Origin of the sequence: Vibrio sp. S11_S32 (assembly GCF_014694465.1) — a bacterium.
Classification (GTDB): Bacteria; Pseudomonadota; Gammaproteobacteria; order Enterobacterales; family Vibrionaceae; genus Vibrio; species Vibrio algicola.
Genome location: NZ_JAAUWS010000001.1, coordinates 288357 through 346027, shown reverse-complemented (window position 1 = coordinate 346027; position 57671 = coordinate 288357). Strand labels below are relative to the sequence as shown.

At 43.0% G+C, this 57671-nt stretch carries 46 protein-coding genes and 1 pseudogene (1 of these 47 only partly in view); 34 read left to right on the top strand and 13 right to left on the bottom strand.

From position 1 onward, the window contains the following. From pdxJ to HC723_RS01560, 3 genes are all read left to right on the top strand, one after another. Nucleotides 1-677, top strand: partial view of a pyridoxine 5'-phosphate synthase gene (gene pdxJ, locus HC723_RS01570; RefSeq protein ID WP_153446308.1) — the 3' portion only. The gene continues 55 nt to the left of window position 1, outside the view; the window shows 677 of its 732 coding nt (coding positions 56-732); its start codon lies beyond the left edge, outside the window; it ends in the stop codon at nucleotides 675-677. A gap of 2 nt (nucleotides 678-679) precedes the next feature. Further along, nucleotides 680-1060: a holo-ACP synthase gene (gene acpS / locus HC723_RS01565; protein WP_153446310.1), complete on the top strand. Its 381-nt coding sequence runs from the start codon at nucleotides 680-682 to the stop codon at nucleotides 1058-1060. A gap of 740 nt (nucleotides 1061-1800) precedes the next feature. Beyond that, nucleotides 1801-2319 (top strand): GNAT family N-acetyltransferase, encoded by a 519-nt coding sequence (locus tag HC723_RS01560; RefSeq protein WP_153446312.1) that lies wholly within the window; start codon nucleotides 1801-1803, stop codon nucleotides 2317-2319. A 158-nt stretch (nucleotides 2320-2477) separates the two neighbouring features. Here the strand turns inward: HC723_RS01560 and barA are convergent, their stop codons facing one another. Beyond that, the gene (gene barA / locus HC723_RS01555; RefSeq protein ID WP_190337957.1) at nucleotides 2478-5264 is read right to left on the bottom strand and encodes a two-component sensor histidine kinase BarA; all 2787 of its coding nucleotides are present in this window, start codon (nucleotides 5262-5264) and stop codon (nucleotides 2478-2480) included. Between the two features lie 331 nt (nucleotides 5265-5595). Here barA and rlmD point away from each other — a divergent pair, with 331 nt between their 5' ends. The 6 genes and pseudogenes from rlmD (at nucleotide 5596) to tadA (ending at nucleotide 14185) form a co-directional block, all read left to right on the top strand. Beyond that, complete coding sequence (rlmD, locus tag HC723_RS01550; protein ID WP_153446315.1) at nucleotides 5596-6993, top strand: 23S rRNA (uracil(1939)-C(5))-methyltransferase RlmD; 1398 nt, start codon at nucleotides 5596-5598, stop codon at nucleotides 6991-6993. 101 nt (nucleotides 6994-7094) lie between these two features. Further along, nucleotides 7095-9311, top strand: a complete 2217-nt coding sequence (relA, locus tag HC723_RS01545; RefSeq protein WP_153446317.1) for a GTP diphosphokinase — start codon at nucleotides 7095-7097, stop codon at nucleotides 9309-9311. 103 nt (nucleotides 9312-9414) lie between these two features. After that, nucleotides 9415-9855 (top strand): annotated as a pseudogene (locus HC723_RS01540) (MazG family protein); the annotation flags it as partial. A 203-nt stretch (nucleotides 9856-10058) separates the two neighbouring features. Further along, nucleotides 10059-11717, top strand: a complete 1659-nt coding sequence (locus HC723_RS01535) for a CTP synthase (RefSeq protein WP_190337955.1) — start codon at nucleotides 10059-10061, stop codon at nucleotides 11715-11717. 168 nt (nucleotides 11718-11885) lie between these two features. Then, nucleotides 11886-13187 carry a phosphopyruvate hydratase gene (eno, locus tag HC723_RS01530; RefSeq protein ID WP_153446323.1) on the top strand — a complete coding sequence of 434 codons (1302 nt, stop codon included), beginning with the start codon at nucleotides 11886-11888 and terminating at the stop codon, nucleotides 13185-13187. Nucleotides 13188-13690: 503 nt separating this feature from the next. Then, nucleotides 13691-14185, top strand: a complete 495-nt coding sequence (tadA, locus tag HC723_RS01525; RefSeq protein ID WP_153446325.1) for a tRNA adenosine(34) deaminase TadA — start codon at nucleotides 13691-13693, stop codon at nucleotides 14183-14185. Nucleotides 14186-14730: 545 nt separating this feature from the next. Here tadA and mltF read toward each other — a convergent pair. Continuing rightward, nucleotides 14731-16251: a membrane-bound lytic murein transglycosylase MltF gene (gene mltF / locus HC723_RS01520; protein WP_190337954.1), complete on the bottom strand. Its 1521-nt coding sequence runs from the start codon at nucleotides 16249-16251 to the stop codon at nucleotides 14731-14733. Nucleotides 16252-16609: 358 nt separating this feature from the next. On the opposite strand from mltF, the gene purL reads away from it, so the two are divergent. Then, nucleotides 16610-20521 carry a phosphoribosylformylglycinamidine synthase gene (gene purL, locus HC723_RS01515; protein WP_190337953.1) on the top strand — a complete coding sequence of 1304 codons (3912 nt, stop codon included), beginning with the start codon at nucleotides 16610-16612 and terminating at the stop codon, nucleotides 20519-20521. A 345-nt stretch (nucleotides 20522-20866) separates the two neighbouring features. Then, a complete protein-coding gene (locus HC723_RS01510) occupies nucleotides 20867-21097 on the top strand; it encodes a DUF3622 domain-containing protein (protein WP_153446330.1) in 231 nt (76 codons plus the stop codon). Nucleotides 21098-21230: 133 nt separating this feature from the next. Here HC723_RS01510 and HC723_RS01505 read toward each other — a convergent pair whose 3' ends face one another. Then, nucleotides 21231-23207, bottom strand: a complete 1977-nt coding sequence (locus HC723_RS01505; protein WP_190337952.1) for a RecQ family ATP-dependent DNA helicase — start codon at nucleotides 23205-23207, stop codon at nucleotides 21231-21233. Nucleotides 23208-23394: 187 nt separating this feature from the next. Between HC723_RS01505 and HC723_RS01500 the strand changes: the two genes are divergently transcribed. The 5 genes from HC723_RS01500 (at nucleotide 23395) to HC723_RS01480 (ending at nucleotide 27634) form a co-directional block, all read left to right on the top strand. Next, nucleotides 23395-23898, top strand: coding sequence for a GreA/GreB family elongation factor (locus HC723_RS01500; RefSeq protein ID WP_190337951.1), 504 nt, complete (start codon nucleotides 23395-23397; stop codon nucleotides 23896-23898). 135 nt (nucleotides 23899-24033) lie between these two features. Further along, nucleotides 24034-24786, top strand: coding sequence for a DUF2884 family protein (locus HC723_RS01495; RefSeq protein ID WP_238925380.1), 753 nt, complete (start codon nucleotides 24034-24036; stop codon nucleotides 24784-24786). Between the two features lie 380 nt (nucleotides 24787-25166). Beyond that, nucleotides 25167-26168 (top strand): DUF2860 family protein, encoded by a 1002-nt coding sequence (locus HC723_RS01490; protein ID WP_190337950.1) that lies wholly within the window; start codon nucleotides 25167-25169, stop codon nucleotides 26166-26168. Nucleotides 26169-26200: 32 nt separating this feature from the next. After that, nucleotides 26201-26455, top strand: a complete 255-nt coding sequence (locus tag HC723_RS01485) for a M13-type metalloendopeptidase (protein WP_190337949.1) — start codon at nucleotides 26201-26203, stop codon at nucleotides 26453-26455. 192 nt (nucleotides 26456-26647) lie between these two features. Further along, the gene (locus tag HC723_RS01480; RefSeq protein WP_153446339.1) at nucleotides 26648-27634 is read left to right on the top strand and encodes a Solitary outer membrane autotransporter beta-barrel domain; all 987 of its coding nucleotides are present in this window, start codon (nucleotides 26648-26650) and stop codon (nucleotides 27632-27634) included. 63 nt (nucleotides 27635-27697) lie between these two features. Here the strand turns inward: HC723_RS01480 and HC723_RS01475 are convergent, their stop codons facing one another. Then, the gene (locus HC723_RS01475) at nucleotides 27698-27886 is read right to left on the bottom strand and encodes a DUF4250 domain-containing protein (RefSeq protein ID WP_190337948.1); all 189 of its coding nucleotides are present in this window, start codon (nucleotides 27884-27886) and stop codon (nucleotides 27698-27700) included. A 27-nt stretch (nucleotides 27887-27913) separates the two neighbouring features. Further along, nucleotides 27914-28117, bottom strand: coding sequence for a YaeP family protein (locus tag HC723_RS01470; protein ID WP_190337947.1), 204 nt, complete (start codon nucleotides 28115-28117; stop codon nucleotides 27914-27916). A gap of 141 nt (nucleotides 28118-28258) precedes the next feature. Here HC723_RS01470 and kch point away from each other — a divergent pair, with 141 nt between their 5' ends. Continuing rightward, nucleotides 28259-29434 (top strand): voltage-gated potassium channel protein, encoded by a 1176-nt coding sequence (gene kch / locus HC723_RS01465; RefSeq protein ID WP_203218745.1) that lies wholly within the window; start codon nucleotides 28259-28261, stop codon nucleotides 29432-29434. A 328-nt stretch (nucleotides 29435-29762) separates the two neighbouring features. Here the strand turns inward: kch and HC723_RS01460 are convergent, their stop codons facing one another. Further along, complete coding sequence (locus HC723_RS01460) at nucleotides 29763-31478, bottom strand: proline--tRNA ligase (protein ID WP_153446345.1); 1716 nt, start codon at nucleotides 31476-31478, stop codon at nucleotides 29763-29765. Nucleotides 31479-31575: 97 nt separating this feature from the next. After that, a complete protein-coding gene (gene tsaA / locus HC723_RS01455; RefSeq protein ID WP_153446347.1) occupies nucleotides 31576-32307 on the bottom strand; it encodes a tRNA (N6-threonylcarbamoyladenosine(37)-N6)-methyltransferase TrmO in 732 nt (243 codons plus the stop codon). Between the two features lie 397 nt (nucleotides 32308-32704). Here tsaA and HC723_RS01450 point away from each other — a divergent pair, with 397 nt between their 5' ends. After that, the gene (locus tag HC723_RS01450; RefSeq protein WP_153446348.1) at nucleotides 32705-34294 is read left to right on the top strand and encodes an AbgT family transporter; all 1590 of its coding nucleotides are present in this window, start codon (nucleotides 32705-32707) and stop codon (nucleotides 34292-34294) included. A 132-nt stretch (nucleotides 34295-34426) separates the two neighbouring features. On the opposite strand, the gene HC723_RS01445 is transcribed toward HC723_RS01450, so the two are convergent. From HC723_RS01445 to metN, 4 genes are all read right to left on the bottom strand, one after another. Further along, the gene (locus tag HC723_RS01445) at nucleotides 34427-35554 is read right to left on the bottom strand and encodes an acyl-CoA desaturase (protein WP_153446350.1); all 1128 of its coding nucleotides are present in this window, start codon (nucleotides 35552-35554) and stop codon (nucleotides 34427-34429) included. A 264-nt stretch (nucleotides 35555-35818) separates the two neighbouring features. After that, nucleotides 35819-36625, bottom strand: a complete 807-nt coding sequence (metQ, locus tag HC723_RS01440; protein WP_178306436.1) for a methionine ABC transporter substrate-binding lipoprotein MetQ — start codon at nucleotides 36623-36625, stop codon at nucleotides 35819-35821. Between the two features lie 88 nt (nucleotides 36626-36713). Then, entirely contained in the window at nucleotides 36714-37397 is a 684-nt protein-coding gene (locus HC723_RS01435) for a methionine ABC transporter permease (RefSeq protein ID WP_190337946.1), read from the bottom strand. Continuing rightward, nucleotides 37387-38421 carry a methionine ABC transporter ATP-binding protein MetN gene (metN, locus tag HC723_RS01430; RefSeq protein WP_190337945.1) on the bottom strand — a complete coding sequence of 345 codons (1035 nt, stop codon included), beginning with the start codon at nucleotides 38419-38421 and terminating at the stop codon, nucleotides 37387-37389. Before metN ends, HC723_RS01435 begins: the two co-directional genes overlap by 11 nt. A 373-nt stretch (nucleotides 38422-38794) precedes the next feature. Here metN and gmhB point away from each other — a divergent pair, with 373 nt between their 5' ends. After that, nucleotides 38795-39352: a D-glycero-beta-D-manno-heptose 1,7-bisphosphate 7-phosphatase gene (gene gmhB, locus HC723_RS01425; protein WP_153446357.1), complete on the top strand. Its 558-nt coding sequence runs from the start codon at nucleotides 38795-38797 to the stop codon at nucleotides 39350-39352. A gap of 860 nt (nucleotides 39353-40212) precedes the next feature. Here the strand turns inward: gmhB and HC723_RS01420 are convergent. Then, entirely contained in the window at nucleotides 40213-41427 is a 1215-nt protein-coding gene (locus HC723_RS01420; protein ID WP_190337944.1) for an aromatic amino acid transporter, read from the bottom strand. Nucleotides 41428-41799: 372 nt separating this feature from the next. Here HC723_RS01420 and HC723_RS01415 point away from each other — a divergent pair, with 372 nt between their 5' ends. The 9 genes from HC723_RS01415 to HC723_RS01375 all read left to right on the top strand — a co-directional run bounded on the left by HC723_RS01415 (nucleotide 41800) and on the right by HC723_RS01375 (nucleotide 52039). Further along, nucleotides 41800-42828 carry an ABC transporter permease subunit gene (locus HC723_RS01415; RefSeq protein WP_153446360.1) on the top strand — a complete coding sequence of 343 codons (1029 nt, stop codon included), beginning with the start codon at nucleotides 41800-41802 and terminating at the stop codon, nucleotides 42826-42828. A gap of 2 nt (nucleotides 42829-42830) precedes the next feature. Continuing rightward, complete coding sequence (locus HC723_RS01410; RefSeq protein ID WP_190337943.1) at nucleotides 42831-43925, top strand: ABC transporter permease; 1095 nt, start codon at nucleotides 42831-42833, stop codon at nucleotides 43923-43925. Nucleotides 43926-44059: 134 nt separating this feature from the next. After that, nucleotides 44060-45904 carry an extracellular solute-binding protein gene (locus HC723_RS01405; protein ID WP_190337942.1) on the top strand — a complete coding sequence of 615 codons (1845 nt, stop codon included), beginning with the start codon at nucleotides 44060-44062 and terminating at the stop codon, nucleotides 45902-45904. 6 nt (nucleotides 45905-45910) lie between these two features. Continuing rightward, nucleotides 45911-46999, top strand: a complete 1089-nt coding sequence (locus HC723_RS01400; protein ID WP_153446365.1) for an ABC transporter ATP-binding protein — start codon at nucleotides 45911-45913, stop codon at nucleotides 46997-46999. Beyond that, nucleotides 46992-48041: an ABC transporter ATP-binding protein gene (locus HC723_RS01395; RefSeq protein ID WP_153446367.1), complete on the top strand. Its 1050-nt coding sequence runs from the start codon at nucleotides 46992-46994 to the stop codon at nucleotides 48039-48041. Before HC723_RS01400 ends, HC723_RS01395 begins: the two co-directional genes overlap by 8 nt. Before the next feature lie 25 nt (nucleotides 48042-48066). Next, a complete protein-coding gene (locus HC723_RS01390) occupies nucleotides 48067-48453 on the top strand; it encodes an MliC family protein (RefSeq protein WP_190337941.1) in 387 nt (128 codons plus the stop codon). A gap of 518 nt (nucleotides 48454-48971) precedes the next feature. Continuing rightward, nucleotides 48972-50222 carry a serine hydroxymethyltransferase gene (gene glyA / locus HC723_RS01385; protein WP_153446370.1) on the top strand — a complete coding sequence of 417 codons (1251 nt, stop codon included), beginning with the start codon at nucleotides 48972-48974 and terminating at the stop codon, nucleotides 50220-50222. Between the two features lie 135 nt (nucleotides 50223-50357). After that, nucleotides 50358-51155 carry a tetratricopeptide repeat protein gene (locus HC723_RS01380; RefSeq protein ID WP_190337940.1) on the top strand — a complete coding sequence of 266 codons (798 nt, stop codon included), beginning with the start codon at nucleotides 50358-50360 and terminating at the stop codon, nucleotides 51153-51155. A gap of 86 nt (nucleotides 51156-51241) precedes the next feature. Next, nucleotides 51242-52039 carry a tetratricopeptide repeat protein gene (locus tag HC723_RS01375; protein ID WP_190337939.1) on the top strand — a complete coding sequence of 266 codons (798 nt, stop codon included), beginning with the start codon at nucleotides 51242-51244 and terminating at the stop codon, nucleotides 52037-52039. Nucleotides 52040-52160: 121 nt separating this feature from the next. On the opposite strand, the gene HC723_RS01370 is transcribed toward HC723_RS01375, so the two are convergent. Continuing rightward, complete coding sequence (locus HC723_RS01370; protein ID WP_153446374.1) at nucleotides 52161-52490, bottom strand: hypothetical protein; 330 nt, start codon at nucleotides 52488-52490, stop codon at nucleotides 52161-52163. Between the two features lie 204 nt (nucleotides 52491-52694). Between HC723_RS01370 and nrdR the strand changes: the two genes are divergently transcribed. The 6 genes from nrdR (at nucleotide 52695) to nusB (ending at nucleotide 57538) form a co-directional block, all read left to right on the top strand. Next, entirely contained in the window at nucleotides 52695-53144 is a 450-nt protein-coding gene (gene nrdR / locus HC723_RS01365) for a transcriptional regulator NrdR (RefSeq protein ID WP_153446376.1), read from the top strand. 74 nt (nucleotides 53145-53218) lie between these two features. Continuing rightward, the gene (ribD, locus tag HC723_RS01360; RefSeq protein ID WP_190337938.1) at nucleotides 53219-54463 is read left to right on the top strand and encodes a bifunctional diaminohydroxyphosphoribosylaminopyrimidine deaminase/5-amino-6-(5-phosphoribosylamino)uracil reductase RibD; all 1245 of its coding nucleotides are present in this window, start codon (nucleotides 53219-53221) and stop codon (nucleotides 54461-54463) included. An 11-nt stretch (nucleotides 54464-54474) separates the two neighbouring features. After that, entirely contained in the window at nucleotides 54475-55134 is a 660-nt protein-coding gene (locus HC723_RS01355) for a riboflavin synthase (RefSeq protein ID WP_153446379.1), read from the top strand. 47 nt (nucleotides 55135-55181) lie between these two features. Further along, nucleotides 55182-56294 carry a bifunctional 3,4-dihydroxy-2-butanone-4-phosphate synthase/GTP cyclohydrolase II gene (gene ribBA / locus HC723_RS01350; RefSeq protein ID WP_190337937.1) on the top strand — a complete coding sequence of 371 codons (1113 nt, stop codon included), beginning with the start codon at nucleotides 55182-55184 and terminating at the stop codon, nucleotides 56292-56294. A 287-nt stretch (nucleotides 56295-56581) separates the two neighbouring features. Beyond that, the gene (ribH, locus tag HC723_RS01345) at nucleotides 56582-57049 is read left to right on the top strand and encodes a 6,7-dimethyl-8-ribityllumazine synthase (RefSeq protein ID WP_153446382.1); all 468 of its coding nucleotides are present in this window, start codon (nucleotides 56582-56584) and stop codon (nucleotides 57047-57049) included. Nucleotides 57050-57070: 21 nt separating this feature from the next. Then, on the top strand, nucleotides 57071-57538 hold the full coding sequence (gene nusB, locus HC723_RS01340) for a transcription antitermination factor NusB (RefSeq protein WP_153446383.1): 468 nt from the start codon (nucleotides 57071-57073) through the stop codon (nucleotides 57536-57538). Nucleotides 57539-57671 lie beyond the last annotated feature (133 nt).

The following is a 57671-nucleotide window of genomic DNA, read 5'->3' as shown; positions in this document are numbered from 1 at the left end:
CGCGTGGCACTAAGTATCCCGATCCGGTACATGCGGCTGAAATTGCCGAACGTGCAGGCGCAGATGGCATCACGATTCATTTGCGTGAAGATCGCCGTCATATTAAAGATCGTGATGTACGCATCTTGCGAGAAACACTGCAAACCCGCATGAACCTTGAAATGGCCGTCACCGATGAAATGGTTGAGATTGCGTTGCAAACCAAGCCAGAGTACGTGTGTTTAGTACCTGAGAAACGTGAAGAACTGACCACCGAGGGCGGTTTGGATGTGGTCGGTCAACTTGAAAAAGTGAAAGCGGCTACCCAAAAACTCACTGATGCTGGTATTAAAGTATCCCTATTTATTGATGCATCGACCAACCAAATTGATGCCGCTAAAGCCTGTGGTGCACCGTTTATTGAACTGCATACTGGCCATTATGCCGATGCTGAAACCGATAGTGAGCAACAAGCTGAATTTGAACGTATCGCGGCGGGTGCAACTTATGCACACGGTTTAGGCATTAAGGTGAATGCGGGGCATGGTCTGACTTATCAAAACGTGTCCGCCATTGCCGCGCTGCCTGAAATCTACGAATTGAATATCGGACATTCAATTATTGGCCGTGCATTATTTGATGGCTTAGATAAAGCGGTCGCCGATATGAAAGCCGTGATGCAGCAAGCGCGCCGTTAATTATGGCGATTGTTGGACTCGGCACCGATGTCGCCGATATCGAACGAATTGAAAAAAGCCTTCAACGCTCTGGCGAGTCTTTCGCCGAGCGTATTTTGGTGCCATCCGAACGGGCGATATTCGATTCATTAAAGTTTCAAGCCCGTTATCTAGCCAAACGTTTTTCCGCCAAAGAAGCGGCCTCTAAAGCACTCGGCACCGGCATTGCCTGTGGCGTCAGTTTTCAAGATTTTGAAATCTGCAATGATGAGTTGGGTAAACCGGTATTAACCTTGCATGGGCAAGCAAAAAACGTGGCCGAGCAAAAAGGGGTTAAGCATATCCATTTATCGATTTCAGATGAAAAACGCTATGCGATGGCGACGGTGATTTTGGAGAGTTAAGTGTTGAAATCTTGTTCTAATGCGTGGAACCATAGTAGCTTATTTGAATCTTGATTTAGTGGTGAATTCATCACACAGCCTTCGGCGACCAACCTTTTTTCAACCGCCAAAAAAGGTGGCAAAAAGGCCGCTGCTAGAAATTTTGTTGACCTTGGTTACAACACTCTACTTTGCTAACGGCTTCAACCGCACATCCATGTGCGCAAGAAGCCTCATCAATCATCCATGATTGGGGTATCAAATAGAGCCTTTCCACCAAGCAAAATTTAGGCAGGGTTGGCGCGTTTCTGCCGAATAGCGATTTAGCTCTTCACTGCATATCAAAGCAACAACCCGCCCCAGCCCTCCCTTGGCTGACAATTCAGATGTTTAACGGCAATACATCTGGTAAAGGGAGGGGGTGGTTGGGTTGTCGTAGCTATTTCAACGATCACCAAACAAGCTCTTCCCCTTGATTGATATGGTTAATTGATAATGATAATCAATAGAAGGGGAAGTTGGATGGGGTTGCTGTTGAAATCTCGCTTTAATTCTAAAGGTTACTCACTGTAATAATTGGCTCCCTAAATCCAGTTCTCGCTTTCTCCATCGCATTAAATCGATTAAAAGCTTTAAAAAAGCTAATAATGGCGTATTTTATGACAATAATTTAATCGATTAGTAACGATCGTGTCGGAAAAATTTACTGGTTTACCCTCGTTTCTTGCTAATACACTGTTATGTAACAGGAGGCAGATGGTATGAAGATCGAAACTAAACGTTTGAAAATGGAAGTAATTACAGAAAACGATTGGGCGTTATTTTTACAACTACATTCTAATCCTGAAGTTATTTCACTGTGCTTCGATAAACCAGATGTTGAGGTCGTCAGAGATAAATTTGAATCCCGATTAGTGCCATGGAATATGGACTCCAGTTCATGGTTATGCTTTGTTATTTTTAATAAACAATCAGGAAACGCTATTGGTATCACGGGTTTTACTGTTGAAAATAATGTTGCTGAAGTCGGTTATCTTTTATTACCTGAATTTTATAGTAATGGCTATGGTTCTGAATCTCTTGCTGGGCTATTGGATTGGGCTGAGTCGGTTCAAGAAATTAATGCTTATAAAGCTGTGGTAACTGAAGGAAATATTGGTTCAGAGAAAGTGTTACTTAAATGTGGGTTTCAGCTTGATCGCATTATTCCAGACGCTTATGAAATTGGTGGGAAATTATTTGCGGATCATGTTTATTCTCGCGATGACAAAGTTACATAATAATCGCATCAACACGATTTGCTACATTCGGTATTCTAGATTTTCTTTGGGTTTACCGCATTAAGTGGTAAATTTCGGCTTAATTTGCATCGTAGCAAACGTGTTATTGGGCACTAATCAATCTTTTACTAATTTAGTCAACTCACTTCACCATCGCATTAACCTAAATACTCATCTGCTGCTTGTACTATCTTCGCCATCTCATCTTGTAATTCAAATAACTCAGGTTCGATATCTTCAATTGATTGCTCTGCTCGCAGTGCGGTTTCAATTGTGGCGCACACATTTTGCAGCTTAGGCACACCACAGTAGGCGCAGCTGCCATGAAGTTTATGCACGATTGCCAATAATTCGGCTTCTGCGCCTGCAGGGGTTGCTAATGCGGATTCGATTTGTTGATCCACTTGCGGAATAAACTCAACCAGCATGTGTAGCATTTCTTGGGCTAAGTCGGTTTTATTGGCCGCTTGTTTTAATGCCATTAGCCAATCAATACAACCATCAGATAAGCTTAATGGGTTATGCGTTTTGTCTTGCTTATCTTCCGGTGATTCTAGTTTTTCAATGGTTCCTGATACCGTGTATGGGTTCCAATGTACTAATAGCTGATGCAATACATGCTCTTCAATTGGTTTTGATAAATAATCATCCATGCCGGATTGCAGCAGGCGTTCGCGCTCACCATCGATAGCATGGGCAGTAACGGCGATCACTGGGGTATGACTGTTTAATTGCGATGCTCGAATATGCTCACATGCGGTCACGCCATCCATGTGCGGCATTTGGATGTCCATCAGAATAATATCAAAGCTTTGCTGACTGGCTTTGGCTACGGCTTCGGCGCCATTGGAGCAGGTGGTGACGTGCATAACTTGCTCATCGAGTAACGCACTGATCAATTTTAAGTTGGCAGGATTGTCGTCCACCGCCATCACTCGCACTGGTAGTTTTTCATTGTGCGGCGCTTCAGGGGCGGCGAGTAGCATCGATTGCGCTTGATTAGGCAGCATCATTTGCAGCAGTTTTTTGCGAATGATTGGCTTGGAAATACATTGTACCGGATACAGTTTTATCAAGTTTTCTGCCAATGCCAGTTCGGTACTTGGTAAGCCTAAAATCATTTTGGTCGAAATCGCTAAGCCTTGTTGAATTAAGAAGGCGATCTGATTTTGATCAACCGTGGCGCTTTGTGAGATATTAAGCAGCAATATATCGAATGAAGCTTGAGTCTCGGGCAGGTGATCGGAGTAGGTCACTGTCATGCCGCTTTCAAGCAATTGTTGCTCGATAATATGAGCCGATTGATGATTTGGCTCGACCAACAACACGGATTTATCTTGTAGCTGACTCACATCAATCGCCGGAGATAGCGGCATATTGGTGGTTTGGAAGGTAATAGTAAACCAGAAGGTAGAACCTTGGTGCAAGCGACTGGTTAAGCTGATCTCGCCGCCCATTTGTTCGATCAAGTTTTGAGTGATCACCAGACCTAAGCCTGTACCGCCGTAACGACGAGAAATGCTGGCATCGGCTTGGCTAAAGGCTTGGAATAGTTGAGCTTGTTGACGCTCTGAAATACCAATACCGGTATCGCGCACAATAAATTGCACTTCGGCTTTATTTTCACTGCTGGAGCGCAATTCTACTGAAATATCAATATTGCCACGTTCGGTAAATTTGATTGAGTTCCCGACTAAGTTGGTTAGGACTTGCTGAATGCGTAATGAATCACCGACTAAGGCCGGTGGCAGTTTTGGATCAATATTAAGCGTGATCTCCAGTCCTTTTTCATGGGCGCTGGTGGCTTGTAAACTCACCACTTCATCTAAGGTTTCTTGTAAATCGAACGGAATGTTTTCGAGCAACAGTTTACCTGCTTCAAGCTTGGAGAAGTCTAAAATATCATTAATGATCGAAAGTAAACTTTGCGCTGAGCGTTCAATGGTTTGCAGGTAATCGGCTTGGTTTGTGGTGAGTTCGGTTTTGAGCATTTGACGCGCAAAGCCAATCACACCATTAAGCGGCGTGCGTAATTCATGTGACATATTGGCTAAGAATTCAGATTTCACTCGCGCCGCTTCTTGAGCGCGTTTTTTGGCAATATCAAGCTCGATATTTTGGATCTCAAGTTGCTCTAAGGTTTCACGCAAATCTGAGGTCGCTTGGTCGATACTGTGTTGCATTTCAACATGATATTCCGACAACGACATCGCCATGGCATTGATACCACTTTTTAAAGTGTCGAGTTCGCCATGTAATTTGCCCTCAATTCGGACATCCAAATGACCACGACGAATTTTATCCACCACACTCACCATGTGAGAGATAGGCAAGGTCACATCGCGCATTAAGCGATACGCAAAAAAGCCAGATAAACCAATACCGAAAATAAGCACCATCAAGGCGGCAAAAATTTCTTGGTATTGTTGCAAGCGCAGCGAGGACATATCCAGCTCAATTGCAATATAACCTAATGCTTGGTTGGGTGTGGCTTCTTTGCCTGTCGGGTTTTCAAATTGACCTTCGGCTAAAATCGGCGAGCGTAATATCAATATATTGGCATTATTTTTGGATTGCTCGATGGTACTGATAAGCGGGATCGGCTTGGTTTTATCAAAGGTTAAAGATTGGAAGTTAGGGTGAAAATTGGAGGTGACAAATAACTCATGATGCGAATCAAATACCGCAATACTGCGAACAATGTCAGAATGCTTGCGATGGGCATAACTAATTAAGCGCCGTACTGCTTCACGACTCTGCTGGGTCATACCGTATTCACTGGCAATCGCCAATGGCTCGATAATATCGGTGCCAGCTGTAATAAGTTGATTTTCCAAATCATTATAACGATTTAGAGTGAAGAAACCGCTTAACAATAAGCCAATAATTAATGTTGGCGCTAAGGTTAGCGTGATCACGCGGGCGCGTAAGCCATAACTTGTCATGATTGTTTAATTACAAGCCTGTCTGGATATGGGAAAATAGCGTTCTGAAAAATATGTCGTTGTGAATATGGTATTTATACCGGTCTTACCCACCGCTTAACTGCAACTTCAATGGGTTTGGGTATATACTCTGGTGACGTAATTCAATTTTCAAGAAAGCTCGATAAGTGCTTAGCTTAATCAACTATAAGCTTTTCGACAATCATAGAGTTAGATATTCATAACGAAACGCAAGATTAACCGTGATTGTTACCGTTTTGCCGCTATTTGGTGGAACCATCGCATTTTTAAACCGTCCATATTAATAAGTATAAGCAGGTAGTGAGTCGTAATGGCCAATTTTTATCAAACTAAAAAACCACAAGCAAGTCGAGCGCAGCATCAACTTGTGACTATCGAACGCCTCGATCATCAAGGGGCAGGGATTGCTTATCAAAATAAAAAGCCGATCTTTGTGGAAGGTACCCTGCCTAGCGAACGTGTTTTAGTTCAAATGGTGGAAGAAAAAAGTAAATTTTCTAAAGCGAAGCTGATCAAAGTTGAACAAGCAAGCACCCAACGTATCGATGCTTTTTGCCCGCACTATCAAGAGTGTGGCGGTTGTAACTTGCAGCATTTGAGCCATGATGATCAGATTGCACATAAAGCTCAGTCATTAACTCAATTGATGACGAAATTTGCTGGCAAGGCGTTAAAAAACAGCATGGAAAACCAAGGTGAATTGCCTTTAGCTGCGCCGATCATTGCGAATGATACCGGTTATCGTCGTCGTGCTCGTATCAGCTTAATGTTTGATATTAAAACCCAATCGCTGCAATTTGGCTTTCGTCAAAAAAGCAGTAAAAATATTGTCAATGTCACCGACTGCCCCGTACTCGAGCCGCAATTAAATGCGTTGTTGCCAAGCATTAAAGCATTGCTTGATACCTTAGAGCAACCAAGAAAACTAGGCCATGTTGAAGTGGTATTTGATGGTACTAATAAAGCGATGTTGCTACGTCATACCGCAGCCCTTACGGCGCAAGAGCATCAGTCTTTAGTCGATTTTGCCAAGCACAATGCGCTGACTTTATACTTGTCGCCAAATCAAGGTGAATTAGATTGTGTGGTGGGTGAGGCGTTAGTTTGCCAAGAAACCGGTAGTAAAATTGCTTTTTTACCGAATGATTTTATCCAAGTTAACCAAAATGTGAATCAAGCGATGGTCGAGCAGGCGGTAGATTGGTTAGGATTAACCTCTCAAGACCGAGTGTTAGATTTATTCAGTGGTTTGGGTAACTTTAGCTTTTCAATGGCTAAGCAAGCGGAGCATGTTGTTGGCATCGAAGGGGTCGAAGCGATGGTGCAACGCGCGACTGAAAATGCCAAATTGAATAACATTGAAAATGTCGAGTTCTATCAAGCTGATCTTGAACAAGATTTGTTGCAAGCGCCTTGGGCCAAAAAACAATTTAATAAAGTGCTACTTGATCCGGCTCGTGCGGGGGCATCTGGCATCATAGAGCGAATTGCTTCACTTGGCGCGCAAGCCGTTGTGTATGTGTCTTGTAATCCTGCCACGTTAGCGCGCGATAGCCAAAATCTGCTCAATCAAGGCTATGAGCTGCATAAACTAGGGATGTTAGATATGTTCCCTCATACCAGCCATCTCGAATCCATGGCGTTATTTATCAAGACCGGAAAAGTGAAAAAAAACACCACCAAAAAACCAGTTAAATTCAAATTATAACCGGTGACATAGGCGCTAAGACAAGATGCGAAAAGCGAAACTCAATACGTTTTAAGCATCTTGCAGCCTAAATTTTTCGCCGTTATTTAAAGGAAGATGTAATGGTCGCAGTCAGAAGTGCGCATTTAAATAAACATGAAGAGTTTGAGCTAGAAGCTTGGATTGAAAGCCTTCATCAAGATGGAAAAACCAGCAATAAGTTAAAGCAAGTTTATCAGCAATGTGAAGAAATGCTGGTGGGCGAAAGCAATAAAGAATTATTACTGTGGCGCGGTCGTGAAATGATCGAGATTTTGATCACCCTGTCGATGGATCGCCCAACACTGCTTGCTGCCCAACTTTTCCCGATTGTGTCGGAAGGCTTATTTGAGCGCGAAGCATTAACCGAAATTTATGGCAAAGAAATCGTTAAGTTGATTGATGGCGTGGATGAAATGGCGGCAATCGGCCAACTTAACGTCAGTATGAATGATTCCGAAGCCTCTGAGCAAGTCGATAATGTCCGCCGCATGCTATTGGCGATGGTGGATGATTTTCGTTGTGTGATCATCAAATTGGCTGAACGTATTTGTAATTTGCGTGAAGTGAAAAATGAGCCGGATGATATTCGTCAAGCGGCTGCCAAAGAGTGCGCCAATATCTACGCACCACTGGCGAACCGTTTAGGTATTGGTCAGCTAAAATGGGAAATTGAAGATTACGCCTTCCGTTATCAATGCTCTGATACCTATAAAAAAATCGCCAAACAATTGTCAGAGCGCCGCATTGTGCGCGAGCAGTATATTCACGATTTTGTCACCGATTTATCGCAAGATATGAAAGCGGCAAATATCAATGCCGATGTGAGCGGGCGACCAAAGCATATCTACAGTATTTGGCGCAAGATGCAGAAAAAAAATCTTGAGTTTGATGAACTGTTTGATGTGCGAGCGGTGCGAATTATTGCCGATCAACTGCAAGACTGTTATGGCGCACTTGGCATGGTTCACACCAAATATAAGCATCTTCCAAGTGAGTTTGATGATTATGTTGCCAATCCGAAGCCTAATGGTTACCAATCGATTCACACTGTGGTACTTGGGCCTGAAGGCAAAACGATTGAGATCCAAATTCGTACTAAGCAAATGCATGAAGATTCCGAACTTGGGGTCGCTGCGCATTGGAAATACAAAGAAGGCAGTAGCGCGGTACGCAGTGGTTACGATGAAAAAATCACTTGGTTGCGTAAACTGATCGATTGGCAAGAAGAGATGGCGGATTCTGGCGAAATGCTGGATGAGTTACGCAGTCAGGTATTTGACGACCGTGTGTATGCCTTTACGCCAAGAGGTGATGTGGTTGATTTACCTATGGGGGCTACGCCTCTTGATTTTGCTTATCATATTCACTCTGAAGTGGGCCATCGTTGTATTGGTGCCAAAGTGGGTGGGCGTATTGTCCCATTTACCCATAAATTGGCGATGGGCGATCAAGTTGAAATTATCACCCAAAAAGAACCGAATCCATCTCGAGATTGGCTAAACCCAACGCTAGGGTTTGTCCATTCTGGTCGCGCGCGCGCAAAGATTAACGCGTGGTTTAGAAAACTCGGACGCGATAAAAACTTAGAAGCGGGGAAAGATATCCTCGAATCTGAACTGCAAAAGATTGGCGCGACATTAAAAGATGCGCAGAAATATGCCTTGAAGCGTTTTAACGTCAACACCAATGATGAATTGTTTGTTGGTATCGGCAGTGGTGACTTACGCATTAACCAAGTAGTTAATCATATCAATGCCTTGGTCAATAAGCCGACCGCTGAAGAAGAAGATAAACAAGCGCTCGCTCGACTACAAGAAGCGAAAGCGACCCATGAAAGCCGCCCAAGAAAAGATGCAGTTGTGGTGCAAGGGGTGGATAACTTAATGAGTCATTTAGCGCGTTGTTGTCAGCCGATCCCAGGTGATGAGATCCGTGGCTACATTACTCAAGGTCGTGGCATTTCAGTCCACCGTAGTGATTGTGAGCAGTTAAGTGAGCTCAATCATCATGCCCCAGAGCGTATTATTGATACTGTGTGGGGTGGGGGTTCAAATGGCGTTTATATCTTAACCATAAGAGTGGAAGCGTTAGAGCGAGTGGGCCTATTAAAAGATATCACCACCTTGATCTCGAACGAGAAACTGAAAGTGAACAGCATGAACAGCCGCACCGACTATAAACGTCAAATGACCATTATGGATTTCCACTTAGAAGTTCACAATGTTGAGGTGCTGGCGCGAATACTGGCACGGATTGAGCAGATAAAAGATGTGCTTAGGGTTAAGCGCTTGAAATAACCGTTATCAAACACCGCTTATCTTAGCGGTGTTTTCTTATCCCCAAAGTCTTTGACGCTGTTACTTCAATGACTTTGACGATGTGACAGAATGAGCGATGAAAAAGATGAAAACCGAAGTAAGCAAAATCGAACAAAGTATTCTAGACTCAATATCAACATCTTTGCCTGCACTTGAAAGGGCTAATCAGATCCAACATAAAGTGGCTCAATATGGCTTTGATTGGCCCACGCTTGGACCTGTGGTTGATAAAGTACAAGAAGAAATTGCAGAGGTGATGGAAGAGGCCTTGCAAGTCGATATTAACGAGCAAAGAGTCGAAGAAGAGTTAGGCGATCTGATGTTTGCGGTGGTGAACTTGGTTCGGCATCTTGGAAAAGATCCTGAAATGGTGCTTTGCAAAGCTAACAATAAATTTGAACGTCGCTTTCGCGGAGTGGAAACTAAGATTCAGCGAAAAAATAAACCTTTAGAGTATTGTGCTTTGGAAGAGCTTGATCTCGCTTGGGATGAAGTGAAAATAGAAGAAAAGCAGAGTATATGATGGTTTATGCTGTTAAGTTAGACAAAGAACGCGCCCAAGAATTACATTACTACCTCTTAGGTACAAGGGAAATTGATTTGAAGCAAAAAATTAAATTACCGACTGTGGTAGATTTCACGTTGTAGCGGAAAAGCGCTTCTGGTATATTTTTATCCCGTCCAGAAGCACCTATTTTCCCTCATTCACCCAATTTCAGGTTAAGCATGACAACAAATTACATTTTTGTTACTGGTGGGGTTGTATCCTCGCTAGGTAAAGGTATTGCAGCCGCATCACTGGCAGCTATTTTAGAAGCTCGTGGTCTTAAAGTGACCATGATGAAACTTGACCCATACATCAACGTTGATCCAGGCACAATGAGCCCGACTCAACATGGTGAAGTATTCGTCACGGAAGATGGTGCGGAAACCGATCTCGATCTTGGTCATTACGAACGTTTCATTCGTACCAAGATGACTAAACGTAATAACTTTACTGCTGGTCGTGTTTATGAAGATGTTCTTCGTAAAGAGCGCCGTGGTGATTATTTAGGTGCAACCATTCAGGTTATTCCTCACATTACTAACTCGATCAAAGATCGCGTTATTGCTGGTGCTGAAGGCCATGATATTGCTTTAGTTGAAGTGGGTGGCACCGTTGGTGATATCGAATCTCTACCATTTATGGAAGCGATTCGTCAGTTAGCGGCTGAAGTTGGCCGTGAACGCGCAATGTTCATGCACCTAACGTTAGTACCTTACCTTGCCGCAGCGGGTGAAGTGAAAACTAAACCGACTCAACACTCGGTAAAAGAATTACTATCTATCGGTATTCAACCAGATATTTTGGTTTGTCGTAGCGATCGTATCATTCCTGCCAATGAACGTAAGAAAATTGCGTTGTTCTGTAATGTGCAGGAAAAAGCCGTGATTTCAATGAAGGATGTAGATTCGATCTACAAAATCCCACAATTGATCCACGCACAAGGTCTTGATAACTTAGTGTGCACACGCTTTGGTATCAATGCACCTGAAGCTAACTTGACTGAATGGGAACAAGTTATTTACGAAGAAGCCAATCCAACTGGTGAAGTTACCATTGGTATGGTAGGTAAATACATCGAATTACCAGATGCTTACAAGTCAGTTAACGAAGCTTTAAAACACGCAGGGTTGAAAAACCGTTTAAGCGTAACCATTAAGTATGTAGATTCTCAAGACGTAGAATCTAAAGGTACCGAATTACTAGAAGGCTTAGACGCTATCTTAGTTCCTGGTGGCTTTGGTGACCGTGGTATTGAAGGCAAAATTATGGCCGCGCAATATGCACGCGAAAACCAAGTTCCTTACTTAGGTATTTGTCTGGGTATGCAAGTGGCGTTAATTGAATACGCACGTAACGTTGTTGGCCTTGAAGGCGCACATTCAACTGAGTTTAACCCAGAGACAAAATTCCCTGTGGTTGGCCTTATTACTGAATGGGTCGATAAAGAAGGTAAGGTTGAAGAACGTACCGAATCATCAGACCTTGGCGGCACGATGCGTTTAGGTTCACAACTTTGTCACCTTGAAAAAGGCACTAAAGTACATGAACTTTACGGCAATGCTCAAATTCATGAGCGTCATCGCCATCGTTATGAAGTCAATAACAACTTGCGCCCTCAATTAGAGAAAGCAGGTTTGAAAGTTTCAGGACTTTCTGCAGATAAAAAATTAGTGGAAGTGATTGAGAACCCGAACCATCCTTGGTTTGTAGCGGCTCAATTCCATCCTGAATTCACTTCAACGCCGCGTGATGGACACCCATTATTCGCTGGTTTTGTGAAAGCGGCGGGTCAATTCCAACGCGGTGAATTTGAAGTAGCAGCAGACGTTCAGAAGTAACGTAGCGAATACAAGTAAAAGCAGTTTCAACACTTCTAAGGTTAAGCTCATGTTTAGCCTTAGAGGATTTAAAAAGTAAGATGTAAAAAAGGATACGGATAGTTGCAAAAGTTGTGCTGCTATCCATTAGTTTGACATTTAAATTTTAAATTAAACGAGGAAACATTCATGTCTAAGATCGTAAAAGTTCTAGCTCGCGAAATCATTGATTCACGTGGTAACCCAACAGTAGAATCTGAAGTTCATCTTGAAGGTGGCTTTGTAGGTATGGCTGCTGCTCCTTCTGGCGCATCAACTGGTTCTCGTGAAGCTCTTGAATTACGTGACGGCGACAAATCACGTTTCCTAGGTAAAGGCGTTCTTAAAGCTATCGAAGCAGTAAACGGCGAAATCGCTACTGCTCTTGTTGGTAAAGACGCGAAAGACCAAGCTGCAATCGACCAAATCATGATCGATTTAGACGGCACAGAAAACAAATCTAAGTTTGGCGCTAACGCTATTCTTGCTGTTTCTCTTGCGAACGCAAAAGCAGCTGCAGCGGCAAAAGGCATGCCTTTGTTCGAGCACATCGCTGAACTAAACGGCACTCCTGGCGTATTCTCTATGCCTCTTCCAATGATGAACATCATCAATGGTGGCGAGCACGCTGACAACAACGTTGATATCCAAGAATTCATGATTCAACCTGTTGGCGCTAAAACAATCAAAGAAGCTGTACGCATGGGTTCTGAAGTATTCCACAACCTTGCTAAAGTACTTAAAGCTAAAGGCCTAAGCACTGCAGTTGGTGATGAAGGTGGTTTCGCTCCTAACCTTGAGTCTAACGCTGCTGCTCTTGCTGCAATCAAAGATGCTGTAGAAGGTGCTGGTTACGTTCTTGGTAAAGACATTACTCTTGCTATGGACTGTGCTGCGTCTGAGTTTTACGACAAAGAAGCTGGAAACTACAACATGAAAGGCGAAGGCAAAATCTTCACTTCTGAAGAATTTAACTTCTACCTACAAGACCTTGCTAACCAATTCCCAATCGTTTCGATTGAAGATGGTCTAGACGAATCAGATTGGGATGGCTTCAAGCACCAAACTGAACTTCTAGGTGGCAAACTTCAAATCGTTGGTGACGATCTATTCGTTACAAACACTAAGATCCTAGCGGAAGGTATTGAGAAAGGCGTAGCGAACTCTATCCTTATCAAATTCAACCAAATCGGTTCTTTGACTGAAACTCTAGCGGCTATCAAAATGGCGAAAGATGCTGGTTACACTGCAGTTATCTCTCACCGTTCTGGTGAAACTGAAGATGCAACGATTGCTGATCTTGCTGTTGGTACTGCTGCAGGTCAAATCAAAACAGGTTCTATGAGCCGTTCTGACCGTGTTGCTAAGTACAACCAACTAATCCGTATTGAAGAAGCTCTAGGTTCTAAAGCACCTTTCAACGGCCTTAAAGAAGTTAAAGGTCAAGCTTAATTCTTCTGCCTTTGGGCAAAGTATTAACTGATTAAACTTTTGAAATCCCTGTCTAGCAATAGACGGGGATTTTTTTGTCTGTAGCAATATACAGAAGAACCATGAGCCGTTCTGACCGTGTAGCTGCTCACACCTAAAAGCGGGCAACCAACTTATCCGTATCGAAGAAGCACTAGGTTCACGTGCACCTTTCAACGGTCTTAAAGAAGTTAAAGGTCAAGCTTAATTCTTCTGCCTTTGGGCAAAGCATTAACTGATTAAACTTTTAAGATCCCTGTCTAGCAATAGACGGGGATTTTTTTGCCTGTAGAAAATCACTCAATCCCGTATAATCATCGACGGTTAAAAACCTGCACCCGCGATCGTCATTCCGTACATGAGCCTAAGGGAAGAAGATACGGGATCTCGCTTTTGCTTTACGGCAAGAAGCATAATATTTAAGGTGCCGGAGACTTAATCTCAATAGAATAAAATGACTGTATTTAATAGCGACGGAATCTTTAATGCCCCAATTTAGTCCCCAAGATGAACAATTTATGCGCCGTGCGATAGAGCTGGCATCCCAAGCTGAAGCCAATGGCGAAGTGCCTGTTGGGGCGTTGTTGGTTAAAGACGGAATCATCATCGCCGAAGGCTGGAATGCGGCTATTGGTGAGCATGACGCCACCGCCCATGCTGAAATATCGACCTTACGAAAGGCTGGGCAAGCATTAGAAAACTATCGCTTACTCGACACGACCTTATATGTCACGTTAGAGCCTTGCCCTATGTGCGCCGGAGCGCTGTTACATAGTCGAGTCAAGCGTATTGTTTATGGCGCGCCCGATTTAAAAGCAGGAGCGGCAGGGACGGTATTGAATCTGTTTGAAAGCCAAGCATCGTATCATTACGCCGAAGTAGAAGGTGGGTTGCTGGCCGATGAATGCCGTGAGCAGTTGCAACAATTTTTCCGACGTCGCCGTAAGGAAATTAAGCAAAAAAGAAAAGATGAGCGTTAATCATTGAATATCAATCAGCTCAATAAAAAGGATGGTTCGGCAAATTAGCAATGATCCATTTGCCGCAGGTTGTGTTGGTTATGGTGCTGTTAGAAGTGATAGAAGTATTGCAGTCGTTATTGGGTAAAAGGTATTCATTCAAATAACAGAGGTAGGGTGAACTATGAGACGACCTCAGCACAAAACACGAAGCTACGATGTCGCCAAATCACTTTCTTTTTGTTGTTCGATAACATGCGCTTTCTACGGGTTGAGCTTGAATTGCGTGAAAATAATGAACTGGTGATTTTTTTTCGAGAGAACATTGGTATATCTCCTTAGTCATCGTCATGTATTGATGTATAAAGCATTTTCTATATGAAGCACCTTGGTATAGATCATTGCTACATACATCAAAGGTGAATATCTTAAGTATAGTGACTTTTTAAGCCTTCCTTTGCTAAGTCGATCACAGTCTAGATAATCAATGTGACAGTTAAATGAATGGGCTAAGTATGTGTGTACTTAGCCCATGCTGTTTTCTCTTTTTTGTTTCTATAGATGCTCTATTTTGATTCTGCGGCTGGTTGCTCGGTGTTGGTTGCAGTACTGACCGCCGCGCTCACCGCACTACTCACGGGGGCATCAATCACCGTAAAATCGGCATCACGATTGTCGTTACGGATTTCTTGTTTTTCTTGTGCTTCATAACCAATAATTGTTTGGTAATAACGACGGATATTTTCTACATAGTTCTTCGCTTCACTCCCTCGGGCATAGCCATAACGGGTATAACGGTAGTAACCAGGAAGTTGCAGTTTCGGTAAGCGTGCCTTCACATCTGTCCAAGAATCAGGATTGGCCTTTTGCGCTTTAGTCAGTCTACGAGCATCCATAACATGACCAAAACCTAAGTTATAGGATGCTAAAGCAAACCAGATTTTTTCGTGCTCAGGGATTGAATCGGGGATCCGTTTCACAATGCCGCGTAAATAAGTCACACCACCTTGGATCGATTGAGCCGGGATCAGTCGGTTTTTAACATTCACCATTTTAGCGGTTGATTGGGTCAGCATCATCATGCCGCGCACTCCAGTTGGAGAGGTGGCGTAAGGGTTCCAATGCGATTCTTGATACGATAATGCCGCAATTAAACGCCAATCAAATTCTTTCGAATAGGTCTGAAATAGCTTTTTATATTTAGGTAATTTGCTGTCTAATGAGCGAATAAAAGCACGAGTATCCACATAGTCAAAACTTTGAATATGGCCAAAATACTTCTCTTCCAGACGGGTTAATTTACCTGATTGGTTCATGTTACCGAAAAACTCTAGCATCATGGCGTACAGAGAATCATTATCTGATTTGCGGATGTACCAAGAAATAGGTTGATCTTCGGTGAGTTCAAATGCTGTGGCTAAGCGGGGATGTAGCCTTTGGTTGATTGATAATGAAATGGAATCGACCACCGTAAAATCGATATCTCCAGTTGATACTTTTTTTAACAGATCGTTAGTATCATTATTTTCGACGGTTTCCCAGGTTAATTTTGGGTTGTCTTTGGCGAGGTTTTGTAGTGTTTGATCGAATTCAGATCCTTTAACCACCACAAAGTTTTCTTTATTTTCGCTGCTTTGTTTTTCGATTAACTGTTTCAGGTTGCGTGGTCGCCAAGTACCTTTTCGGTAGACCACTTGTTGGCTAGCATAGTAATAAGCCGGACCAACATTGAAGTGTTTTAATCGCTCAGGCGTGTGGCTAATTCCCGCGGCAATCATATCCACTTCATGATTTTTTAAGGCAGGGAAAAGCCCACTTGAGTGATAAGCCGGTTTAATTTCTAGCTTTACTCCAAGCTCTTTGGCGAATCTTTGCGCAAGTTCATAATCCAATCCGGTCGGACCATCGGTGCCGATAAAATAAGAAATTTGATTGTTCAAAGTTCCAACGCGTAATACACCACGTTGTTGGATCTGCTCTAAGTCAGACAAAGGCTTAGTATCTGGTTGGCAAGCGGTTAATCCTATTAGGATACATAGCACCACTAACCAGCGTTTATATTGGAAATGAGAGTGAAATTTAGTCAAAAAGGGGATCTCATAAAATGTTTAGACCTCCTTTATACCAAATGCAGCGGTTGTCAGCAAAGTTGTCAGAATCAGCTTATGATCTGGCTGTAACTTATAATGTTTTCGATATAATACGATTCAAATTTATCTCATTTATATTTTTTGGATTAGGCAATGAAAATAATTTGCGCAAACGGTTGCTTTGGGTGTTACTTCGAGTGGGGATTTCCTCTATAATGTGCGCCAAAGGCCACCTGTGAGGTAAAGGTGAGATTGAAATAACTTCGATATTTGATTTAAGTCGTTGAAATTATTTCAATATCACTTTGTTGTGATGACGTATTTTATAAACCAACAGCCAAAGAGACCTAAGTACATGAGAATTTTGCGTGGTTCACCCGCTTTATCCGAATTTCGTGTCAACAAGCTTTTAGAGCTTTGTCGTGAGTTAAACCTACCTGTGTCGAGCATTTATGCTGAATTTGCGCATTTTGCTGACCTGACTTCTGAACTTGATAGCAAAGAAGTTGAAAAGTTAGAAAAGCTGCTTACGTATGGTCCTACCATTGAAGATCACGAGCCTCAAGGTCTACTACTATTGACCACTCCTCGCCCTGGCACCATCTCGCCTTGGTCATCAAAAGCCTCTGATATTGCCCATAATTGTGGTTTAAGCAAAATCAAACGTCTTGAGCGTGGTACGGCTTATTATGTTGAATCCTCAGTCGAATTATCAGAACTGCAATTATTAGAGCTTAAAGCACTATTGCATGATCGCATGATGGAAGTGGTGTTTTCTGATTTTGAGCAAGCAGATGCCTTGTTTAACGTCGCGCAACCTGCACCAGTCTCTGAAGTTGATCTATTAACTGGTGGACGTGCTGCGCTAGAAGAGGCCAATGTTAGCCTTGGTTTAGCCTTAGCCGATGATGAAATTGGTTACTTAGTCGAAAGCTTTACCCAAAAGTTAGGCCGTAACCCAACGGATATTGAATTGATGATGTTTGCTCAAGCGAACTCAGAGCATTGTCGTCATAAAATCTTTAATGCTGGCTGGACCATTGATGGCGTTGAACAAGAAAAGTCTTTGTTCAAAATGATCAAAAACACCATGGAAGTAACACCGGATAACGTATTGTCTGCTTATAAAGACAACGCGGCGGTGATGGTGGGTTCTAATGTGGGTCGTTTCTTCCCAGATCCAAAAACACGCGAATATGGCTACAGCCAAGAGCTCGCACATATCTTAATGAAAGTTGAAACCCACAACCATCCAACTGCGATCTCGCCTTGGCCGGGCGCTTCAACCGGTTCTGGCGGCGAAATTCGTGATGAAGGCGCAACCGGTATCGGTGGCAAACCAAAAGCTGGTTTAGTCGGTTTCTCGGTATCGAACCTTAAGATTCCAAACTTTGTGCAACCTTGGGAAACCGATTTTGGCAAACCAAGTCGTATCGTCACAGCATTGGATATTATGCTTGAAGGCCCACTAGGCGGCGCGGCATTTAACAATGAATTTGGTCGTCCAAACCTACTCGGTTACTTCCGTACTTACGAACAAAAAGTTAACTCTCATAACGGCGAAGAAATTCGTGGATACCACAAGCCAATCATGTTGGCTGGTGGTTTAGGTAATATTCGTGACGAGCATGTTCAGAAAAAAGAGATCCCAGTCGGCGCGAGCTTAATTGTGTTGGGTGGCCCTGCGATGAATATTGGTCTGGGCGGCGGAGCGGCGTCTTCAATGGCATCGGGTCAATCGGCAGAAGACTTAGATTTTGCTTCAGTACAACGTGAAAACCCAGAAATGGAACGTCGTTGCCAAGAAGTGATCGACCGTTGTTGGCAGTTGGGTGACGATAACCCGATCGCCTTTATTCACGATGTGGGCGCCGGTGGTATCTCTAATGCCTTACCTGAGTTAGTCGATGATGGTGAGCGTGGCGGTATTTTCCAATTGCGTGATGTACCAAACGATGAGCCAGGAATGAGCCCATTAGAGATTTGGTGTAATGAATCACAAGAACGTTATGTTATGGCCGTCGCGCCAGAAAACATGGCTGCATTTGAAGCGATTTGTCAGCGTGAACGCGCGCCTTATGCCGTTGTGGGTGTGGCAACACAAGAACGCGAATTGAAGTTAGAAGATTCACATTTCGACAATACGCCGATTGATATGCCGATGGATGTTCTTTTAGGTAATACGCCTAAAATGCACCGTGATGCCAAAACATTAAAAGCTAATAACCCCGCGATTGATCGCAGCGAAATTGAGCTTAATGAAGCGCTGGATCGCGTACTTCGCTTGCCAACAGTGGCGGAAAAAACCTTCCTTATTACTATTGGCGACCGCTCGGTAACCGGATTAGTGGCTCGTGATCAAATGGTTGGTCCTTGGCAAGTTCCTGTGGCTAACTGCGCAGTAACGGCCGCAAGTTATGATACTTATCATGGCGAAGCAATGTCGCTTGGTGAGCGCACGCCTGTTGCCTTACTCGACTTTGGCGCCTCTGCACGTTTAGCGGTGGGTGAATCCATCACTAACATTGCAGCGACTGATATTGGCGATATTAAACACATTAAACTATCGGCAAACTGGATGTCTCCTGCAGGCCACCCAGGTGAAGATGCCGGTCTTTATGAAGCGGTAAAAGCGGTTGGTGAAGAACTTTGTCCTGCGCTTGGTCTTACCATTCCGGTCGGCAAAGACTCAATGTCGATGAAAACCAAGTGGCAACAAGATGGTGAAGAGCGCGAAGTAACCTCTCCGTTATCTTTGGTGATCACCGCCTTTGCGCGTGTTGAAGATGTGCGTAAAACCATTACTCCTGAATTAAAAACCAATCAAGGCGAGACCAGTCTTATTTTGGTGGATTTAGGCAATGGTAAAAACCGTATGGGCGCGACCGCATTAGCTCAAGTTTATAACCAATTAGGCGATAAACCGGCGGATGTTGATAACGCGGCGCAATTAAAAGGCTTCTACACTGGCATTCAAGCTTTAGTCGCTGAGAGCAAGTTATTGGCTTATCACGACAAAGGTGATGGTGGTCTATTAATTACCTTGGCTGAAATGGCGTTTGCCGGTCACTGTGGTATTAAAGCGGATATTGCTGTGTTAGGTAATGATGAATTAGCAGCATTATTTAATGAAGAGTTAGGCGCGGTCATTCAAGTGCGTAATGATGATCTTGAATCGGTTCAAGCAACACTTGTCGCCAATGGTTTAGGTGAATGTTCGCATGTGATTGGCTCGGTAGAAGCATCGGATTCACTGCTGATCACTTCAGGTAATACTGTGGTTCTTGAGCGTAATCGTACCGAACTACGTATGATTTGGGCTGAAACCACAAACAAGATGCAAGCAATGCGTGATAACTCATCGTGTGCGGCGCAAGAGCATACTGCTAAAGCAGACAACAGCGACCCAGGCCTAAATGTTAAACTGAGCTTTGATATCAATGAAGATGTTGCCGCGCCTTATATTTCGGCTTCGATGATAAACACTGGCGCGAAACCTAAGATGGCGATTTTGCGCGAACAAGGGGTTAACTCACACGTTGAAATGGCTGCCGCCTTTGACCGTGCGGGCTTTGCTACCACTGATATTCACATGAGCGACATTCTAACCGGACAAGCAGCACTAGAAGAGTACCAAGGCCTAGTGGCATGTGGTGGTTTCTCTTACGGTGACGTACTCGGTGCCGGTGAAGGTTGGGCGAAATCGGTATTGTTTAACGATAATGCGCGTGACCAATTCTCTGGTTTCTTTGAGCGTCAAGATACCTTCTCGCTTGGCGTGTGTAATGGTTGTCAGATGCTATCTAACTTGCGCGACCTTATTCCTGGTGCTGATTTATGGCCACGTTTTGTGCGCAATGAATCAGAGCGTTTTGAAGCGCGTTTCAGTTTGGTTGAAGTGCAAAATTCGGATTCAGTTTTCTTTAGTGAAATGGCTGGATCTCGCATGCCAATCGCCGTTTCTCACGGTGAAGGTCGTGTGGAAGTGCGTGGTAATGAGCATCTACAAGCGATTGAAAATTCTGGCACGGTGGCGCTACGCTATGTGGATAATATGGGTAATCCAACTCAGCAGTATCCAAATAACCCGAACGGTTCACCCAACGCTATCACAGGTTTAACCACCGACGATGGCCGCGTGACCATTATGATGCCGCACCCTGAACGTGTATTTAGAACTGTAGCGAACTCATGGCACCCAGAGGACTGGAGTGAAGACAGCCCTTGGATGCGTATGTTCCGTAACGCACGTAAGCATATCGGTTGATACAAGGTTAGGCGCATGAACATGATGCGCTTTACCCAAAGATCCAGAGCGCGTCTTCCGCACAGTAGCGAACTCATGGCACCCAGACCTATCACCTTGAAGGGCGGGGTCAGAAGACAGCCCATGGATGCGTATGTTCCGTAACGCGCGTAAGCATATCGGTTGATAGAAAGGCCTAACTTGTTAACTTAATAAAAACGATTACTTCGGTGGTCGTTTTTTGTTGGCGTTATTTCAATTAAATATGCATCTTTTTTGATCAAACTGTGTTTTAATGCGCGCCTAATTTAGCTTTGCGCCTAAGCGAAATGTTTCACCATGGGGCAGGGTAGGTAAAAGAGTATTATGAGCAATAAATATAGTTTTCAATTGGTTGAGAAGCGTAACGGTTGGTCTGCAGAAATCGTTCGTCAAATCACTTCACGCCGTACTATCATTTCTAAGCGTCAACTAGGTTTTGAAACCGAAGCTGAAGCGACGCAGTGGGCTGAAAAAGAATTGGTTGAATTCCAAAAAATTCAGACTGAACGCAATAAGCGTAAATCAGCTGGCAAGCGTAAGAACGACGACGAGTAAGTCGCGGTTGCAAGACATATAAAAAACGGTCGCCTTATGGTGACCGTTTTTTTATGGAACCAATTTAGTGCTAACACCAAAGCAGCGTCTTTTCTTAGTATCTAAATTGATCCAATAATCAATGTCATGTTTATCAACCTAACTGTTCTACCCACTGTTGTACTTGAGCAAATGGATACTGCTCTAACTTGCCGACCCCTTCCATTTTACTGGCTTTGAGCTTATTACTCAGTGGGGTTGAAATTCCGCATAAAAAGCGCGTGATCGCCTCAGAAGTTAATTGCATTTCTTGTTGATGCGGGCTGCTTTCAAAAGCGGCTTTAAATGGCGCTACCCACTGATCGATGTTTGCTAATGGCACATCATCTAAATAAGGTTTTGGTAGTACCGCGACCTTACCGCGACACACGCTACAATGGCCACAAGTATTTGGAACATCATGATCTAAAAAGTACCCTGCAAGCTTTGAGCTTAGACAAGACGGGCTTTCAAATAAATTTATCAAGGTTTGAATTCGGTTTAGATCACCATGTTCCTTTTGCTTGAAAAGCGCACTAAGCTCATTAGCTACCTCAGTATTATCACGTTGAGTTTCGGGATGATCCGCCCCTAACACTTGATACACATCGGTGATTTGTTTGCTTTCTAATTCAATCAAACCTTGCTCATGAAAATAATCTAACGCCGCCACTACACGGCTACGTTCGGCTTGATAACCCATCCATAAAGCATCGAAATCGACACTGCGCCAAGTCTTAGCAATTTTTGAGCAGCTGAAAATGGCTTGAATAAATTGATGCCTTTCAGCGTGAGCGCCATGTTGCGGAAAGCGAGCTAAAATATCCGCTTCGCTAACAATATGTTTAAAACGATAATCGGCATAATAGCTGTACTTGGCTTGAATAATGCCTTGCAGTTCGAGATACACTAAGAGCGTTTTGAGCGGCAACTGACGAATATTTGAATCACGAGATAAGCGCGTTAGCATGACCTCCCATAACCCCGATTGGCTTTGGTCATCATAAATCGACTGCAATACGTGTTTAAACGAACAAGTATCGGGCGTATCACCATAAACAAAGTTTTCGAGCACATTAATGCCAGAAGTATTGGCCAGTACTGTGCAATAGGATTTTTCGCCATCACGACCCGCGCGGCCAATTTCTTGTGAGTAGTTTTCTATCGATTTAGGCAGGTCAAAATGCACTACGCGGCGAATATCGGATTTATCTATCCCCATACCAAATGCAATCGTAGCGACAATGCATGGCACTTCTCCGCTCATAAATTGCTGCTGAATATGTTGACGAAGATCGGAATCTAACCCTGCGTGATAGGCGAGGGCATTCATCCCATGGCGTTGTAGGTATTGCGCTACTTGGGCTGCGGTGTGTTGTAAGGTGACATACACTATGGTAGGAAGATCGGGAGTCGAACACAGTAAATCGACCAAAGCTTGGGGTTTATCTTCTTCTTCACAAGGCAAAACGTTGAGATCAAGGTTGGGGCGATAAAAGCCAGTAATGGTAATGTTATCTTTAGCAATATTGAATTTATTACTCATATCCTCAATAACCGCAGGTGTCGCAGTGGCGGTTAATAATAACACTTGAGGGATCTGCAAACTTTGGCAGTAAAAAGGCAGCTTTAAATAATCAGGGCGGAAATTATGTCCCCACTCAGAAATACAGTGCGCTTCATCCACCACTAGCATCGAGATCGGCACTTGTGAAATAAACTGACGAAAGCGTTCGTTTTTCAATCGCTCAACCGAAATCATCAACACCTTGATTTCGCCGCTACGAACTTGCTGCATAATGCGATTACTGGTTTCACGGTCTTGAGTTGAATCGAGTGAGGCGGCAGCAATGCCTTTGGAATGAAGGAACTCAAGCTGATCTTTCATTAATGCTAGTAAAGGGGATATCACTAAGGTCAGATTAGGCAATAACACCGCCGGTAATTGATAACACAAAGACTTGCCGGAGCCGGTAGGGAAAATAGCGGCGGCAGAATGTCCGGCTAAAATGGCCTCGATAACTTGTGATTGCCCACCTCGTAATTCATTAAAACCAAAGTATTGTGTTAATGCTTGCTGGATTTGGCTCATTATCAATTTCCGTTTGTCGATTAAGATAGAGTGGTATAATGCCAACCGTAGTCACGATCGATCATCTCATTACTTTGCTTGTTATAATACGTTATTTCCTCGCGTCTCACAGAGGCAAGTTTGAGAAAATTATTCACTTATTACCCATTCATTTATGACACATCCACTCATTAAAATAGGTTAGACATTGATAGACAAGAAAAGCGTCGATAAATCCATGTTGCATCAGGTCATCATTCAAAAACTAGAAGCGGTGTACGCCAGTTCTTTAGCCGCGACAAAAACTGCGATTGATACCGCGACCGACAAAGAGAATGTGCCGCAGCATAAATACGATACCTTAAGTTTAGAGGCATCGTATTTAGCGCATGGGCAAGGTCAGCGCTTGCAGCAATGTTTGCGTGAACTTCACAGCTTTAAAGCACTCCCCGTCAAAGATTGGTCGGTTGAAGATGCGGTGTCTATTGGCGCTTTAATTGAGCTGTTTGATGACAATGATAATAGCAATAAATGGTTTTTCTTAAGCCCTGTAGCGGGTGGTCTGAATGTGTCGTTTTCAGACCATAGCATTTCATTAGTGACGCCAGAGTCGCCATTAGGTAAAGCATTAAATAAAAAAATGCGAGATGATGAAGTGGTGGTAGACATTGCCGGCCGAATTAAATGTTACGAAGTAATGTCTATTTATTGATTCGATAAATGTTAAGGTTGAAGTTATTGGTAAGTTAACCTTTCACTGACTCCTGAATTCTGGCTTAAGTGGATTAAATCTTGCTAGTATTTTATTCCAATGTTTTTTTACTCATCTCTAATGAGGCTTTATTTTATGAAACGGACTTTACTCTCGGTAGCGTTAACCCTTACTTCTGTCTCCGCGATGGCGCAAGTGCCACGTTGTGATATCAATATCGACAATGAATTACACCTCAAAAACGAACAAGTTTCGGTTTATCAGCAAGGTAAGCCAAAGGTTGTGATTGACCAAAATAATGATTTATTCATTAATGGCAAAAAAATCACCCTTAACCAAACCCAAGAAAATGCGGTCAAGGCCTATCGTGAGAAAGTGAGCGAGTATATCCCGAAAGCTAAAAAAATTGGTGATGATGGCATGACACTTGCCAATCAAGTGATTGATGATATTAGCGCTAGCTTTAATAACAGCAAAGCATTTGATAACGTTAAAACCGCCGTTGATGGCTATTATGCGGATATCGAATCTCGTTATTACAATAATGGCGAGTGGGTGATCAAAAAAGATGCGGTTAAGGATGCGCTATCCAATTGGAAGCAAGAGTCGGCCGCTGCAATGCAAAAGTTTAATGGTGAGTTTTTCTCTAGTGCCTTTGCGGTGTTATCGGAAAAAATGAAAACCGATGGCAGTGTGAATTTGACCGAATTGCAAACCCAAATGACAGATATGAAAAAGCAGATCGAAACCCGTCTTCAATCTCAATCACAACAGTTGCAAAAAGAAGCCAATGCTTATTGTGGTAATTTACATGATCTCGTAAGCGAAGAGAAAACCTTACATCAACAAGTGCCTCAGCTTAAAAATTACTCGGTGTTTGTTGAGTAACCAATAGTTCTAATCTGAAGAATAAAAATGCCAGCTATGACGATCGTGAAATCGATAATCATAAGCTGGCATTTTAGTTTCTAACTCAGAATCAAAAGCACTGAGTGAGAAGTGGATAAGATCAATTACTGATCTTTATTCATCTGAGTTAATTTATCTCCAATCGGTTCAGAGAATTATAGGCGGAGAGTTCACCTCTCCAAGCAATTGGACGTTGTTTTTATTTTAAGTTAAAGTATGCTTTAACTCACAAAGCTTGAGTTATCTCCGATTTATATTGATAACAATGGTATTGGTTGGGTGAATAAATTGGCGTTTAGTGCCAATATTGATGGATAAGTATATCAATCAATATCCTAATTACTCTAATGAGAATATTTATGAATGCAATTATCCCATTGATGGTCATTATAACCAGTTTACTCTCTGCCAATGTGGCGGCCGAGGAAGTGAAACCTAATAAGTGGCAACCCGGCTTTTCTGGCACCATTATGGCGATGTTTGGTGGAGTACAAACTCAAGATCAAGCGGATTCTGGCGATAAAAAAATCAACTCTTTGGATGATAAAGCCGAAAAAAAGAATAAAGCCTTCTTCTTACCGATCAGTACCGGCATTTTGCAATACACCTTAGACAGTGGCGAGCAACAGTTCTACATCGGTACCGACCAATCGGATTTGGCCATCGGTCGAGTGCATTTTGAGCTGGGGTATAAACAATATGTTAAACAGGCAGGCACCTTTAGTTTAGGTATCGTTCCAGGGTTATTGACAAGTGATACTTGGGAAGACCCTTATTTAGTCGGTGAAAATCGGGATAAAACCAAAGCGGTTGTTCGTGGCTTACGTTTTAAATACGAAAATATCATGGCGTCACAATTTTCGATTGAATTGGCTGCGGGCAAACAAGTGATTAAAGATGAACAAAGTGCTTCAGGAGCTAATTACACCGATCAAGAAAGAGCGTTATTGCAACGTGAAGGTAATGTGTATTTTGCTCAGTTATCTCATGTGAATCCTATCACCCAAAGTTTTTATCTACGGAGCGCTTTATCTTATAAGCGTTTAGATGCCGATGGCGCGGCAATGGCATCAAATAGCTATGGTGGTGACTTATCCTTTATTAAGGTGCTGCACAGTTCCAATTTAGTCCTAAATATTCGGTATCACCATATTGATTTTGATGAAAGCAACCCTGTATTTGAGAACACTCAATCTGATAACAAATATGGCGTGATCGCGACTTACGTTTATAAAAACCTATTTGGTTGGAAAGGCGTTGGGGTCGGTGCTGCGGTGGGCTACATCGTTGGAGATTCAAATATCGACTTTTATGATAGTTCTAATGCGCTTGTGAGCACTGGCGTGAGTTATTCATTTTAATTTTTTAAGGCTTTAAAGCTTTTGAAAAAGAAGTGCAAGGCAGAGATAAAGAAAAACAGCAAGCCTACCAAACGTTTTTCATTCAATTGGCAAAAACTTGGCGTTCAAAATATCGTGAAGATATCTTAGTGCGGATCATCAGTTCTGATCCTTATCCACCAGGCATCTATCGAGTCAATAGCACACTAATGAATATGTCAGCGTTTCAAAAGGCGTATCAAACTAAACCGGGTGATGGCATGTATCGAGCGCCAAAAGATCGGGTAGAATTATGGCCGGATTTATAACCAAAAAATAGATAAACCGAGGTGGTTGAAAGGGGGATTGGCGTTGCGCTTAATAAACGGCAACGTCAATTGATTGAAATAGTGCTTAGGTATAGCAGAGTTTGACACTGCTCAAACGTTAACAAAAGGTTTCAGGTGTTAATTAAATAGTGTGTTCTAATATAAACTTCATGTGTTCAGGGAGGTTATTGCGTGAAAAGGATTTTACCAGTAATCGGCATTACTAGCCTTATGATGAGTAGTCAGCTGTATGCTCAATCAGAGCTAAGGAAGGCTGGTCAAGCCTATTATGAGCAATTATTTGCCTCTACGGTGGTGTTGTCGGATAACGATCTCATTTCGTTGGGTATCCAAAGCTTTGATCCCAGTTCGGTGTTTCATACCGATAACGACAATTTTGGTAACGAGGATACGGTACAAAATCGTAAAAACATCGCCGTCTTTACCTTGCCTTTGCACTTTAATTTGAGCGAGCCGGATAGTCCGTTCCAACATAATCTGCAATTTAGGCTCGGTTACCTTTCCATATCGCAAGACTTGCAACTCGCTGACGACACCCCAATGGATAACTTTAAACAGGAAGTGTATAGCGGTTTTTTTAACTATTTGTTGAAGTACAGACTGACCAGTAACTGGGCGCTAGGTTATGGTTTTGGTAGCTATCTCATGTATGCCAATAATAGTTATAATTTTAACTCGCAAGAATCACAAATATTGAAACCTTTCTTAGATGATGCGATTACCAACAGTTCGGCTTGGTCAACGATCATAGAGCCTCAGATTGAGTTAGATTATGAACAACATCAAGCTTGGGGTAAGTGGGGCTTTTCCTCTCAATGGCATTATTTTTATGGCAAGAACTGGGGGCAAGCAAATGATGGTTACCTTGGAAATCCTGAAGGTTGGCGGATCAGTAATGGAGTGAAGTTTCAATATGATTTATCCCACAGTTTTACATACACACCGTCACTGTATTCGAGTATCAAGCGTATTGATATTGGCGGTGATGCTACCCAAATCTTAGAAACCAATAGTTATTATGAAGCCAGTTTTGGGGTTTTGTTATCGGATTTATTTGGTAAAGATGGCTGGATTGAAACAGTAGGAATAGGGGCCAATATTAATTACGGCAGTGCTTTACGCGGCGGGAGTATTATTCTTTATGTGAACCCGTTTTAAGAAACACCCGCCAGAATTTAACTGTCAAATATGTGCTCTGACGGGGGATAAAATAGATGGGGTTTAGCGGAACTGCTTCACTTCTGGTAAGTAATCAAAGCCAGCAGAGCTGAGTTTTTCAATCAATTTCGCTTGGCCGATATCGAAGAATTTGACCAGATTTTCTAAATCGCCAAACTCGTCACGGATCTTCATATTGACGATGCTCATCAACATGATTGGATCCATTTTTTCAAAGTTGGTTAAATCCATAGCATCGTTCCTTATTCTATCAATTGGTTAATCTTTAAAATCTGAAATCAAAAGATTAGCAGCAGCAAAAGCGGCGCGCTCACGGGTTTCTTTTGGTAGCGATTCATCAGCAGCGATGTCATTAAAGGTTTTTAAAGCGCAAGTGATGGCTTGAGGAATATAGCCTTGATCACCACTGCCAATTTGAGCGTAAAGTTCGCGAATTAACTCACAACAATCGTAGATTTTCATTATTACGGTCTACCTATTTTAAAATATGCCTCATTATTACACATTGATGTGATAAGAGGGAATGTCGTGAAACCTAAAGTCACACAAGTTTCAAGCAAGAACCATGCATGACTCCTTTATTAAATGATATTAAGGCTGATTTTGAAGATACTCAAACACAAGTTATTAGATATCTGTAAACCATCGTGGATACTCGCTATTTTGGTGGCGATTAACGGTTATTGGTTTATTAAGCCCGTCGTTCAACATACATTGGAAATGTTACCAAGCGTATTAAATTGGTCGTTAGATTGGTTAGACTTGATTAATGATATTGGCTTAGCTGAATTGCCAAGATTACTGCTTGGCGCAGGCTTGATTATTATGTCAATCGGCCTCGCTTTACAGGCGCGTTTAGCTTGGGCATTCTCGCTGATCTTGTTGTTAGTGGTGGCCGCGATCAGTTTTTTATCTTCGGCACCAGGCTTATTATTACTTTCATATACATTGGTTGTCACCTTGTTGCTGCTGATGTATTGGAAGAGTTTTGATAGTTCGAGTATTGCCGCAGGTAGTTTATTTGCTTTAACCAGTACCGGTGCATTAATGCTGTATGCGGTATTTGGTAGTTTATATTTAGGCGATCAATTTAGCGCCCCCATTGTCGATATGCCAACCGCGTTTTATTTCTCGATTGTAAGTATGTCAACGGTGGGTTATGGCGATTTATACCCTGTGACGTCAACGGCGAGATTGTTCACCGCCTCGATTATCGTCATGGGCATCACCGTTTTCGCGACTTCGATTAGTGCCATTATTGGGCCGGTGATCGGTGGTAATCTTAAAAAAATTGTAAAAGGTAGGATATCGAACGTGATGAGAAAAAATCATTTTATTATTGTCGGAGTGTCACCCACTGCGCACAGTGTGTATGCCGGGTTAGTTGAACGTGGCGATGCAGTTACGGTAGTAGCGCCCGTTGGCGCAGAGCATGAATATCCCGCCGATGCGGATATTGTTTTTGGCGATCCTAGTTCGGCCGATGTGTTAGTCGAAGCGGGTGCGTCAAAAGCGAAATATATTCTCGCGCTTCGTAATGAAGATGCCGAAAATGCCTTTATTGTATTAGCTGCCAAAGAAGTGGGTGACAGTGATACCAAAACCATTGCCTTAGTGAACTCAAGTAAGCATATCCCTCAAATTCGACGAGTAAAGCCAGATGTGGTGTTCTCATTACAACTACTCGGTAGCGAGCTATTGGTCAGAACCTTAAAAGGCGAGACCATAGATAATAAACTGATCACGAAACTCTTCTTTGGCGCAGAGTCGACTGAGTAAAGGTGTGTATTCGCTGTATTGTGACGGAGTTCTAGCAGCGGCCTTTTTGCCACCTTTTTTGGCTGTTGAAAAAAGGTTGGTCACCGAAGGCTGTGTGATGAACTCACCACACAATCAATATTCAAATAAACCGCTATGGTTCCATACTCTTCAGGATGGCTTTTTCTCAAGCGACCAAGGGCGGATCAGCGTCTTTTCGGCGTATTCAAATTGATCAAATATTAAATGGAATTGGTATAAGCAATACGTCAAAAATAAGCGAAATACAAAAAAGGCAGCGATTCTGCAATCACTGCCTCTTTTATTTCAGTTAATTAATCGCTTAACTTTAGCTAAATTGAGACTGGAGATGCTCAATAATACTGTCGATCGCGATGGCTTCTTTAACGCCTTCACGACGATTTTTATATTCAAAGTTGCCTTCATCCATACTGCGATCACCGATCACAACGGTGTGTGGAATGCCGATAAGTTCGATATCTTTAAACATCACACCTGGGCGCTCTTTACGGTCATCAAACAACACTTCAATTCCCATTGCGGTTAAGTCTGCGTACAGTTTTTCTGCTGCTTCTTTCACGCGTGGTGATTTTTGCATGTTCATTGGCACAATCGCCACTTTAAATGGTGCTAGTGCGTCTGGCCAAATAATGCCGGCATCATCGTGATTTTGTTCAATGGCAGAAGCCACAACACGAGAAACTCCGATACCGTAACAGCCCATTTCAAGAATGACATTTTTACCGTCAGGACCAAGCACGCCACAGTTCATTTTCTCAGAGTAGTTTTTACCCAACTGGAAAATATGACCGACTTCGATACCGCGTTTTAGCATTAAGGTGCCCTGGCCACATGGGCTTGGATCGCCTTCAACTACATTGCGTAAATCTTCTACTTGAGCCAGCTCTACATCACGACCCCAGTTAATGCCGAAGTAGTGTTTGCCGTCAACGTTAGCGCCTGCGCCAAAGTCACTCATTACTGCAACGGTACGGTCAACAATGAAAGGCACTTCAAGGCCGACAGGTCCAAGAGAACCTGCGCCTGCACCGACCAATTGTTGCATTTGCTCTTCGGTTGCCATTTCAAGAGGAGCGGCAACTTGTGGAAGGTTTTCGGCTTTGATTTCGTTGAGATCGTGATCACCACGAATGATCAAGGCTACGATTGGAGAATCGATTTCATCCGATGCTTGAACAAATAATGTTTTAACCGTTTTTTCGATTGGCAGACCGTGTTGCTCGACCAATTCTGCAATGGTTTTGGCATTTGGCGTGTCAACTAAGATCATTTCTTGGGTTGGCGCAGCGCGTTCTGCTGTTGGAGCTAAAGCTTCGGCTTTTTCGATGTTGGCAGCATAATCAGACTCGGTTGAGAATACGATCAAATCTTCGCCGCTTTCAGCTAATACGTGGAACTCTTGCGAGCCATTACCACCAATTGCGCCGCTATCGGCAAGCACTGGACGGTAATCTAAGCCCATGCGATCAAATGCGCGGCAGTAAGCGTCATGCATATCGTCATAAGATTTTTGTAGACCGTCTTTATCGATGTCAAAGCTGTACGCATCCATCATGCAAAATTCGCGAGCACGCATAACGCCAAAGCGAGGACGGCGTTCGTCACGGAATTTAGTTTGAATTTGGTATAAGTTCAGCGGCAGTTGCTTGTAAGAATTAACTTCACCGCGCACTAGGCTGGTGATCACTTCTTCGGCGGTTGGGCTGAGTACAAATGGGCGAGAATGACGATCGGTAAAGCGAAGCAACTCAGGGCCCATTTTTTCAGAGCGACCGGTTTCTTCCCATAACTCAAACGGCTGAACAACGGGCATTAAAGTTTCTACTGCACCGGCATTGTCGATTTCTTGACGAACAATGTTTTCAACTTTACGCAAAACACGCAGACCTGTTGGAAGCCAAGTGTATAGACCTGAAGCCAGTTTACGGATCATACCTGCTCGTAGCATTAACTGATGGCTAATGACTTCGGCATCGTTTGGGGTTTCTTTTAAAGTTGAAACAAGGTATTTGCTGGTGCGCATTATGTTACCCGCTTAAGTTATTGAGTGATGTGCGTTGCTCACATGGAATGATCCAAGCGGCAAATTAGCCCCGTATAATATCAGCCCGAGCGCGTTCTCAAAAGGCTTGTATGCTGGTTACTCGAATGAAATTGCGATTTATTGCGTCAATTGGTGCTGATAAGTCGCTTTCAACTTGAAATTTGACGTTCCAATCGAACAGATGCACCGCGTATTCTTTATTATCGGGTTTATTTTTCTTATAGGCTGGACGAGGATCTTGCCCTAAGACTTGTTCTATCACCGCTTGAATATTTCGATAGTCAGGATGTCTTTGCAATGTCAGTTGAGCATTTTCGGAAAAAATCACCCTCAGTACCTCCGGCTCTTTTTCCGCAAAGCCGCCTTGAGCATTTGGCAAAGAATCGGAGTAGGGGATATAGGGTTTTATATCAATGATAGGGGTGTTATTGACTAAATCCACGCTCCCCAATTCTAGCCAAGTTTGATTGCCCTCTTGCGTCACGCCTTTTAATTCTACCGCCGACATACCAATACCATTAGGGCGAAAAGTGGCGCGTGAGGCAAATACTCCAATACGCTCATTGCCGCCTAAGCGAGGAGGGCGCACAGTCGGTTTCCATCCTGCGGCGAGATTTTGGTCAAATAAAAACAACAACCATACATGACTAAATTGCTCTATGCCGCGTACCGCTTCTGGGCTATTGGCCGCGCCGAGCAATTGAATTCTGGCGCGAGCGTTTGGGGCCAGTCTAGGTTGCCTTGGTACGGCGAATTTTTCTTTATAAGGGCTTTGAACAAGGCCAATAGGCTCGATGGTATAAGGCATAATAGTCGGTGTTTATGATGGAAAAGATAAGCATGAAAATAGCATAGCTCTCTATTTTACGCAGATTTTTATTTTAAAAATGGGTTTAGTTTGAATGAACAAATGTGCTTTTTTACCACTTTGGCTTGTGATTTAGATCGAAGTTATCAATTGTGCCATTTTTTAATGAAATAGCTTAATCATCATATTAGTTGCTGCTATCTATCTAATTACTAGTAATTTTATGTGGTTATTGTGGTGAAGTGATGGTTTATTGTGCTGACTTTGTAATATTAGTTAACATATTCACCTTTTGTATAGCTTTAATAGTCGAGTAATCTTCGGTCATCTGTTTTGCAGTGCGGTATTCCCTTGTCATAAGGGGGGGCCAAATTGCGGTCATTGACTAGGAGGGCAAATGACTACATCCATTTCAAACAAACAACCCGAACAAAAAAGAAAGCTGTTTACTCGATTTTTAGATTCGGTTGAATACCTCGGAAATTTATTGCCACACCCAATCACTTTATTTGCAATTTTTTGTGTGGCAATTTTAGTCGCGTCTGGCATTGCCGGCTACTTTGGTGTTTCAGTTGTCGATCCTCGCCCAGAAGGCGCAGCGGGTCGTTCTGCTGACGGTATTATTCATGTAGTGAGCTTATTTAATGCCGAAGGCTTACAGCTGATCGTGACTAATTTAGTCAAAAATTTCACCGGATTTGCACCGCTTGGAACCGTATTGGTTGCGATGCTCGGGGTCTCGATTGCTGAGCATTCGGGTATGTTGTCTGCGGCAATGCGCGGCATGGTGATGGGCGCGTCAAAACGCATGGTTACCTTTACCGTGATCTTCGCCGGTATTATTTCAAATACAGCCTCAGAGCTTGGTTATGTGGTGTTAATTCCATTGGCAGCGATGTTGTTCCACTCTTTAGGTCGCCATCCATTGGCCGGTCTTGCGGCTGCTTTCGCGGGTGTATCCGGCGGTTATTCTGCCAACCTATTGATTGGTACGGTTGATCCTTTGTTGTCGGGCATTACCGAAACCGCTGCGCAAATGATTGATCCAAATTATACCGTTGGCCCTGAAGTTAACTGGTATTTCATGTTTGTCTCGACTTTCTTCATTTCGATTGTTGGTGCATTTGTGACCGAGAAAATTGTTGAGCCGAAATTGGGGGTGTATAACCCAGAACAAGCTGCAGAAGATCTCTCGCAAGATAAAATGGGCGCATTAACCCCTGTTGAGAAAAAAGCTCTTAAGATGGCGGGTTTGGCAACATTAGTGGTGTGTGCGGTACTGGCATTAACGATAGTGCCTGAAAATGGCGTGTTACGAAATCCAGAAACGGGCACGGTTGCCGGCTCACCATTCTTAAAGAGTATTGTGGCCTTTATCTTTGTGTTCTTTGCTATTCCGGGCTTTGTGTACGGCAAGATAGTCGGCACCATGAAAAATGACCGTGATGTGATTAATGCGATGTCAAAATCGATGTCATCGATGGGTATGTACATTGTATTAGTCTTCTTTGCCGCGCAATTTGTGGCGTTCTTTAAATGGACTAACTTTGGCCAAGTCTTTGCTGTCGGCGGCGCGGACTTCCTACAAAACATCGGTTTAACCGGCCCAGCACTGTTCTTTGCTTTCATTTTTATGTGTGGCTTTATTAACTTGATGATTGGCTCAGCATCGGCGCAATGGGCGGTCACCGCACCTATCTTTATCCCAATGTTAATGCTAGTGGGTTATGCCCCTGAAACCATTCAAGCGGCTTACCGTATTGGTGATTCAGTGACTAACTTGATCACCCCAATGATGAGCTACTTTGGTTTGATTTTAGCGGTCGCCAGTCGATACGTTAAGAATCTAGGGATCGGTACCTTAATCGCCACCATGTTGCCATACACACTCTGCTTCTTGGTCGGTTGGAGTATCTTGTTCTACATCTGGGTATTCGTCCTCGGTTTCCCTGTAGGACCCGGCGCTGCAACCTATTACACTCCATAATTTGAGTTGGTAGAGTAAGAGAAAACAAAACGCCCAAGCAGTTGATGCTTGGGCGTTTTTGATAGTGTCAGCTCTAAACAGATTAAAGCTTAAAACATATTACAGCTTAAAACATATTACAGCTATTCTGGTTTAAGCATATTGCTTCATTAACAGTTGCCATTGCAGTTGTTGTTGTTTGAAGTGTTGTTGCATTTGTTCAAAGCGCACCTTTAAAACCGCGTGCTCATATTGCTCCATTAAGCGTTCTTTTCTATCCGTGATCAATTGCTTTTTGAGCCCATAATATTCCGACATTTGCAGGATCAACGCATCGTATTCAGTGTGCATGCGTTCCGCAATAAGGGTGTGATCGGGCAGGTGCAGGATCTTTTTCTTGGTGTCATTTAATAACTGTAATGCGCGAGATTTTTCGATTTTTTCTGCTGGAGTGACACGCAGTTTATCGGCCAGTTTCATCCAATGACAGGTTTTAATTAACCACTTAGTGGGATCGTATTGCCACCAGTAAATGCCATTGCGGTAATCATTTTCAAAAATATGATGGAAGTTATGATAACCCTCACCAAAAGTCAGCACCGCCAATATGCCGTTATCGCGGGCAGTATTCTTATTGGTATAAGGTTGGCTACCCCAAATATGCGCTAATGAATTAATAAAGAAGGTGGTGTGGTGATTGAGCACCAAACGAACAGCGCCAACCATTAACAGCATACCAATCACATCGTGATAAATAATACCAAGCAAAATTGGCACGCCTAAGTTCATCAGTAACGCTAACGGCACATAGTATTTATGCTGCCACATGACGATTTTCTCTTTTTGCAAATCACGGCAATTAGAATAGTCATGGTAGATTTCAGGCGTTTGATAGTGACGCAGCATCCAACCAATATGCGAGAACCAAAAGCCGCGCTTGGCAGAGTATGGATCTTTGTCATTATTATCAACATGGCGATGGTGAACTCGGTGATCAGAGGACCAATGCAGCGCACTGTTTTGTAGGGCAAAGGCACCGCCGAACGCGAAGATAAAGCGCAGTGACCAATGGGCTTGATAAGTTCGATGTGACCATAAGCGATGATAACCGGCTGTAATGCAAAGGTTGCAAAAACTAAAGGTGATAAGTAGCCAAACCCAATGGGCGGCTTGTAAATCATGATGCAAAAAATACAGTGGCGTGACCACTACGGCCAATAGAAAGCTGGTGGTAAATATGATCACATTTAGCCAGATCAGTGGGGGAGATTTTTGTTCCATTGTCATCACCATATTATTTCAGGGTACAGTTGTACGCCATAATATCAGCGTACAGGTGTAAGTCTAGATGCGATCATTAAAAACTCGATCTGTGCTGCAGCAAATTTTTGTTTCAAGCTATGAATACATGAAATGAGAGTTATGGAGGTAATAGCAACGGCAATAATTTTATGATTGAGCAAATCGAATTGGAATGAGTATAAGGCGATCAAAAAAGGGCAGCCGCAGCTACCCTTTGAATGTTTTAAAATGAAGTAAGCCGGATTACCAACCTTTTACAACGCCACCTTTAAACAGCTTTTTAGCCGCTTCATAAACTTCTTCTGTTTGATAGGCTTTGACAAAGTTCTTCACATTGTCGTTATCAGCATTATCTTCACGCGCAACAATTAAGTTGGTGTATGGAGATTCTTTGTCTTCAACAAAAATGCCGTCTTTTTCAGGCGACAAGTTAATGCTGCTAGCGTAAGTGGTGTTGATGATCGCAATCGCCACATCTTGTAATGCATTTGGCAGTTGTGGTGCTTCTAGCTCAACAAAGTCCAATTTCTTAGGGTTGTCGATGATATCAAGCGGTGTTGCTTGTAGACCTGATTCTTTACTTAGCTTGATCAAGCCTTGCTCTTGAAGCAGCAATAAGGCACGACCTTCGTTAGTTGGATCGTTTGGAATGGCAATGCTGTCGCCTTTTTTCAGCTCATCCAGTGATTTGATTTTTTTCGAGTAGCCCGCGATAGGGTAAACAAAAGTATTGCCGACCGCTTTGATTTTATAGCCGCGATCTTTGATTTGTTGATCAAGATATGGCGTATGTTGGAATGCATTGATGTCGATAGAACCATCATCTAACGCGGCGTTTGGGATCACATAATCCGAGAAAATGGTGAGCTTTACATCCAAACCGTATTTTTGTTTTGCCACTTGTGCGGCAACCTCTGCTACTTGCGCTTCTGCACCTGCGATAACCCCGACATTAATGCTGTCGGCTGCGGCTGCAGTATGAGCAAAAATTAGTGAAGAACTGATCACGGCTGCGCTAAAAAACTGTTTTAATTTCATACTTAACTCCATGTAATTTTAGTATTTATAGTTGTAACTATTTGGGTGTCAATTTTATGTTTTCTTTCCCACTTAAGATGACTTGTTAAGTGGAAGAGTATTACCTGTGATCGACGCGAGCGGCAACTCTATCGCCCACCATTTGAATAATTTGTACCACAATCACCAACAACACCACGGTAATAAACATAATATCGGGTTGGTAACGTTGGTAACCATAACGCATCGCGACATCGCCTAAGCCCCCGCCACCAACCGTCCCTGCCATAGCAGAATAGCTGACGAGCGTCACAAGAGTAATCGTGATGGTATTGACAATAGAAGGCAGCGCCTCGGGTAGCAATACTTTGGTGATAATTTGCATTGGGTGTGCGCCCATCGACTGCGCCGCTTCAATTAATCCGGTCGGCACTTCAACTAAAGCGCTTTCCACTAAGCGAGCAATAAACGGGATCGCGCCAACGGTTAACGGCACAATCGCCGCAGTGGTACCAATAAATTTACCAATCAATAGTGTGGTAAAGGGAATAATAGCCACCATCAACACTAAGAAGGGTACAGAGCGACCAATATTGACGATTGCGCCAAGTACTAAGTTAACCAGTCTATTTTCGGTTAAGCCGCCTTTCTTGGTGATATGTAGAATGACGCCCATAGGAATGCCAATCATAAAGCCAATCAAGCCAGCCACGCCGACCATGTAAAGGGTTTCCCAAGTGGCTGCCCAAATCAGACGAAAAGTGCGATGATCGTAATACCAATCCATGATGTGATCATAAAACATAGCCAAGTACCTCGACTTTAATATTGTGTTCTTTTAAGAAAATTAATGCTTGTTCAGCTTGCTCTTTTTCGCCAAAGAATTCTGCCACCATCAAGCCAAAACGAACGCCGCCAGCGTAATCAATATCTGAATTTAAAATACTGACATCGATATCAAACTTACGGGAAATTTGGCTGATCACCGGAGCATCAATTGACGCGCCCGTAAACTCTAATCGCACCAAAGGAATCGACCCTTCTACCCGCGTTTTTTGTAAGCGCGCTTGGTAATCATCAGGGATTGATAAGTCGAGAGTAGAGCGGATAAACTGTTGTGCCAATTCGGTTTTAGGGTGGGCAAAAATATCACTCACTAAACCTTGTTCAACCAATAAACCGCCCCCAATGATCGCCACTTTGTCACAGATATTTTTTACCACATCCATTTCGTGAGTAATGATCAATATGGTTAAGTTTAATGTTTGATTGATGGTTTTAAGCAGTTCTAAAATTGATTTTGTAGTCGCAGGATCAAGCGCGCTGGTGGCTTCATCACACAATAATACTTTAGGGTCGGAGGCTAACGCACGAGCAATCGCCACACGTTGTTTTTGTCCGCCACTTAAATTAGCAGGGTAAGTATCTCGTTTATCGGCCAGACCAACCAGTTGCAGTAGCTCTGATACTTTGCTTTCAATTTGCGCGCTTGGCACTTTTGCGAGCTCAAGCGGCAGCGCAATATTATTAAACACGGTGCGAGATGACAACAAATTGAAGTGTTGGAAAATCATGCCAATATTACGACGAGCATGGCTTAATTGAGTATTGGAAAGCTGAGTAAGATCAACACCATCGACAATTACATTGCCTGAGGTAGGAGCTTCTAGCATGTTGACACAACGGATAAGCGTGCTTTTTCCAGCACCCGATGAGCCGATCACACCGCAAATCTCACCTTGGGGAACGGTAAGGTCGATGTCTTTCAGGGCGATGATTTGTTTACTTCCCTGATAAAAGATTTTGTTAACTTTTTTTATTTCAATCATTTAACAACCTAAATTGTATCCATACAATATATTTTTTTTGCATAATGCACGAAATACAGTGGAAAAGTACAGCGTGTTTGCAATCTATAGTCGATGCTATTGTTTTGTGTGCTACAAGTCAATGGCTATTTATACATCTAGACGGCTAAAAGTTAAGGGTTGAACGGTTTGATGGATAAATGCACAGAACTATTTTCTAAATCATTGATTATATACAGTGATCTAATAACAATATGATGCTAATGGGCTTATGTCAGTATAAAAAAGAATAAGCAGATGAAGTCATAAATAAAGCGTGCGATAATTAGCGGCAATAACACACGTCATTTTGTCGATGAAGTGCCAGTAATGAACTCACAGAGAGAGTGCTATTTTGTCTAAACCAGCCGTTTTTATCGATCGTGATGGCGTAATCAACGTTGATCATGGTTATGTTAGTAAAGTTGATGATTTTGAGTATATCGATGGTGTTTTTGACGCAACGAAAGCGATCAAAGATCTAGGTTATCAATTAGTACTGGTGACCAATCAATCGGGCATTGCTCGTGGTTACTACACCGAAAAACAATTCCTCACGTTAACCGAGTGGATGGACTGGAACTTTGTTGATCAAGGTGTTGAGTTTGATGGTTTCTATTACTGCCCACATCATATTGAAGGCAGTGAAGAGAAATACGTTCAAGAATGTGATTGCCGTAAACCGCAGCCGGGCATGTTCTTATCCGCTCAAGATGAACTCGATATCGATATGCCAAATTCAATCATGGTGGGTGATAAAGAAGCCGATATGCAAGCGGCGATCAGTGCCGGTGTCGGTACGCGTATTTTAGTTCGTAGTGGTAAAGCGGTTACCGATGCAGCCGAAGCCTTAGCGACAGTGGTTCTCGATAGCATTAAAGATGTGCCGAAGTATTTGGCTGAGAATAACTAGCTACACGCTGCCTGAGTCTTGTGACTAAATATTGCGTGGCTAAAAGTAAAACTTGCTCGGGCACTTGGAAGTATTCGTTTGAAAAAATCCGCTTGGAAATATCTGTATAGAAGTATCCACTTGGAAGAATGAAAGCCAGATCACGGATAGCTCCTTCGTCGCTTCCGAGATGACAAGCTTGATGTTGATTGTCATCAAAGGGCTACTTAGGTAGCCCTTTGTTATACCCGATGTAGTTTGAAGTAATACTAAGCTTGTGGCGTAATGAAAATTGGCGTCATCCCATACATGAGCCGAGGCGAATAGATAGGGACTCTCCTACAAAGTGTTGAGACTTAACTGGTTGTAGGCTTTGATTTATCAGTAGCTTATTTGAATCTTGATTTTGTGGTGAGTTCATCGCACAGCCTTCGGCGACCAACCTTTTTTCAACAGCCAAAAAAGGTGGCAAAAAGGCCACGGCTAGAAATTTTGTCACCTTGGTTACAACTCACAATTTTATCCCCAAAGTAATTGAAGTTACAGTGAGGCGGCAAGTAAGCGAAGCCCCATGAGCTTAGTTCACTAAGTGATTTGGGGTGAGTGAACGCAGCCAACAAAGCTGTAGTTTCAAGTAAGAAGGGGATAGATAACGGCTTCAACTGCACATCCGTATGCGCAGGAAGCCTCACCAATCATCCATGATTGGGGTATCAAATCGAGTCTTTCCACCAAGCAAAATTTAGGCAGGGTTGGCACGTTTCTGCCCAAAAATGAGTTTCAATCTTTGTTACCCACCGACACTAACCTGAAACTGCAACTTTGCTTTTATTGGCTACGCTAGCGCGACGCAATCCCAATGAGTTTGGACATACACGACACTAGCCCTTAAATACCGGCAACATATCTAACATAGTTAAAATATGAAACACCGCTGTTGCCAAGCCAAATAATAAAACAAAATAAGGTACGATGTTGCCGCCACCCACCACAAAACCTTGTGCGCTATCTTTACGTTTACGCGCTTTCAAAACTAATAACGCTGGAATAATACAGGTCCAAACTGTTGCCGCTGCGCCAGCGTAGCCAATCGCCAAAATAAAGCCGAATGGGAATAATAACGACAAAACAAGAGGCGGCATAAAAGTGACGGCCCATGTTTTAGTACGACCTGTTTTGCTTTGATCAAAATGGAATAAATCCGCTAAGTAATCAAACACCCCTAAACCAACACCAATAAAAGAAGAGATGATAGCCGCCATTGAAAAGGCATTAATAGCTTGAGCGACATTTTTGGACTCCACCACGCCACCTAAGGTTTTAAGTAACACATCGACATTACCATCTTGCGCAATGATAGGACCAAAAGAGCTGCGCGGTAGGTTGCCAAAAATACTGAGCACCCAAATTACATATAAAGTCAGCGCGATCAAAGTGCCACCTAAAATGGCGTATTTGGCGCTGCGTTCTTCTTTATAGTAAGCGCGCATTGAAGCAACTGAGTGATGATAACCAAAAGAAGTCAGCGCAATTGGTAATAACGCCATCGAATATTTTGCATATTGCCCTTGCTGATTAATGGCATCAAATAAATGAGAAGCATCTATTTTGGCTGTAAGACCAAACACACCGAAAACAAAGGTTAAGATCATGGTCGCGATCAACACAATCGAGATACGATCGACTGCTCGAGTGGAGTGCCACACCACACTAGACGCGACAAACACAAACAACACCGAGGCAATATTGCTGTCGAGTCCCAATGACCCTTGCAGGATCAAGCCGAAAGAGGTGGTGTATGCGTAAAGTAAAATCCCACCGACAAAATACACGGTCAGGTTATTAAACAGGTTAACCTTGCTGCCAAGCATATCGAGAGTGACGGTATTAAAAGACACCGATAAATCATAATGTTTGAAGGCTTCAAGTAGCAACCAGCCCGAAACGGTCATCACTGCCATGGTTAAGGTGATGGCAAGAATAGACCAAACCGTCCAACTGCCTGCGCCTGCACTTGGTAGCCCAAGCATTCCTGCACCGACACACACACTGGCAATAATACAAGCGCCGCCTAATAATGATGGTTTCTTTTCCATAATGATTCTCTTTAAGCACAATATAAAACAGTGTAACCCACTGCCCAACAACATCTAGCTTAGAAGGACGCTTGCCGTAAAACTGAATTCAAGGAGAAAACAACCGGCTTCAATGCTAATGAAGGAACATCATAGCGGTAAAAGTAAGACCAGTAAACTAGTTAGGTAGTACAAAATAAAAAGTGCGATGAATATCAGACATATTATGCTTTTGCTGTACTACGGTTGATATATTCTATGCTTACTCACACCCTCTTCATCACACCTAGCGCAAATTCCTCTTCCCCGTTACAATCAATAACTATAATCTAAACAGCAAGATATGATTTTGATGCATAGGGAGTGTTGGGTAATGGTGACAGGCTGGATGGGATGCTAGCGTATATTTTAAGACGACTGCTATTGGTGGTTCCAACTTTTATTGGCATTACCCTGCTGATCTTTACCTTAACGCGCTTTGTGCCAGGTGGGCCGGTTGAGCGTATGTTGCTGAGTTTACAGATGCAACAAGGCGATAAAGCAGTGTCAGCCCAGGTCACTAATGGTTCAAGCAATGCCTTGTCTGACGATCAAATCGCAGAATTAAATGAATTTTATGGCCTAGATAAACCAATCCCGCAAGCTTATTGGGCGTGGCTTACTAAGTTGGTAAAGCTCGATTTGGGCGAATCAACCCGCTATTACGAACCGGTGACCGATATGATCGCCGAGCGTCTACCCGTGTCGCTATTTTATGGTGGCATGACTTTTTTGATCACTTATCTTATCTCCATTCCACTTGGATACATTAAAGCCATGCGTCATGGCAGCGTGTTGGATGCCTCCAGTTCGATCTTCATTTTTATTGGTTTTGCTCTGCCCGGTTATGTGATTGGGGTATTGCTAATTAGTTTGTTTGGTTTCCATTTAGAATGGTTTCCTATGGGCGGTTTTGTCAGTGACGACTTTGATGATTTTACCCGTTTTGAACAAATTAAAGATGTTTTGTGGCATGCGGTATTGCCGTTATTTTGTTACTTGATTGGCGATTTTGCGCTGCTTACCATGACCATGAAAAACAACTTAATGGAAAACTTGGCCGCCGATTATGTACGCACCGCTATTGCCAAAGGTTTGCCCTTTAAATTAGCGGTGCGTCGTCATGCACTGCGCAATAGCCTTATTCCTGTCGCCAGTTCATTTGGTAACTCCTTGATGTTCTTTATGACCGGCTCATTCTTAATTGAAGTGATTTTTAATATTAATGGCATTGGTTTATTGGGGTATGAATCGATCATGGAGCGAGATTATCCGGTGGTGATGGGGCTATTTGCGATTAATGCCTTAATGCTTTTGATTGGTAATATTTTGTCGGATATCTGTGTTGCGCTGGTGGATCCGCGCATTCGGTTTGGAGCATAAAGATGATGACATTTGATCCCATGACGCATAAAAAAATCCAACGTTTTAAAGCGATCAAACGTGGTTACTGGTCGCTGATCATTTTAACCTTGTTGGTTGTAGTGGCGATTGGCGCTGAATTATTGGTGAATAGCCGCGCGTTGGCGGTTAAATACGATAATCGATGGTATTTCCCTACCTATGGTGATGTATTGCCCGGCACCACCTTTGGACAAGATTACCAATCAGAAACCAACTATCGCCAATTACAGCTTCTGTTTGAACAACAAGATAAGCAAAGTGTGAGTGATGATAATGGCACTCATGCGGCAAATAAAAAGAGCATCGATAATAAAGTGATCATGCCACTTGTGCCTTGGAATCCGTATGAGCAAGATTTTGACGGCGACTTCCCTCCGGCTGCGCCCAACGCTGAGGCGAAACATTACTTAGGCACCGACACCATAGGACGCGATATTCTCGCACGCTTATTGTATGGTTTTAGGATAGCGATGGGCTTTGCGTTTCTAACCATGATGGTGTCTTATGCGATTGGGGTCACCGTGGGTTGTGCGATGGGATTTTGGGGAGGTAAGTTTGATTTATTCTTTCAACGCTTTATTGAAATTTGGTCGATGGTGCCATTTTTGTATGTGATCATGATTTTAGTCTCGATCATGCAACCCAGTTTTATGTTGTTTAGCTTTATCAATGTCCTGTTTGGTTGGATGGGCATGACTTGGTACATGCGCACCATGACCTACAAAGAAAAAGCGCGTGAATATGTGATGGCCGCGCAAGCCTTAGGTGCCTCAAATTGGCGAATTTTGTTCCATCATATTTTGCCAAATACTATGGTGATGATCGTCACCTTAGCGCCATTTACCATTGTTGGTAATATTACCGCATTAACCGCGCTTGATTATTTAGGGCTAGGATTAATGCCGCCGACACCAAGTTGGGGCGAGTTATTGCAGCAAGGTAAATCAAATTTAGATTCACCATGGATTGTGTTGTCGGTGGTGTGTTCCATTGTTTCAGTATTGGTGATGGTGACCTTTATCGGCGAAGCGATTCGCGAGGCTTTCGATCCCAAACGCTATACCCTTTATACTTGACGTTGCCGCTCTGGGGTTAAGTTTCTTCACCTCGATCCGTTAGGCGAGTTAAGCTCATGAGTATCATAAGCTTACCGCTTCGCTGAAATGGCAATCAGTTTGGGTGAGCACCAAATAGAGATAAGGATTTTATAATGAAAAAAAGGTTATGGACGCCACTGGTTACGCTGGGCTTATGCTTCGGTGCGCTACCACTGTCGATGTCGTTACAAGCGGCGAATCTACCGACTAATTTAACATGGCAAACCAATGCTAATGAGCCCATTTTTGCCTCTCCAGACGCGAAATTCGGCGGGACTTACCACACTTTTATTACCAGTTTTCCGCAAACTTTTCGTACCGTTGGGCCAGATGCTAATGGCGGCTTTGCCTCATGGACTCGCTCTTCACTTGGCCTGTTAGATAGACATCCTAATACCGACAAATGGCTGCCTTCAATCGCTTCTTCTTGGGCCTTGGGGGATGATCATAAAACCGTTTATTTTAAAATTAATCCTAAAGCGAAATGGAGTGATGGAGAGCCGATCACCGCGCAAGATTTTACTTTTATGATGAAAATGATGCGCTCTAAAGACATTGTCGATCCTTGGAGTAATGATTTTTACACCAAAGAGGTAAGCGACATTATCGTCTACGATCCACTGACGATAGCCGTGGTATCGGGTAAGCAAAGAAATCCTGATGAGTTAATGGATTACGTTAACCTTCAACCTCGCCCCGCGCATTTTTATGCCAAGCCAAGTAAAGATAAAAATGGCGATGGTATTGCCGATGATTTTGTTCGCCGCTTTAACTTTAAATCAGAGCCGACAGCGGGTCCTTACGCGATTGATAAAATTAATAAAGGCAAGGGGGTCACCTATAAGCATGTAAAAGATTGGTGGGGTTACGATATTAAGTATTACCAACACCGATTTAATGTTGAGAAAATTCAAATCAAAGTGATCCGCGATCAAGATATTGCGTTTAAATACTTTGAAAAAGGCCAATTGGATTCATTTGCTTTAGTGCGCCCGACGCTGTGGCATGACAAAGCCAAAGGTGAGTTGTTCGATAAAGGTTATATCCATAAAGCATGGGCGTATAATCAAGCGCCCACCGGAGCCGGTGGAATTTGGATCAATACTGCTATGCCGCTTTTGGATAATCTTGAGGTGCGTAAGGGCTTAATGTACGCCGTCGATTATGATGGCATGATCAACAAAATTTTGCGTAATGACTATGTTCGTAAGCCAAATCCTATGGGATCTGGGCATGGGGAGTATGACAACCAAGATATAAAAGCGCCGAACTTTGACCCTCAACTGGCCGCCACCTATTTTAAAAATGCGGGTTTTAATAAGATCGGCCCTGATGGTATTCGAGTCAATGATAAAGGCCAGCGCTTAAGCTTTGCAGTCACCTATTCGACTCCCGCCCATACGCCGCGGGTAGCTTATTTACGCGAACAAGCCAAGCTGGCAGGGTTGGATTTAACCCTTAATCTGATTGATGGTTCGAGCATGTTTAAATATGTGTTAGAGAAAAAACATCAGCTGTCTTTCCATGATATGAGTAATTCTAAAATCCCAGTTTACTGGCAGTATTTTGCCTCAGAAAACGCCAATAAACCGCAAACCAATAACTTCACAAATTTCTCGTCACCAGAGCTTGATAAGCTAATTAATGCCTATCGAGAAGAGTTTGATTTAACTAAAAAACACGATTTATCTCGTCAAATTCAAGCCAAAATCAATGACTCGAATAGCATCATACCTGGCTACATTGTGCCGTATGCAAGAGAAGGGTATTGGCGTTGGTTGAAATTGCCAGCCGAAATGGCGACTAAACAAACCGAGTCGTTATTTTTCGCCAATGGATTTATGGGCACCATGAGTACTTTTTGGATTGATGAGCAAGTTAAAAAAGAAACCAAAGCGGCGATGAAAGCAGATAAAGCCTTTAAGCCGGCCACGATAATTGATGATAAGTATAAGTAGTTCAACATGACCAACCAAAGCGTTCTGACCATTAACGATCTTTGTACCGAGTTCACGACCGATGATGGGGTAGTGCGAGTGCTCGACGGGGTGAGTTTTGATGTACCGAAAGGCAAAACTTTAGGCATTGTTGGTGAATCAGGCTGCGGTAAAAGTGTGACGGCGATGTCGATCATGGGTTTATTACCTAAGCCTTTTGGTCAAGTGGTGGCCGGCTGTATCGTGTATTCTAACCATGATGCCGGTGCGCCAAGCGATGTGGATTTATTGCAATTACCAGTCGAGCAAATGTATCGCATGCGTGGCAATCGGATCTCGATGATATTCCAAGATCCGATGACCGCATTAAACCCTGTACACACCATTGGCAAGCAATTAATCGAAGTTTTGCAATTACATCGCTCAGAACTCAATAAGAAACAGCGCTATCTGGCGGCATTAGAGATGTTAGAAAAAGTCGGCATTCCTTCGGCGAAACAACGAATGTTGGAATTTCCGCATTTGCTCTCTGGTGGTATGCGTCAGCGAGTGATGATTGCCATGGCTTTGGCGTGTCGGCCGGATGTACTGATTTGCGATGAACCAACTACCGCACTCGATGTGACGGTACAAGCGCAGATCTTAGATTTGATGCAGGAATTGCAAGCCGAAACGGGCATGTCGATTATTTTTATTACCCACGATTTGGGCGTCGTAGCGGAAATTTGCGATCAAGTGGTGGTGATGTACGCAGGAAAAGTGGTGGAGCAAGCCGATATTTTTGAGCTGTTTGATCATCCAAGTCATCCTTATACTCAAGGTTTATTGACGTCTATGCCCAGTATTAACGGTGTGCCAAAATCGTTATTGCCGACCATTGAAGGCTCGGTGCCAGCGTTAAGTAATATGCCAACGGGTTGCCGTTTTGCGAGTCGTTGTCAATATGCACAAGCCTTGTGTCACCAAAGTGAGCCTGAGTTATCATCCGTTTCCGAGCCGAAAGTCTCTGAGTTACACCTAGTCAGTTGCCATTTTTGGTCGCAGCTAGATTCATTGAGCCAGTCAGGAACCGTGACATCGGCCAACCCCTCTCTCACTGGAGAAAAACATGTCTGAGTTAATGAAGGTTGAAAATTTAACCCAGCATTTTGTTTCCGGTAAATGCTTGTTTAAAAAAAGCTATACCGTGCATGCGGTTGATGGCGTCAGTTTTAGGGTTAACAAAGGTGAAACTCTCGGTATTGTAGGCGAATCTGGGTGCGGCAAAACCACGTTAGGGCGCAGTTTGTTGCGTTTATACCAACCCACCTCAGGGCAGGTTTTTTTTGAAGGGCAAGATATTTGTCAGTTGGATAATAAAGCGATGCGCAGTTTGCGACAACAAGTGCAGATGGTGTTTCAAGATCCCAGTGAATCCCTTAATGCGCGCCATACGGTTGGTAAGATCCTACAAGAACCGTTTGTTATTCATAATATTGGTTGCGCGAAACAGCGACAACAATGGGTGGCAGAGTTACTCAATAAAGTGGGGTTGCCTGAAAGTGCGGCGCTGCGATACCCACATGAATTTTCAGGCGGCCAGAAACAGCGTATTGGCATTGCGCGCGCCATTGCTTTAAAACCCAAATTAGTGGTGTGCGATGAATCGGTATCGGCATTGGATGTGTCCGTGCAAGCGCAGATCTTAAACCTGTTACTAGAGTTGCAAAAAGAGATGCAACTGACCCTAATTTTTATCGCCCACGATTTATCGGTAGTGCGGCATATCTCAGATAATATTGCGGTGATGTATCTTGGCAAAATCGTTGAATATGGTGCTGCCGACGCTCTCTATCGCGATCCACAACACCCTTATACCCAATCATTGTTATCTGCGATCCCTATTACCCACCCAAAGTATCGTGATGCCGCATTGCGCCAACAAGAGTTAGGTATTGGAGAGCGAATATTACTCAAGGGCGATATTCCATCGCCGATCAATATTCCGCAAGGCTGCCGCTTTGCTTCACGCTGCCCACAAGTCATGCCACAATGTCAGCAAAGCGAACCTGAGTTGATTGATTTGATGAAAGAGGCAAACCATCAACCTAGCTCACAACAATCGATTGAAAAAGAGCGTAAAAATAACCGTCAAGTGGCGTGTTTTTTATATCAATAACATTAAATGCAAAAAGGATTGATTCATGAAGGGCGTATTACTCGTTAGCTTACCTTTGGTTTTACTGGCAGGCTGCACCACTGTGATTGAACCAACGGTTAAGCCGACCACTTCGACTTCAGTTAATGGCGTGGATGTGACCAGCGTGGTGTATCAATGCAGCAGTGAACCCAACAGTGAAACCGCCAGCAGCAAGCTTAAAAGCCATTTCTTAGTTGAGCATTTTAGCAAAGATAAAGTTATGTTAGTGACGCGTGAAGCTTCTTATCCATTAATTCGTATTCAAGCCGCTTCTGGTGAAAAATATGCCTCGACCGATGGCGCAGAAGAATTTTGGAGTAAAGGTGACAGCGCGATGATCAAAATTAACGATCAAGATTATAAACAATGCACAGCAAAGCCAAATAACTGAGCACAGTCGTGACCGCTGATGTAAATCATGGTTATGTATATAGTTAGGTTATGGATATAGTTATGTGCGTTTTTTCAACACATTAAAAATTATATCCAAGGTATGAGCCAATAATGGCAGAGTTAACTTGTGTTTTTATAAGTCCTGACCATATTTTGGTGTTAATGCATGGTTAACCTATGTTTGCAAAGTGTTGCTAGTTTGATTTTTGCGCAATGATGTAAAACCTGAGTTTTGAGGCAATTTAAGCTCAAGATGAATATTTCTTATGTGATGTATTAAATTTTCGTGTGAAGAAATTAACTATTGCTACTTTCTGATTTTGAACAAATTAGGTAGAATAGCCAGCATATTAGCACTACGACGAAAACGTTTGCGTAAGTGCTTGATATTTTCATGCCTACAGCTAAGTGAGTATGATTATTGACCATTTTTATTAGCATGAGTTTGTTAACATTTAATGTCAACAGACTGGTGTTTTTTGGGAACTTTCAGATTATCTGAGTTAGGAGAGACAAATGCTTAAGCGTGACATGAATATTGCGGATTATGATGCCGATTTATTTACTGCGATTCAGGAAGAAACCCTTCGTCAAGAAGAGCATATTGAACTTATCGCTTCAGAAAACTACACCAGCCCGCGTGTAATGGAAGCTCAAGGCTCTCAGTTAACCAATAAATACGCCGAAGGCTACCCTGGTAAGCGTTACTACGGCGGTTGTGAGTTTGTTGATAAAGTCGAAACATTGGCGATTGAGCGTGCGTGTGAATTATTTGGCGCAGAATACGCAAACGTACAACCACACTCTGGCTCTCAAGCCAATAACGCGGTTTACATGGCGCTATTAAATGCAGGCGATACTGTTCTTGGTATGAGCTTAGCGCACGGTGGTCACTTAACTCATGGTTCTCCAGTGAATTTCTCTGGCAAACTTTATAACATCATTCCTTACGGTATCGATGAAGCCGGTCAAATTAACTACGAGGAAATGGAAGCGCTGGCGATTGAACATAAACCAAAAATGATCATCGGTGGTTTCTCAGCGTATTCTCAAGTTTGTGATTGGGCGCGTATGCGTGAAATCGCCGACAAAGTGGGTGCTTACTTCTTTGTTGATATGGCGCACGTTGCCGGTCTTATTGCGGCAGGTGAATATCCAAACCCAGTACCACATGCACACGTTGTGACCACAACAACGCATAAAACATTAGCCGGCCCTCGCGGTGGTTTAATTCTTTCTAATGCCGGTGAAGACCTGTACAAGAAATTAAACTCGGCGGTTTTCCCAGGTGGTCAAGGTGGCCCTCTAATGCATGTTATCGCAGCTAAAGCGGTGGCGTTTAAAGAAGCACTAGAGCCAGAGTTTAAAGAGTACCAAGCACGCGTGGTACTGAACGCTAAAGCGATGGTGGCAGAATTTTTAGCGCGCGGTTACAACATCGTGTCAGGTTCAACTGAAAACCATTTGTTCTTGGTGGATTTAATCGACAAAGACATCACAGGTAAAGAAGCCGATGCCGCATTAGGTTCAGCTAACATTACGGTTAACAAGAACTCAGTGCCAAACGATCCTCGTAGCCCGTTTGTTACTTCTGGTATCCGCGTTGGTTCGCCGTCTATTACTCGTCGCGGCTTCACTGAAGAAGACGCCAAAAACCTTGCTGGTTGGATGTGTGACATTCTAGACAACCTAGGTGATGAGTCTGTGATTGCCGCAACCAAAGCAAAAGTATTAGAAATTTGTAAGCGCAAGCCAGTTTACGCTTAATTTCTTCGCGTAGCTGAACTGACGTTATAACCACTAAAAAGCCAATGTCATCTGATGTTGGTTTTTTTTGTCTATTTATACTGTCATTATTGCTATTATGGCATTTCATTTATTGCATGGATTGTATTTTTAAGCATGAAGAAGCTCATATTTTTATTCTTGTTTTTACCTTTGATAGCCAATGCCGCCGATTTTGATAAAGGCATAGAAGCGTATTCAAAGGGCGATTTTAAAGAGGCTTTTAAAGAGTTTTTGCCACTATCAACTATCGGGAATTCGAGTGCGCAATTTAATTTAGGACTTATGTATAGCAATGGACTTGGTGTAATTCAAAGTGATGAAGAAGCGGTAAAGTGGTACCAAAAAGCGGCAGATCAAGGTGTTGCGAGTGCTCAATTTAATCTAGGCAATATGTATAGCGATGGCCGTGGTGTGATTCAAAGTGATGAAGAAGCGGCAAAGTGGTATCAACAAGCCGCTGAGCAAGGTTATGCCAGTGCTCAATTTAATCTCGCCATAAGATACCTCGATGGGCGAGGTGTTATTCAAAGCGATAAAGATGCAGCCAAGTGGTTTCAAAAAGCCGCTGCTCAAGGGCATAAGAAAGCTCAAGTTAATCTGGCATCTATGTATAGAAGTGGACGTGGGGTGCTTCAAGTTTACACTGTGGCGGCAAAGTGGTACCAAAAAGCGGCTGAGCAAGGCTATGCGGTTGCTCAATATAATTTAGGAACACTGTATAGTAAGGGGCAAGGCGTTAACCAAAGCTATATTTATGCCTATATGTGGGCAGATATTGCTGCTTATAATGGCTTTGATGCTTCCAGATTAAAAGTCGAACTAACGCAAGAAATGAGCAAGGAAGATATCGCAGAAGCTCAAGAAATGTCGGCGCAATGTTTTGAATCAAACTATGAAGATTGTGACGGTTGAAGATCAATAATTAGTATTGATGAAAGCGCATATCAAGTTTTAAAAATGCTTATTGTAGAATAAATACTATTAATTCAGGTAATTCAATGAAACTGTTAATCACACTCCTAAGTATCACGCTCTTATTAACGGGTTGCGCTGAATCCCGTTCTACCTATACTCCAGCGAAAAATACCAGCAATTATAACAACACTTTTGCCAATTTATTAGAACCGGCTAAGCGAGGTGATGCGAGTGCGCAGGCTCAACTCGCGACTCGATACTACAATGGTGATGGGGTTGAACAAAATTATCAACAAGCGGCAATCTGGATGGAAAAATCTGCAGCTCAAGGCTATATGAATGCACAATTTAATTTAGGCAGTATGTATCAAACTGGTTTAGGTGTATCGCAGGATCTACAAAAGGCTGCTGAGTTGTACCAAAAGTCTGCCGATCAAGGGTATATGTATGCCCAATTTAATTTAGGCCGCATGTATCAAAATGGTCTAGGTGTTCCTGAGGAACAACAAAAAGCTGCCGAGTTGTATCAGCGATCTGCAGAGCAAGGAAATAGGTATGCACAAGCTAACTTGGGTGAAATGTATCTCAATGGACAAGGTGTCGAGCAGAATGATCAAAAGGCGGCAATATGGTTTGAGAATGCAGCACTCCAAGGAGATGCGAGTTCACAATATTATTTAGCGGTGCTGTATCAAAATGGTCGAGGTGTGACTCAAAGCGATATTAATGCGTATATGTGGGTGAATATTGCCGATTATAATGATGCTGATACTAAGCAATTAAAATCAGAACTGACAAAAGTGATGACTAATGCTGATGTGACCAAAGCTCAAGATCTATCACTGATCTGTCTAGAGTCTAATTACAAAAAGTGCGGTTAGTTGTATGGATGACTAGTTTATCTATATAACCTTACTTCAATAACATTATTAATTTTACTACAAAAAAAACGCAAGCCCATGACGGTGCTTGCGTTTTTTTGTTCAATTAATAATAAAGGTACTAATCTTTCTTGTTAATACTGATCATTGAGCCAGACTTACATTTGAACATGTAGTAGCGGCTGCTTTCGTTAAACTGACCTAAACCACCGCCTGAGCAGTAAGAAGCATTTAAGTCTTGCATAGTATCTAACGTTTTGGCGTTATCCATTGCGAACTTAGAGCCGTCAGCACAAACAATGCGTACTTTGCCGTCATCGCTAGTCGAGAACACTTTAACTTCAGTATTACAAAGTTGGAAAGACGCATCTAAGTAGTTGTCTTCTTGAGTGGTTGATGAACAACCAGAAACCGCCAATACCAGCAATCCAGCTAATCCTAAATATTTCATTATATTCTTCCTTTGTGCATCGGTTGAGAAAGGTTAACTCAACTTAAATATTAAAAGCTAACGAAAAGGTTATCTTTAAAAAGAGTTAACTAAGTGTAACCGTATAATAGACTTAGCTCAACATTTAAGCGGCATAGCTGGTCGCTAAGCAACAATATTTCGGATAAACTAACCCGATAAGATTTGAGGATTTAAGGAAAAGTTATGCATTGTCCATTTTGTGCTGAAAATGACACCAAAGTGATTGATTCTCGCTTAGTGGCGGATGGTCATCAAGTGCGTCGTCGTCGCCAATGCTTGGCGTGCAGTGAGCGATTCACCACCTTTGAAAGTGCTGAATTAGTGATGCCGAAAGTGATAAAAACCAATGGTAATCGTGAACCGTTCAATGAAGATAAAATGATAGGTGGACTGCAACGCTCACTAGAAAAACGCCCGGTCAGCGCCGATGCGGTCGAGCTTGCTATTAGCCACATTAAGTCACAATTACGCGCCACCGGTGAGCGGGAAGTACCAAGCGAAATGATTGGTAACTTGGTAATGAACGAGCTAAAAACCTTAGATAAAGTGGCCTATATCCGCTTTGCATCTGTGTATCGTAGTTTTGAAGATATTCGTGAGTTTGGTGAAGAAATCGCTCGCCTAGAAGATTAACACTCACAAACAAGACAGCCACATGATAAAAAACATGATGAATGAGTTATGCTGAATAATCCAAAAGGGTAGATATGCCATTTTCCGATTTTGATCACCAGATGATGTCTCAAGCCTTAACCTTAGCCAAGCAAGGTGTTTTTACTACTGTGCCAAACCCCAATGTGGGTTGTGTTATCACACTTGAAGATAAAGTGATTGGTGAAGGGGCGCATTTAAAAGCGGGACAACCGCATGCAGAAGTGCACGCATTAAAGCAAGCCTCAGAGCAAGCCTCAGAGCAAGCAAAAGGCGCAACGGCTTATGTGACGTTAGAGCCGTGTTCCCATTTTGGCCGTACGCCGCCGTGCGCAGAGGCGCTGATTAAAGCGCAAGTCAGCCGAGTGGTGTGCGCGATGCAAGATCCCAATCCTCAAGTCGCAGGTCGCGGTATTAAAATGTTGCGTGATGCAGGGATCCAAGTCGATGTTGGCTTATTAGAAGCCGATGCTGTTGCGCTTAATCGCGGTTTTATTAAACGCATGCAAACCGGTATGCCATTTGTTCAGCTTAAATTAGCGGCCAGTCTGGATGGTAAAACCGCATTTAAAAACGGTGAAAGCAAATGGATCACGGGCCCTCAAGCGCGTCAAGATGTGCAAGTGTTTCGAGCCAAAGCCGGCGCCATTTTATCAACCAGTAAAACCGTGCTCGATGATAACGCTTCGCTCAATGTTCGTTGGGATGATTTACCCGCATCGGTTTCTCAAGTTTATGAACAATCCTCGCTGCGCCAGCCGCTGCGTGTCATTTTAGATCGCAGTGACAAGCTAATAGAAAACACCGCCTTGCGAGCGAAAAGTAACTTAAACCTGTTTAAATCCTCGGGTGATATTTTATTGATCAAGGCTATCGATAATGTACCTACTGATAGCACACCTGTTGAGAGTACGTCTGTTAATCGTGCCTCTGCCGAAAGCGCAGCTCTGATTGACGATAGTGTTGTATCCGTGCAGGCAAGATTAAAGCAAGTGCAATTAAATCACGCGCAACCCGTACAGTTTGATCTATCTTTATTATTAAAGCAGTTGGCTGATGAGCATAATATCAATCATATTTGGGTGGAGGCGGGGGCAACTTTAGCCACCAGTTTTATTGAGCAGGGCTTGGTTGATGAGCTGATTGTGTATCTTGCACCAAAATTGATGGGCACCGATGGACGTGGTTTAACCCAAATTGCAGGTTTAGAATCAATGCAGCAAGCGATTGATCTCACCATTAAAGATTGCCGCATGGTCGGCGATGATATTCGCTTGATTGCGACCCTTAATTCAAAATAAAAAGAGATTGTATGTTTACAGGTATTGTTGAAGCCGTTGGCACTATTTCTGCCATTATCCCTAAAGGGGAAGATGTCACCATTACAGTCGACTGCGGTAAATTAGATATGTCCGATGTGAAGTTGGGCGACAGTATTGCTACCAATGGCGTATGTTTAACTGTGGTGCAATTTTCTAGCCATAGTTATAGCGCTGACCTCTCTTTAGAAACATTAAAACGCACCGGCTTTACCCAATATCAAGTGGGCGATAACGTCAATCTTGAAAAAGCGATGCTACCGTCGACTCGTTTTGGCGGTCATATTGTGTCTGGTCACGTCGATGAAGTTGGAACGATTATTGAGCGTCAACCTGTAGGTCGCGCAGTGGAATATTGGGTGCAAGTACCCAGTCATTTATCACGTTACATTGCCGAAAAAGGCTCGATCACCATTGACGGTATCAGCTTAACGGTGAACGATGTGCGTAAAGACAGCTTTAAAATTACCATCGTGCCGCATACCTCGGCAGAAACCACGGTCGACAGTTTTGTGGTTGGGCATAAAGTGAACTTAGAAGTGGATATCATTGCACGTTATTTAGAACGTTTGATTTCAGGTAAGGCGCAAGATGAATCAACGCCTGAATCACTGGTAACGATGGATTTATTACAAAAGAATGGTTTCGCTTAATTCTCTCAATCAGCGAGACCTTAATCTCAAATTTAAAGGACTTTAGCATGGCAATTAGCAGCTCAAAACAGATTATTGAAGATATTCGTTTAGGTAAGATGGTCATTCTTATGGATGATGAAGATCGCGAAAATGAAGGCGATCTTATTATGGCTGCCGAGCATATTACCCCAGAAGCGGTTAACTTTATGGCCACTCATGGGCGTGGTCTAATTTGTCTAACCTTAACCAAAGAGCGTTGTCATAATCTTGGCCTGCCACCAATGGTGCAAGATAATAACGCGCAATACACCACCAACTTTACCGTATCAATTGAAGCGGCAGAAGGGGTGACGACCGGTATTTCAGCCGCCGATCGCGCAGTCACCGTGCAAGCGGCAGTGGCAAAAAATGCCAAAGCAGTCGATTTAGTTCAGCCTGGACACATCTTCCCATTAGCGGCGCAAGAAGGCGGAGTTTTAACTCGCGCTGGCCATACGGAAGCGGGGTGCGATTTAGCACGTCTTGCTGGCCTTGAACCTGCGTCTGTGATTGTTGAAATATTAAACGAAGATGGCACCATGGCGCGCCGTCCTGATCTAGAAATATTTGCTGAAAAACACGGGGTTAAGTTAGGCACAATTGCTGATTTGATTGAATACCGCAATAACACTGAAACCACGATTGAACGTGTTGCCAGTTGCCAACTGCCCACCGAGTTTGGTGATTTTGAGTTAGTGACCTACCGTGACACCATCGATAATCAAATCCATTATGCTTTGCAAAAAGAAACGGTTAAAAAAGGTGATGCACCGTTAGTACGGGTTCACTTACAAGATACGTTTACCGATCTTTTGCATTCAAACCGTGCCGCCGATCGCAGCTGGAGCTTAGATCGCGCGATGCAACGTATTGGCCGTGATGGTGGCGTGTTGGTAGTATTGGGGCACGAAGAATCACCTCAATCGATCATTAATAAAGTAAAAGCCTTTGAGCAACAAGATAACGCTACCGCGCCAGTGATGGCGAAAAAGCTAGGAACCTCACGCCGAGTAGGAGTAGGCTCTCAAATTCTTGCTGATCTAGGGGTGACAGATATGCGTTTATTGTCTTCGGCAACCAAACGCTATCATGCACTTTCTGGGTTTGGTTTGAATGTTGTCGAGTACGTTAACGAGTAATTATTTTCTTCGTACTTGAAGCTGCAGCTTTGTTGACCGCGTTTATTCCCCCCAATCATGTAGGCAAGCTACACTCATGGGGCTTCATAAACTTGTCGCCTCGCTGCAACCTCAATTACTTTGAAAATATAAGCGAGGGCATCTCGTTACTTGTTGCTGGAAAACGCTTTTATTTGAGCGAGACGCTTTCAAGCAACGAGATGCGAATTACCAATGGATATTGATCACAAATTTATGATAGAATCCGCCGATTCTCACTCTATAGAAAAACAGTTTAAGGATAACTTATGAAAGTAATCGAAGGTGATTTCTCAGCACCGAACGCAAAAATTGCGATCGTGATTTCTCGTTTCAACAGTTTTATTAACGAAAGTTTACTTTCTGGCGCGATTGATACGTTAAAACGTCATGGTCAAGTGGCTGATGATAATATTACCGTTGTTCGTTGTCCTGGCGCGGTTGAACTACCACTGACTGCTCAATATGTAGCAAAAACAGGTAAGTACGACGCGATTGTTTCTCTAGGTACTGTGATCCGTGGTGGTACACCACATTTTGATTACGTGTGCAGCGAGTGTAATAAAGGTTTAGCTCAAGTGTCTTTGGAATACAGTCTTCCAGTGGCATTTGGCGTATTAACCGTTGATACCATCGATCAGGCGATCGAACGCGCAGGCACCAAGGCTGGTAATAAAGGGCAAGAAGCGGCTCTTAGCGCACTAGAAATGATCAACGTTTTAAATGAAATTCACTAATTTTTTGCAATCTAATTCCTAATGGGGGCTCGCGTGAAACCAGCCGCACGTCGTAATGCACGTCAATTCGCACTACAAGCGATATATTCTTGGCAAGTCACAAAAGAAAATGTGGCAACTATTGAACATCAGTTTTTAACCGGTGAAAAGTATGATGAAGAAGAACATCATTCCAATGAACCAAGCCTAAAAGCGCCTGAAACCGATGTGGTTTACTTCCAAGATTTATTGTCTGGTGTTGTGAACACTAACATGGAACTAGACAGCAAGTTGCGTCCATACCTATCTCGCCCTATGCAAGATTTGGATATGATGGAACTGGCGCTACTTCGTCTTGCTATGTACGAAATGACTAAGCGTGATGATGTGCCATATAAAGTTGTGATCAATGAAGCGATTGAGCTAGCAAAAGTCTTTGCAGCCGAAGATAGCCATAAGTTCATTAACGGTGTGCTGGATAAAGCGGCGCCGCACGTACGCAAAAAATAAAATATTCGTATTTAGAATATTTTTCGCGAGAATATTTTGCGTTAAAATAAGTAATGAAAAGGTCAGCCATGTGCTGGCCTTTTTTGTATAATCAATCCAATGTTTTCGCTCTAGTCTGATTTTATACCAATTC

What these genes read in the sequence shown, in the direction of transcription:
- acpS (WP_153446310.1), top strand. Translation starts at nt 680, where the DNA reads ATGGCGATTGTTGGACTCGGCACCGATGTCGCCGATATCGAACGAATT.
- HC723_RS01560 (WP_153446312.1), top strand. Translation starts at nt 1,801, where the DNA reads ATGAAGATCGAAACTAAACGTTTGAAAATGGAAGTAATTACAGAAAAC.
- barA (WP_190337957.1), bottom strand. Translation starts at nt 5,264, where the DNA reads ATGACAAGTTATGGCTTACGCGCCCGCGTGATCACGCTAACCTTAGCG.
- rlmD (WP_153446315.1), top strand. Translation starts at nt 5,596, where the DNA reads ATGGCCAATTTTTATCAAACTAAAAAACCACAAGCAAGTCGAGCGCAG.
- relA (WP_153446317.1), top strand. Translation starts at nt 7,095, where the DNA reads ATGGTCGCAGTCAGAAGTGCGCATTTAAATAAACATGAAGAGTTTGAG.
- HC723_RS01535 (WP_190337955.1), top strand. Translation starts at nt 10,059, where the DNA reads ATGACAACAAATTACATTTTTGTTACTGGTGGGGTTGTATCCTCGCTA.
- eno (WP_153446323.1), top strand. Translation starts at nt 11,886, where the DNA reads ATGTCTAAGATCGTAAAAGTTCTAGCTCGCGAAATCATTGATTCACGT.
- tadA (WP_153446325.1), top strand. Translation starts at nt 13,691, where the DNA reads ATGCCCCAATTTAGTCCCCAAGATGAACAATTTATGCGCCGTGCGATA.
- purL (WP_190337953.1), top strand. Translation starts at nt 16,610, where the DNA reads ATGAGAATTTTGCGTGGTTCACCCGCTTTATCCGAATTTCGTGTCAAC.
- HC723_RS01510 (WP_153446330.1), top strand. Translation starts at nt 20,867, where the DNA reads ATGAGCAATAAATATAGTTTTCAATTGGTTGAGAAGCGTAACGGTTGG.
- HC723_RS01505 (WP_190337952.1), bottom strand. Translation starts at nt 23,207, where the DNA reads ATGAGCCAAATCCAGCAAGCATTAACACAATACTTTGGTTTTAATGAA.
- HC723_RS01495 (WP_238925380.1), top strand. Translation starts at nt 24,034, where the DNA reads ATGAAACGGACTTTACTCTCGGTAGCGTTAACCCTTACTTCTGTCTCC.
- HC723_RS01490 (WP_190337950.1), top strand. Translation starts at nt 25,167, where the DNA reads ATGAATGCAATTATCCCATTGATGGTCATTATAACCAGTTTACTCTCT.
- HC723_RS01475 (WP_190337948.1), bottom strand. Translation starts at nt 27,886, where the DNA reads ATGGATTTAACCAACTTTGAAAAAATGGATCCAATCATGTTGATGAGC.
- HC723_RS01470 (WP_190337947.1), bottom strand. Translation starts at nt 28,117, where the DNA reads ATGAAAATCTACGATTGTTGTGAGTTAATTCGCGAACTTTACGCTCAA.
- HC723_RS01460 (WP_153446345.1), bottom strand. Translation starts at nt 31,478, where the DNA reads ATGCGCACCAGCAAATACCTTGTTTCAACTTTAAAAGAAACCCCAAAC.
- tsaA (WP_153446347.1), bottom strand. Translation starts at nt 32,307, where the DNA reads ATGCCTTATACCATCGAGCCTATTGGCCTTGTTCAAAGCCCTTATAAA.
- HC723_RS01450 (WP_153446348.1), top strand. Translation starts at nt 32,705, where the DNA reads ATGACTACATCCATTTCAAACAAACAACCCGAACAAAAAAGAAAGCTG.
- HC723_RS01445 (WP_153446350.1), bottom strand. Translation starts at nt 35,554, where the DNA reads ATGGAACAAAAATCTCCCCCACTGATCTGGCTAAATGTGATCATATTT.
- metQ (WP_178306436.1), bottom strand. Translation starts at nt 36,625, where the DNA reads ATGGAGTTAAGTATGAAATTAAAACAGTTTTTTAGCGCAGCCGTGATC.
- HC723_RS01435 (WP_190337946.1), bottom strand. Translation starts at nt 37,397, where the DNA reads ATGTTTTATGATCACATCATGGATTGGTATTACGATCATCGCACTTTT.
- metN (WP_190337945.1), bottom strand. Translation starts at nt 38,421, where the DNA reads ATGATTGAAATAAAAAAAGTTAACAAAATCTTTTATCAGGGAAGTAAA.
- HC723_RS01420 (WP_190337944.1), bottom strand. Translation starts at nt 41,427, where the DNA reads ATGGAAAAGAAACCATCATTATTAGGCGGCGCTTGTATTATTGCCAGT.
- HC723_RS01415 (WP_153446360.1), top strand. Translation starts at nt 41,800, where the DNA reads ATGCTAGCGTATATTTTAAGACGACTGCTATTGGTGGTTCCAACTTTT.
- HC723_RS01410 (WP_190337943.1), top strand. Translation starts at nt 42,831, where the DNA reads ATGATGACATTTGATCCCATGACGCATAAAAAAATCCAACGTTTTAAA.
- HC723_RS01405 (WP_190337942.1), top strand. Translation starts at nt 44,060, where the DNA reads ATGAAAAAAAGGTTATGGACGCCACTGGTTACGCTGGGCTTATGCTTC.
- HC723_RS01400 (WP_153446365.1), top strand. Translation starts at nt 45,911, where the DNA reads ATGACCAACCAAAGCGTTCTGACCATTAACGATCTTTGTACCGAGTTC.
- HC723_RS01395 (WP_153446367.1), top strand. Translation starts at nt 46,992, where the DNA reads ATGTCTGAGTTAATGAAGGTTGAAAATTTAACCCAGCATTTTGTTTCC.
- HC723_RS01390 (WP_190337941.1), top strand. Translation starts at nt 48,067, where the DNA reads ATGAAGGGCGTATTACTCGTTAGCTTACCTTTGGTTTTACTGGCAGGC.
- glyA (WP_153446370.1), top strand. Translation starts at nt 48,972, where the DNA reads ATGCTTAAGCGTGACATGAATATTGCGGATTATGATGCCGATTTATTT.
- HC723_RS01380 (WP_190337940.1), top strand. Translation starts at nt 50,358, where the DNA reads ATGAAGAAGCTCATATTTTTATTCTTGTTTTTACCTTTGATAGCCAAT.
- HC723_RS01375 (WP_190337939.1), top strand. Translation starts at nt 51,242, where the DNA reads ATGAAACTGTTAATCACACTCCTAAGTATCACGCTCTTATTAACGGGT.
- HC723_RS01370 (WP_153446374.1), bottom strand. Translation starts at nt 52,490, where the DNA reads ATGAAATATTTAGGATTAGCTGGATTGCTGGTATTGGCGGTTTCTGGT.
- nrdR (WP_153446376.1), top strand. Translation starts at nt 52,695, where the DNA reads ATGCATTGTCCATTTTGTGCTGAAAATGACACCAAAGTGATTGATTCT.
- ribD (WP_190337938.1), top strand. Translation starts at nt 53,219, where the DNA reads ATGCCATTTTCCGATTTTGATCACCAGATGATGTCTCAAGCCTTAACC.
- HC723_RS01355 (WP_153446379.1), top strand. Translation starts at nt 54,475, where the DNA reads ATGTTTACAGGTATTGTTGAAGCCGTTGGCACTATTTCTGCCATTATC.
- ribBA (WP_190337937.1), top strand. Translation starts at nt 55,182, where the DNA reads ATGGCAATTAGCAGCTCAAAACAGATTATTGAAGATATTCGTTTAGGT.
- ribH (WP_153446382.1), top strand. Translation starts at nt 56,582, where the DNA reads ATGAAAGTAATCGAAGGTGATTTCTCAGCACCGAACGCAAAAATTGCG.
- nusB (WP_153446383.1), top strand. Translation starts at nt 57,071, where the DNA reads ATGGGGGCTCGCGTGAAACCAGCCGCACGTCGTAATGCACGTCAATTC.